Consider the following 51,313-nt stretch of genomic DNA (forward strand, 5'->3'; position numbering starts at 1 on the left):
TGCGCATCGGAATTGCGAGCCGCTGGGCCCGGACGGCGCTGGACCGGGAGGGGCTTGCAGCTGTTCAATTCCGGCTGACCACGCTCGACCCCGGGCGGATGGTTATCGAGGATGTCCGGTGGGGGGGGCCCGAGCCAGTGGCGTCGGTGGACTGGGTTGAGCTACGGTTTTCGTATCCCGCTGTGACGCGGGGCTGGCTGGACCGCGTCCGCATCCGCGGCATCCGCACGTCGCTTAGCGTCACGGACGGCCGGGTGACATCGCCGTTGGGCGAACGGGTTTCAGCGCTGGCAGCGGCGCGCGCGGCCCGTGGCCGGGACCGCGTGACGCGCAGCGGCGCGACGTTTGACCGACTGGGCGTGGGCGAACTCTCCATCTCCGGCGCGCAGGTGGCCATTGCAGGGGGGGATGGCGAAACGGTTCTGACGGTGGCGGGGGAGTTGGGCACGACGGCGGAGCCGGGCGGTGAAAAAAATGCTGGTGCCGCGTCTGATCGGTATCGTCTGTGGGCGCGCTTGGGCGACGACGCGGGTCTCCGGGTGGTGCTCACGGGCGCGGTCGTGCCCGGAAGCGGACAGGTGTCGCTGGAGCCGAAGGTCACACTTCTGGATATCGGCGCCTGGTTCGAGCGGTTGCGACGCGTGCTGCCCGATCTGCCCGAGGCGCCCCAAGGCATTTCGATGAACAGAAGCCTGACGCTGCAGGGGAAACTGACCGGTGACGGATGGACGGATCAGGCGCGGCGTGGAAATGGGGAAGGGGAGGGGAGGATCGGATTCACGGCACAGCTCGCGCGTCGCAACGGGGAGGTTGCATTCGAGGGCGAGGCAGTCGTAACGGGGGGACTCTCCAACACAGCGTGGCAAGTCGATGTGAAGGTGCCCGAGTTCCGTATCGTTTACACCCAGGAACACCTGCGTGTTCAGACTCAGGCGGGATTGTCAATCGGGGCCCGTTACGGGGCCAACCGGCTGGCAGTGACTGGTGAAGCCTGGCTGCGGGATACGCGGGCGACCTTCGGCGAGGAGAACGGAGCCACAGGGGAGGGGGGGATTGGCAGGATTGGCGTGCGTGTCGCCCTGCCGGAATGCGACGCGGCGTCCGTATCGAATGCGGGGGTGACGGCATGGGTCGGAATCAGCAATGGCTGGCTTCAGGTTCGGGCGGACGGCACGACCGGTGTGCTGGAGGGGTTGCAGGGAGAGGTGCCGGTGACGTGGTCGGCGCGAGACGGCTTGGTTTTTCCGCCCGGAGACCGGTTGTCATGGCAACGCCTCGATGCGCAGGGGTTGTCTGTCACCAATGAGGGCTTTGCGCTGGAATCCGACGATCAGGCGCGGGTCGTCCGCCTGCGCGCGGGGATCACAGGCAGTCTGTTGAAAGGCGAGGTGACGGCGCGTTTCCCCAACGCCGATCCCCGTCAGGTGATGGTTGACGTGTCCATACCCGAAACGAATCTGGCTGCCGATGATGGTATCATGGCCCTGCTGCGCAAAAAGCTGCCGGACATCGAACTGTCGGGACGCGTGAGCGCCGAAGCCAGCCTCCGTCTTTCGGGAGACCGCCCGCGCGTGACGGGACGATTCCGGATGGCTGACGGCACGCTGCGTGGCACGTCATTCGAGGCGCGCGGCATCGCGGCGGACGTGCCACTGGAACACGATCGGGTGTTGCGGACAACCGGGCGGCCGTTTGTCTCGTTTGCTTCGGCACAAGCAGGCAACATCCGGCTGGATCAGGGGATGGTCCGTTTTCAGCTTCTGCCTGACGAGCTTTTCATTGACCGGGTGGAGGTGGCCTGCTGCTCAGGTAGCTTGAACGCTTACTCCGTGCATCTCAATCTGAAGAATCCGAGTGACGACGTCGTGGTGTATGCGGATCGGATTGACATGGGCGAGGCCCTGATGATGGCGTTTCCCATCAAGGGTCGGATTGACGGCGTTCTGTACGGACGGATTCCTATCGGAATTGATCGGGGCCGAGTCATTTTGCATCCCGGTTTTTTGTATTCGTTGCCGGGGCAGGGCGGCAAGATTGTGCTGGATGACAGCCGGCAGATGCTCGGTCTGTTGGAACGGGCTGGAATCCGCGGCGACGTGCAGGTGCCGTTGTCAAAAGCCTTGAGCGACATGGATCTGAGCGCCATCAAGATGGATCTTACACCCCGTGAAACGGGTGACGACACGCTGGGCATTCGTCTGACCGGCAAGTCGAATTTCAAGGAGTGGCCCGCGCCTGTTGATCTGCGCCTGAATTTTAACGGACCGATTGAGGAGTTGTTGAACATTGGGCTGGACATGTCGGGCCATTAAGTGTCTAATTTACGCGAACTGTATGTCCACGGGAGGCGAAGCATGAAGAAAATTCGCAGGGTGCTGTTGAGTGCGTTGCTGGGCCTGGTGGCCGCCGCGACGTTTGGCGGGTGCCTGTCGGTCAAGACCGAGCATGAGATCAAGCCGATCCACATCACGATGGATGTGAATATCAAGATGCAGAAGGAACTGGAAGATTTTCTGATTTTGGATTAACGGGCAAGTCGGAGAAGGGACGGGTGCGATGAAAAAAATGAAACGCATGTTGAGTCTGGCGGTGGCCGTGGCCATCGGGTTCGTGTGTCTGGCGCAGGCCGATACCGTGGAAGAGGCGAAGAACCGCCGCAAAGAGAGGCGCGATCAGGTGGAGCAGTTGATCCAGGCTGGCAAGGCCGAAGAGGGTTTGGACGGCTATCTGGTTGCCAAGTCCGGGGCCGACGTTGAGGGTGCAAAGCTGATCCAGGCCGAGAACGCGGATCGCAAGATCGGTTACGCGGTGATCGCCAAGGCCAATGGTAAGACGGTCGAGGAAGTCGGCAAGCAGGCGGCCGCTATTATCAAGGCCCACGCCAAAAAAGAGAAATAGAGGGACTGACGATGGATCGGGCAGAGGCTTTTCTCAAACGAATGGGATTCCTCCTAGAAACCCCTGACTTGGGGTCATTGTTGCCTGACTTCGAGCGCGAGATGGCGGCGGGACTGGCCGGGGGGGCGTCGTCGCTGCAGATGATCCCGGCCTATCTTTCGGTCGGCCAACCGGTTCCCGTCGGCCAACCGGTGATCGTGCTCGACGCCGGAGGGACCCATCTGCGCGCGGGCCTCGTGGATTTCAACGCGCACGGAATGCCGACAATCACCCGTTTCACCAAGCACCGCATGCCGGGCACCGACGGGCCGATCACCGCGCGGGCGTTTTATGACACGCTGGCCGATTGTGTTGCGCCGCTCGCCTCCGAGGCCGATACGGTCGGCTTCTGTTTCTCCTATCCGGCGGAGATCAACCCCGACTGCGACGCGCGCCTGCTGCGCTGGACCAAGCAGGTGCAGGCGCCGGAAGTGGTCGGCACGCGGGTCGGCTCCAGTCTGCGCGACTGTCTCGCTGCGCGCGGCCTGCGGCTGCGGGTGACGGTGCTCAACGACACCGTCGCGACATTGCTGGCGGGACGGAGCGTGGGCATGGAGCGCCGCTACGAGACCTACGTCGGCTTCATCCTCGGCACCGGCACCAACACCGCTTATGTGGAGCGGCATGCGGCGATCACCAAGGTCGCGGGGCTTCCGGCCGAGGGCGCCATGGCGATCAACGTCGAGTCGGGCAATTTCGCCCGCGCGCCGCGCAGCCGCTTCGACGACCTCTTCGATGCCACCACGGGAGACCCCGGCACGTCGCTCTTTGAAAAGATGATATCGGGCGCTTATCTCGGGGGGCTGGGGCTGACGATTCTGCGCGAGGCGTCCATGGCCGGCCTGTTCAGCGCCGCGGTCGCCGCGGCCATCGGCGCCACGCGGAAACTGGCAACCAAGGACCTCGACGATTTCTGCCACAACCCCTTCATCCGCTCCGGCGCGGTTGCGGCGCTGCCGCTGTCCGATGACGACAGGCGGCTGATCCTCGCGCTGTGCACGCCGATGTTCGCGCGGGCCGCCTGCTTCACGGCGGTCAACATCGCTGCGGCGGTGCTCAAGACCGGCGCCGGACGCGACCCGCTCCATCCCGTCTGCGTGACCGTGGACGGCTCGACCTACTACCGCACGCTGACCGCCTCCTTCAAATCCCGTGTGGAAGAGCACCTGCGGCGCATCCTCGGCGGACGGGGCATCGCCTATGACCTGATCCACGTAGACGAGGCGCCCGTGATCGGCGCCGCCGTCGCGGGGCTGTCGGGCGCCTGACAGTGTAGTCGGTTGGCGACAGGTGTGAGTGGGTGTGTGTGTGGGGGGGTGTCGTTATGCATACTGTCACATTGTCACCCAAATATCAGGTCGTTATACCGCTTCCGGTCCGGCGCACGATGCGCCTGCGTCCGGGACAGAAGATGCAGGTTGTTGAATACGAGGGGCGTATCGAGTTGATTCCCGACCGAGACATCGCCGATCTGCGGGGCTTTCTGAAAGGGATCAACACCGATTTCGAGAGTAATGAGGACCGGGTATGAACGGCGCTTTCGGGTTTGCGGGGGAATAGCGGCCGTGTTTCACCTTTTTTTCTGGTCGAAATGGCCAGCTTCGGGTATGTTACGGCTTGCTGGATCAAGGCTTGGAGTCGCGGTGATGAGATTCGTTGTCGAATATCGAGGCAAAGACGAGTGGATCACCCGGAGGATGTGCGGAAATGCTGAGTAGCGCATACGCTGCACCGGTCATTCGCGGCGCCGGTCGCGCCCCTTCCGGTCCGTGGGACTTTGGCGGGGAGCGCGAACCGCTGATGCACCGCATCCACGCCTATCCCGCCAAGTTTCCCGCTTTCATCACGCCCAAGGCGGTCGCGTACGCCCAGGCGCGCGGCGTCACCGTCAACCGCATCGCCGACATCTTCTGCGGTGGCGGCACCACCGCCCTGGAATCCAAGCGCCTCGGAACGCCCTTCTGGGGCTGCGACATCAACCCCGTCGCGACGCTCATCGCATGGACCAGAAAATGGTTGGCGACTCGGGCGGTCGAGTTGACAGGGAAAGAGGTGCATTATGGCTGAGGCAAAGACAATCAAGATCGAGTACAAGGACACGGACTCGTTGTTGTTCGACGACGAGAACCCCCGCCTGTCCTCCTTCGGCGAAAGCACCACGCAGGACGCGCTCTTGCGAACGCTCTGGGATGAAATGGCGGTGAGTGAGGTTGCATTGTCTATCGCCGCCAATGGCTATTTCGAGGAGGAGCCGCTCTTCGTCGTTCCGGGTGACGAGAAGAAGGCGGAGCAGAAGGGCAAGTGGGTTGTGGTCGAGGGCAACCGGCGACTGGCCGCCGTGAAGCTCCTGCGCAACGCGGAACTTCGTCGTGTAATGAAAGCCACCGATTTGCCTGCGATCACCGAAGAGCAGCGCAAGAAACTAGCTCTGTTGCCCGTGTCCGTATACCCGAACAAGAAGTCGCTGTGGGAGTACTTTGGTTTCCGCCACGTGAACGGACCGAAGGAGTGGGATTCGTTCAGCAAGGCGGCTTATATCGCCAGCGTGCGGCGTAAGTACGAAGTTCCGTTAGACGAGATCGCGCGTAAGATCGGCGATCAGCACAGCACGGTCACCCGCATCTATCGCGGTTTCGTTCTTCTCGAACAGGCCGAGAAGATGACCGATTTCCAACGCGATGATCGGATTGCGAACCGGTTCTACTTCTCCCATCTCTACACCGCCGCCGACCAAAGGGAGTTTCAGGAGTTTCTGGGAATAGATCCCGCGAGATCACTCCGCGACAACCCCGTGCCCGCCCGACACTTGCCTCAGCTTCAGGAGTTGATGGTATGGTTGTTCGGCAGCAAATCGGACAATAAGTCACCCGTAGTCGAGCAGCAGAACCCCCACCTGAAATGGCTGCGCCGGGTAATCGGCAACAGGCAAGCCCTCTACGCCCTTCGTTCCGGGATCAGCCTGCAACGATCACACGAAATCAGTCTGGGTGATGATCGCCGTTTCCAGGAGGCACTCGTCAAGGCCAAGGATGCTCTGCAGGAGGCCAAGGCTACCGTGACAACGGGATACAAGGGCGAAGCGGAGACGTTGCGGGTCATGGAGGGGCTGCTTGATCTTACTCGCAGCATAGCCGATGAGATGCGCGCGAAAGCGAGTGATGTGCGCAGGAAAACGAGGGGATGACCCATGCCCGCCAACATACCTCTGCCTTCGGAGACCGGTGATCCTATCGTGCTGGCCGATTGGCTTGAGATTCTCGCTCTTTCGGTAGATGACGGCAACGCCAGTCACGGCGACTTGCAGCGCGCGTTGAACCGCCTCGGCGTGGATGGTTTCGACAGTATCTGTACCGCCAGCATGCGCGAGTTGCATCGCCGCGTTACCGCATCGGAACGCAACTACCCTTTCACTTTCACAGGCACGTTACTCACGAAGAAGGACGACTGGCGCGAGCACTTACCCTATGTGTTCTGCCTGCTCTTGTCCTACTGTGATGAGAAGAAGAAGCGCGTCAAAGGCACGAATCACGAGTTGATGTTCGAGCAACTGTCGTGTCTCGCCGCCCGCGGCTATCTTGGCGGGGAAGTCCTGCGTTTCGGTTTCCCGAGAAAGGATTTGCCGGCCGGTTTCCACGATGCCATCTGCCAACTCTGCGGCGCGGTGAAGGAGTGGACGCCCATCACCGGCAAGACGCTGAAGCGTAAAGACGGCGGGCTGGACCTCGTGGCGTGGAAGCCGTTTCCCGATCAACAGATCGGCAAGCTTGTCCTCTTCGGGCACTGCGCTTCAGGGGCGGACTGGGACGCGAAGATCAACGAATTACAGCCAAACGACTTCTGCTCGCTTCATCTGGGTGGCGATAAGAGTCCGATTGTGAAGACCTTCTTCATGCCCCACCGCCTGGACCCCGAGCGTTTCGCGGATCGTGCGGTGTCGGCAAAGTTGTTCTTCGACCGCTGTCGGATCGCCCGCTTTGCGTCAAGCTACGACTTTGCGCAGGTCACCGAGAACGCGAGTCTCGCCTGGTGCGAGACGGTCTTACCGAGGCTTTCCGCATGAGACTCGCCCTCCACGCCATTTGCCCCTACTTTGCGATGTTTCCGGAGAGTTTTGTCCGGGAACAGGTGGAGACGTATTCGTCCCCCGGCGATTGGGTGTTCGATCCCTTTTGCGGCCGCGGCACGACGGTATTGGAGTCTTTACTGTGCGGCCGGCAGGTGGCGGGGTCCGACATCAACCCCGTCGCGGTCTGCGTATCCCGTGCCAAGGCCGAGCGTCCGACCTTGGAGGCAGTGACCGAGCGGTTGGCGAGCCTTGAGGATTTATTCAGCCGCGATAGGCCAGGGAAGGTCGAAACCGAGCGAAAGGCCTTGCCGCCATTTTTCCGGCGGGCCTTTCACCACGCCACACTGCGCGAGTTGCTGTTCCTGCGTTCCGAATTGGACTGGCGTGACAGCGTTACTGATGGGTTCATTTCGGCTTTGGTGGTCGGCTCGCTGCATGGCGAGATGGATCGGTCGAACGCCTATTTTAGCAACCAGATGCCCCGTACGATCTGCCTGAAGCCAGACTACTCGCTGCGCTACTGGAACCAGCATCGCCTCTTTCCCCGGCGACGCCACGTCTTTGACATGCTTCGGCAGAAGGCAGAACTGCGGTTAATAGACCTGCCGGGGGATTGCGGAACGGGCATGGTCAAAAACTCTGACGCCCGCCGCGCCTCTGCCGTCTTTGACAACCTTCATGGTCAGGTGAAACTGGTTGTGACTTCGCCGCCCTATCTGAATGTGACCCGCTATGAAGAGGACCAGTGGCTTCGGCTCTGGTTCTTGGGCGGCGACCCCCGCCCGACATACGGGCAGGTATCCCGCGACGACCGTCATGAAAGCGTCGAGAGCTACTGGCGCTTCATTGCCGAGTCTTGGCGCGGCCTGGCTCCACTCCTCGCCGATGGCGCCCGGCTGGTGTTGCGTCTTGGCGCCATCGGCATGTCGCAGGACGATTTGACGGTGGGTCTGCACACCACAGTCAAGGCCACTTGGCCTCGCGCCCGCCCGCTGACCGCCCCCAAACGTTCCGCCATTGTCGGCCGCCAAGCCAAGAACTTTCTGCCATCGAGCAAGGGTTGCCTCTTCGAGATGGATTATGCCTATGCCTTGTGATCACATCACGCAGAAGAACATCGAGCGTCTGCGTCACACTCCGCCAAACGGTGGCGACCGCCGCGCCTGGCCCGCCCGGCTTCGGCTGCGCTGTCATTCGGGGGACTACGAGGGCCACACGGACGTGTACGGTCGCATGGCCTGGGACGCGCCCGCCCCCACGCTCACCGGGCGCTGCCACAGTATCTCGAATGGCCGTTACGCACCTGCCGAAGAAAGAGGTTTCCGAGCGCGTTGCCGCCATTCTCGAACTCTTCCCGCAACTCCCGCCCCGACTCAAACAGATCGCCGACCACGTCTACTCCCTGAGGCTCGGCAAAGTTGCCTTCTCCGGCCCGGCCGCCGCATTGGCGGATGACAAGGCGAAGTTGAAGGAGTTGTTCTTGTAGGGCATCGTCATGTCAACCATCACGCATAGATCCACAGGCATCGTTTCCTGGCCCAAGGCCGAACGGCCGCGCGAGCGGCTGCTGGCGGGGGAGAAGTTGTCCGAGGCGGAGTTGCTGGCGATCATCCTTCGGGTGGGCCAGGGCACGTTCAAGGCGGGGGTGCGGGGGCGGAATGCGACGGATTTCGCGCGGTCACTGCTGAAGGATTTCAACGGGTTGCGGGGGCTGGACCGGGCGCATGTGCAGGATTTGTTGAAGGTGCCGGGGCTGGGGCCTGCGAAGGTGGCGCAGATCAAGGCGGCGTTCGAACTGGGAAAGAAGGTGTGCGCCGGCAAGCTGACCGCACCAGCATTCGAGTCGTCCAAGGCCATCGCCGACTATTTCCGGCCGCGCTTTACCGGCAAGGGGCAGGAGATCGTCATTGCCGTGTTCCTGAACGGCCAGAATCAGTTACTGGGCTTGAAGGACATCACGGAAGGCACGCCGACCCAGGCGACGGTGTATGTCCGACGGATCATCGAAGAAGCGCTGCACCTGCCCTCCACCGCAGCCGTTGTACTGGTGCATAACCACCCGTCCGGAAACCCGGAACCGTCAGACGGCGACGACGCCACCACGCGCGATCTACTGAAGGCGTGCAAACTGGTGCAACTGATCCTGTTGGATCATGTTATTGTCGGCGAATCCGAGCATTACAGCTACTCCGACGAGGGGCGGCTGAAGGAACTTGATAACGAATAGAAGGAGGCCACATGGCCAAGAAGAAGCAGGAACCGCAGCCATATGCCAAACCGGATCAGATCCGGATTGAAGGTAACAAGATCTTCAGTCCAGTCCGTAAGACGTGGGTGCAACTGACCCCTGAAGAACTTGTGCGTCAGGAATTCCTCTTTGTTCTAATGGAGGAATATGGTTACTCGCTGGATCAGATTGATGAAGAAACACCGGTAACCGGCCGCGGTGCCGGCCAGGCCCGCGCCGACTTCCTGATCTGGCGCACCCCCGCCGCCAAGGCCGCCCAGGAACACGCCCTTATCGTCGTGGAATGCAAGGCCGACAACGTCACGATTTCCCTCAAGGACTACACTCAGGGGGCAAACTACGCGCAGTACGAACACGCTCGGTTCTTCGTCACACACAACCACAGCGAAACTCGATACTGGAAGGTTGACGATACCCGGCGCATGCCGAATTACGACGAGATCGCCGGCATCCCGCACGCCGATGCCACAGACAAGGAAGTCACGGAGTTGCTCTCCCGGCTGAAGGTGTTCAAAGAAGACGAGTTCGCCGACCTGCTGCACCAGTGCCACAACGTCATCCGCAACCGGGAAAAGCGCGATCCGGTCGCCGCGTTCGACGAGATTGCCAAGATTCTCTTCGTGAAGGTCTTCGTCGAGCGCGAACTCAAGGCCAAACGAAAGCGCCAGAACCTTTTCAGCGTGGCCTTTCTTGAAGAGCAACTCGGCGACAACCCGCTGGAAGACCTGTTCCAGAAGACCAAGTCGCACTATCGCAATGACCGCATCTTCGAAGCCGACGAGAAACTGAACCTCAAGCCGGCCACCGGCATCGAGATCGTGCGCCTGCTGGAGAAGTACAACCTCTCGGATACCAGCGAGGACATCAAGGGCATCGCGTTCGAACGGTTTCTTGGCAAGACGTTCCGGGGCGAGATCGGCCAGTTCTTCACCCCGCGTCCGATCGTCGAGTTCATGGTGCGGATGGTCGAGCCCAAGGAAGGCGAGGTCATTTGCGATCCGGCCAGCGGGTCCGGCGGCTTTCTTATCCGATTCTTCGAACTCGTCCGGCAGCAGATCCTGGCCGACGCTGACCGGCAGTACCAGGAGTACAAGGCTGGAATCGAAGCTGACAAGAAGCTGTCCGCCGAGAAGAAGGCCACCATGCTCCGGGCCAAGTTCGACGAAATCCAGGCCACCCTCGACCACGACAGGGAGGGCTCGCGGCTCTGGACACTGGCGAACCGGTGCATCTACGGCACCGACGCCAACGACCGCATGGCACGCACCAGCAAGATGAACATGATCATGCACGGCGACGGACACGGCGGCGTTCACCACCACGACGGCTTTCTGAACGTCAACGGCATCTTCGAGGGCCGGTTTGACATTATCCTCACCAATCCGCCCTTCGGAGCCAACGTCGAGCCGTCGGACAAGATCCTCGAAGAGCAGGTCACGTTGCCGGACGAGATCGAGCGCGAATACGCCCGCGTCTATGGCGCACCCTACCGCGACGCACTGGCCCGACTGCGCGCCGCCAAGGACAAACCCATTGCGAGCCTCTTCGCCTTGCCCAAGGCCAAAGGCAACGGCCCGCTCGGCAAGATCAAGACCGAACTCCTATTCATCGAGCGCTGTCTCGACCTGCTCAAACCCGGCGGTCGTCTTGGCATCGTGCTGCCGGAAAGCGTGTTCAACAATCCGTCGCTGGCGTATGTGCGGGAGTTCTGCGAGAACCGCGCGTTCATCCGCGCCGTGGTCTCGTTGCCCCAGGACACCTTCATCTCGTCGGGCGCCTCGGTGAAGGCGTCGCTACTCTTCATGCAGCGTTTCACGCGCAAGGAGCAGGCCGATTTCGACGCCAAGATGGCCGCCGCCGACAGGGAGACCCGCGCGAAGTGCGCGCAGGAAATCGCCAAGCGCACCCAGGAACTGGAATCGGCCATCGAGAAGGCCAAACAAGAACGGGACAGCGACCGCCGCAAGGTCCTTCAAGCCGAACTGCGCGACTACCAGAGGGAGATGGAAGACCGCATCGTCCGTGAATCGCGGGCCTTGCTGAAGGAGCGCTTCCCATACCCCATCTTCCTCTACGAGGCTGAGCACGTCGGCATCACAGCCACCGGCGACACCGACCGCGTTCAGAACGAACTCGTGCCGAACGAGTTCAAGCCGACAGACGTGGACCTGACCACGCTGGAACTGTACGGCCAGTTCAAGGCCGATCCGAAACCCTTCCTCGCGGCGGGGGCAAAGGCATGATTGCACCGGTCACAGGGAAGGCGTTTGCGGTGCAGTTCCAAGACTTCCTCCGCTGGGACATTGGGTACTTCCGTTCTGTTGCTTGGAAGTGGCCGCATTCTGTCCTGAAGCCGCTTGGCACCGCGCTCATCAGGACCATAGCCGAAGTTCCCGCGTCAGAACGCAAGCCGGGCTTGCCCGTCATCGAGAAGATCTCCTTCGGCGGGGAACTGTCCCATTTCGCGCTCTCTCCGGGAGATAAGTACAAGGGAAGACTCTTCTGGGCTTCAAGCGGTGAGTTGATTTTCAGCAAGATTCGTCTGAAACAAGGATCCGTGGCAGTCGTGACGGCTGACCCACCGAGGATTGCAGTCAGTCCCGAGTATCCCGTCTACCGATTCGACACCAATGAGGTCATGCCCGCCTTCATTCTGTTGGTCTTGAGGAGCGGGGCCTTTCAGAAGTTGCTGACAGGCCTCTCGCACGGGGGATCAACCAAGACTCGAATCCACCCGCGAGAATTTGAACGACTGACTGTGCCTTTGCCGCTGAAGGCGACACAGAAGGAAATCGCGAGCTTCTGGCAGAGACATGTTGATGCCGTTGATGCGGCGCGTGAAGGGCTTCGGGAGCCTGTTCGTCTTCTCCACAACCACCTAGCTGATCTCTACCGTCGCACGTGCACGCGGGACGTGATCCATTCCCGCTTCTTCGTCCTGGAGTTCAAGGACTTGCTCGCCTGGGACGCCAAATCCGGCCGTGCCGCCAGCTTTCGGCTCGCGTGTCCGTCTTTCCGTCCGATGGGCGACTTCATCGAGGAGGCCACAGACCTATGCCGCCCCGCAGACGAGCTTCACAAGGACTGGCCGGTGTACGGCGTGAACAACAAGGAAGGCGTGTTCCTGAACTCGCACCAGAAAGGCGCGTCATTCAACGCCCCGTACAAGCGCATCCGCAAGGATTGGTTCTTCCACAACCCCACCCGCTGCAACGTCGGCTCACTCGGCATCGTCCCGGACGTGCCAGCAGACGCCATTACCAGCCCGGAATACCAAGTGTGGCGCCTGAAGACCGGCATCCCGGAACCCATGCTCCCCGGCTATGTCGCCTGTCTGATCCAGACGCCGTTCTTCCTCGATCTGGTCCAATTCAACCGCGTCGGCGCCGTGAAACAGCGCATGTACACCGAGAACCTCATGCAGGTCCGTATTCCATACCTGCCAGTACCCGAGCAACAGCGCTACGCGGACGCCCGCGAGAAGGCGCTCACCGCTCTCGCCGGTGCCAAACAACGCCTCGCCATCGCTCGCGAAGAAGTGGAAGCCATGATTCTGGGGACAAGGAAGGTGGACACGCCATGAGTCGCGGCAGACAAAAGGTCTCTTTCGAGGGTTTGTTGCAGGAGAATGTTCTGGGATCATTCAAGGTCATCCGCGGTTTTGCTGACTTGGGCGACTTGGCCGAGGTGTCGGTCCCACTCTATCACGACTTCAAAGTGCGAGACGGCTATCAACGGCAACCCACAGAACCACATATCGAAGCGATCAAGTCATTCCTGAAGAAGGGCCGTTACCGGTTCTTCCCGGAGATTGTTCTCGGTCTTTGGAGTAAGGGATCAGACGATCCGATTGTATCGTACCGGAAGCGCCGTGGTTCCACGCGTGACAGTGCATACATTGTCACCGTGAACCTGAAGAAGATCAACGCCGAACCCAAAGGCCGGATCCACCGGATTGACGGGAATCACCGCTTGGAAGCAGCGAAGCGGCTATTAGAAGAACAGAGGCGAGGCGCGACGTTCAGGGACTTTACAAAGGCGCCATTCTGTTTCGTAGTCTTGGACTCAGACAAACCAGAAGACGATGACCTCGCAGAGGCCATGCTGTTCAATCTGATCAACAGCAAGGCGAAGCGCTTAGATTCGGAGCATAGTCTGTCCGTTCTCATGCGTGATAACGGGTCGGAAGCGGACCGGTTCTCGGAAGACCCCCAACTCTATCTGACCAACTGGATGCGGGCAAAGGTTAAGGATTGGCCGCACGGGTTCTTCAGTGCAATGGGCGATGCCCCCCTCTCTCGTCTGCATTCTGCCGCAGGCGTGTTGCTCCGCCCCGGAGGCATCAAGAAGGCAACGCAGCAGGAGATGGAGACCGACGCGGACCACTTGTTCGGCCCATTATACGAACTGGCCATCACGTTGCGTTCTCAGTACGAGACATTCGTGCATTCATATGCTTTTCTTCCAGTCGCCGCGGAGGTTTACGCCCGCCACTCGACGATCGAACCGGCAAAGGGCGCGAACACCGAAGCAGAACGGCTACGCCGTGCTGAAAGATGGCTCAACGATTTCGCGCGATGGTTCGACCGGGTTGGTGGTTCTGACCTCCCCATGCTGGCCGATCCTTGCGTCCTGTGGAACGTCTTCAAGCGCGATTACGACCGCCGGGCCGGCCAGGTCTTCATCGCCATGTCCTTCCGCGAAGACCGGACACTGCATAGCGTTCGGCAGGCCATCGGCGAGGCCATCGCAGCGTTCAACCAGGGCCATCCGAACGCCAAGTTGGCACCGACACGCGTGGACGAGCAGAAGGGCCTGAGTTACGAAATCCCGGCCCGCGTGTTCGAGGAGATCGGTGCCAGCCGACTGCTGATCGCTGATCTCACCGACGAGAAGCCGAACGTCTACTGCGAGGTTGGCTACGCCATGTCCAAGGGTATCCCGTTCATCCTGACATTCCACAAGACGGCCGCTGCTCCCCTGGCTCCCTGGGACCGCACGACGGACTCCGGCAGCAAGGTCCACTTCGACCTGGCCGCGTTCCGGCGCATCGAGTACGACAACCCGATGGATCTCCGAGACAGACTGAGAGGCGAACTCGATGCGTGGCATGATCGGCCCGCGTAGGACAAGATAGTTGGCTCTTACAGAAACGGAGTGAACGCATGTCGAGTTTTGATTCCACGAAGCAGTCGCTGGGCAAGGTGCTGGACAGCATTGTCGAGGGGAAGATTCAGCTTCCGGACTTCCAGCGGGGCTGGGTGTGGGACGATACGCATATTCGGTCGCTGTTGGTCAGCATCGCCCGGTCGTTTCCCATCGGCAGCATCATGCTCCTGGAGACAGGGGGAGAGGCGAAGTTCCAGATTCGACCGATCGAGGGGGTTTCGCTGTCGCCCGGCGTAAATGCCGCTGAACAACTGATTCTGGACGGTCAGCAGCGACTGACATCCCTTACCCAGGTGCTGAAGATGGACAAGGCCGTCCAGACCAAGGACGACCAACGGCGCGAAGTTGAGCGTTTCTACTACTTCAACATTGAAAAGGCGCTACAAGGCGGCGCGTTGATCGAAGACGCCATCTTGGCGGTGGACGCCGCGAAGACACTGCGGACGAATTTCGGGCGCGATATCGTCCTCGACCTGAGCAGTCCGGAGAAGGAGTTCCAGACCTTCCATTTTCCCTGCAACCAGATTCTCAACTCGGACCGATGGGAAGAGGGTCTTATGGCCCACGACAGCAGCCGGTTCCAGCGCTATATGTCGTTCCGCAAGGATGTGCTCGGGAAGTTCCGCGAATACCTGCTGCCGATCATCGAACTGAAGAAGGAGAACAGCAAGGCGGCCGTTTGTCTCGTCTTCGAGAAGGTCAATACCGGCGGGGTGCCGCTGTCGGTCTTCGAGTTGATGACGGCCACCTACGCCGCCGATGGCTTCAACCTGCGGGATGACTGGTATGGCAATGCGGCGAAGAGCATCGCGGGGCGGAGCAAGACGTTGAAGGATCGTGCGCTTCTGAGCGAGATCGAACCCACGGACTTCCTTCAGGGCATCTCGCTTCTTTACACGATCGAACGTCACAGACAGGACGTGGCGGCCGGCAAGTCCAAGAAGGAAGCCACGGCGGTCAGCGCGAAACGAGAACACATCCTGATCATGCCACTGTCAGCCTATCAGGCATGGGCCGACCGCCTGCTGGCCGGCTTCCTGGAGGCGGACCGATTCCTACGACAAGAGGGCTTCCACAAGCGCGACTTCCTGCCGTACCGAACGCAACTTGTGCCTCTTGCGGCCACGATGGTGCATCTCGGGGAACGCTGGCTCGAACCGGCGAACAAGGACAAACTGCGGCGCTGGTTCTGGTGCGGGGTGTTCGGCGAACTCTACGGCGGCGCGGTCGAGACCCGCATCGCCCTCGATCTGCAGGATCTGCTCGCGTGGTGCGATGATGCCGGTGCGGCGGTGCCCAAGACGGTCGTGGATGCCGGCTTCCAGGTGTCCCGGTTGGACACGTTACGGACGCGGACAAGCGCGGCGTACCGGGGGCTGTACGTCCTACTCCAGCGGGAGGGCTCCCATGACTTCTTCTGGAAGGCGCGCATGATTGATCTGGACCGGGACGAGTGCAAGATCGACATCCATCACATCTTCCCCAAGGCATGGTGCAAGGCCCAGGGCATTACGCCAGCCGTCTTCAACTCCATCGTCAATAAGACGGCCATCTCATACAAAGCCAACCGCATGGTCGGCGGCAAGGCCCCCTCCGCATACCTTGAGGACATCCGCACGCACAGTCACGTCGGCATCGAAGTTCAGGAGCAGGACGCGATCCTCCGCACGCACGTCATAGACCCCGGGCTCCTGCGCACAGACGACTTCCGTGCCTTTTACGAAGCTCGCAAGAAGGCCCTTATCGGCCATGTCGAGCGCGCCATGGGCAAAGACGCCGTCGCTCACGCGCCTCAAGCCGCACCCGAGGACGAGTGGGAAGATGAGGAATCGGACGGGCAAGATGGCTGAAAGTCTGCACACCGGACAGCATCGAGGGACATGTAGACACTCGGCGGTCTTCGGGGTGGGGCGATGACAACGCTCAACCGATCCTCCCCCGAATCGCTGGCCGTCAGCGTCGGATTCGACCTGCTGGGTGAGCGGTTCGGGGACGATGTGGCGAAAGCAGTCAGTTCCGCCCTGAAGGCCAGCGCGCTGTTTCCGGGCGGCGGGGATGCGCTGGCGATCTTCCGGCACACTCTTGCGGCGTCCATCCGCGACATCGAGGAGGAGGACGACGGCGGCCCGTTGTTTCAGCGGTTTTTGCGGGATGGACCCTATGAACGCGAGGGGCCGATTCCGCCGGAGTTGCGGGGCAAACGGCTCACGGCGGAGGAGTGTGCCGAGGCGATCACGTTTGTTTACTCGTTCATGGTGAACAGCTTCAAGGGCGCGGTCACGGAATTGCTGGCGGCCGGGGCGTGTCAGCGGCTCATGCGGGACCCGCGCGTTGCCGGCAGATTGCCCGCAGGCGCGAGGTTGTACGTCGGCGACTCGGTGCTGGTTCGCCGGGCATCCGGCAGGGGTGGACTGAAGGGCGCGGACTTGCATATCCTCGCCAAGACCAATCAATGCGTGACCGTTGTCGGCGTAGTCGAGGTGAAATCCGGCCGCAAGTCGGCACAGGCGCTCACCGGACAACTCGACAAACACATCCGCCGGGCCAGGTTTGGGTTGATCGTGGGCAGTGATGAGTATCCGGCCGGGGAGGTCCGCCTGGGTGCCGGAGACGACGGGAAGATTATGCGCATCACGGTCCTGCCCAGCGAATGGCCGTTACCGCGCACGCTGCGTTTCGAGGAGCGAGGGGAGATGAAGCGCGAACTGGTGCTGGACCCGCCCGTCCCGCCGCGCAGTGAGGACGAGTTCATTCCGAAGGGCAACGGCGACTGGCATATCGTGCTGCGTTGGTCCCGCGAAGCGATTGCCGCGGCCGCCTACGAGATGACGTTCTGGTACATGGAGAAAGTGGGCGAGGCGATCTACACGCAGAAGGCCGGTGAACCGGATCCGAAGCCCAAGGACTGGGCAGAGATGACACCCGCCGAGGCGGGGCGCAATGCCATCAAGATGATGCTCTACTACGCCATCCGGCCGGATGCGATTCTGGCGGAGAAGGCCAAGGAGCAGAACAAGCCGTTGCCTCGTCCGATCGCCCGGCGCCTGAGCCGCGCCATCGCTCTGTACAACACCTACGGCTTCGGCTACGCCCTTGGCATGAACTATCGGAATTCCCAAGGCCGGCGCGAGATGCTCTGGCCGCAGGACCTCGACGAGATTGCGCTCAACGGACAGACGGCGAACGGCTGCCGGATCGCAGGAACCGGGAGGAGATGACATGAATAAGTTCTGTCAGAGTTGCGGTATGCCAATGAAGAAGGACCCCGAGGGCGGGGGGACGAGTGCGGACGGGAGCAAGAGCCCGGACTATTGCAGTTACTGCTTCCGGAATGGCGCGTTCACCTCGCCGGAGATCCGGACTGCCGCCGACATGCAGCGGTTCTGTATCGGCAAGCTGAAAGAAATGGGCATGCCCGGTTTCATGGCATGGTTGTTCACGCGCAGCATCCCGCGTCTGAAGCGGTGGAGAACAACGTGAGAGAAGACGGATTCCAATGCCGGCAGTGCGGACATTGCTGCATTGATGTGAGCGGTGCGTTTTCCGCCTGCGCGACGGATGCCGACATCGAACGCTGGGAGGCTGCGGGACGGGATGACATTCTGGCGTGGGTCGACCGGATTGAGGTCGGCGACGCGTGCGTGTACGATCTCTGGATCGATCCGAAAACGGGCGACGACGTGAGCCGATGCCCGTGGTTGCAGCCGGTCTCCGGAAGCGACCGCTATGTCTGCCGCATCCACGACATGAAGCCGGATCATTGCCAGGAATACCCCAAATCCAGGCGACATGCCGACGAGACCGGCTGTCCGGGGTTTGAAACGCCATGAAGAATCTGCTGTCCAAACTGACCGGGGAGCAAGCCCTTGACGTGTTGCAGCGCTTGGCTGCCCGGCAGGGGGACGTTGCCGATGCGATTCTGGTCGAGGCGAAGCGCGTTCTGGCCGCCGTGGATGTCGAGGAGATCGCGGATGAGGTGTTTAATCAGTTGGACGGGATCGCCGTCGAAGACTGCTGGGATAGGGCCGGGCGGCATCGGGACGGGTACACCACTCCGGAGGATGCTGCCGTACAGTTGATAGAAGAAGAGCTTCAACCGTTTGTCGCCCAGATCGAGCGTTATCATTCGATGGGGATGGCGAAGCAGGAGCGGGATTATTGCATGGGTGTCATTCTCGGAAGCTACCGCTATGAAAAGGAGTCGAAGTCAGAGTTCAAGGAGTGCATGGCGTCGCGATGCTCTCCGATGAGGTCGTTGATTCGTAAGCATAATCGTTTCTTACTCCTGAGAGCGGTGTCGCGCGGAATACCGCTTGCCACCGCAATCCAAAATGGCTGGCGCGACGTCCCGAAGCCCTTCGTCCGGGCGGCAGCGTCTGGAGTGCGGTGGCAAGCGGTATTCCGCGCGACACCGCTTTTCCCGGCTTCGCAACGAATGCAGACCCCTCGCAACGGCGTCGAGAGCCAGCATATGCAATAGTGCCTGAATATTAGATGCGTTTGCCCCGGCATGATCAGGGAGCCGTCTACGAGTCGGATCGGCGAGGGTTGGGGGGATTACGATTACGATTACGATTAAGTAACCCTCATCAGAACTGCCATGCGCCCATAATGATGATCACTTATGGGTTGATATGTGTGCCGGATTTGGTACTCTATTGATGCCATAAGAGGAGGAATCCAGATGAAATTCATGACTGCCAGAGAGTTTCGCGTGAACACAGGGGCGATGCGCCGTGACTTGGACCGTGACGAAGAAGTCGTGCTCACGGCCAGCGGGCGCCCCTTCGCAATCGTGTCCGCCGTGCATCCCGAATGTTTTGACAAAGAGTTGCGGGCGATCCGCGGGGCGCGGGCAAAGGTGGCCCTGGAACGGCTTCGCGAGCGCGCGGCTCTGGCCGGAACAGCAGACATGTCCATGGCGGAGATTGATGCGATTATAGCGGACACCCGCCGCGCCAAGGTTAAGGCATGAAGGTCGTGCTCGACACCAACGTGCTTGTTTCCGGAATGATGACGACGGGAGGAACCTGCGCCCTCATTCTGGATCTGCTGAGTGAGAGCCGACTCGTCGCGGCACTTGACAGCAGACTGATGGCCGAGTACCGGCGCGTATGTGCGGAACCACGGTTGCATCTTAATGCCGAGGCCGTCCGGGATTTTCTGCATTTTTTGAACGATTGCGCCGAGGCGGTCACCGCAATGCCTCTGGACGTTATCCTGCCCGACCCGGATGATCTCCCCTTCCTGGAAGTGGCGACGGAGGCGCAGGCGGTTCTGGTCACGGGGAACAAAAAACACTTTCCACAAAAGGCTGTGGGTGCGGTCCGGGTTGTCAGCCCCCGAGAATTCATGGACATGCTGCGTGTGCAGCCACGGTGTCAAAGGTAAACGGGGGAGCGAATGCCGATGGCAGCAGAAGCCCGGACGGTTGTTTACGTGAAGCATCCCGCAGTTGAAACGGTGGAGAGAGACGTGAGAGAAGACGGCTTTCAGTGCCGGATCATTGCCGGGAATACCCCAAATCCAGGCAGCACGCCGATGAGACCGGCTGTCCGGGGTTTGAAACGACATGAAGAACTAGCCGTACATTGATAGAAGAGGCGCTTCAGCCGTTTGTCGCCCAGATCGAGCGTTATCATTCGATGGGGCTGGCGAAGCAGGAGCGGGATTATTGCATGGGGGTCATTCTCGGAAGCTACCGCTATGAAAAGGAGTCGCGCCCCCACTCCTGTCCGCATAAACTGCCTCTTTTGTTACCCGGCGGTTCATGGTATTATGGCGCCCATGAAAACGTGGACCACGAAGAAGATCCGCGAAGCGAAGGGGGCTGGCACCCGGCTGGCGTGCCTCACCGCCTACGATTTCACGACGGCGCGCATCATGGACGGCGCGGGCATCCCGCTGATCCTCGTCGGTGACTCGCTCGGCATGACCATGCTGGGCCATGCCAACACGCTGCCGGTGACCCTCGACGACATGATCCACCACACGGCGGCCGTTGCGCGCGGCGTGGCGCATGCGCTGGTCGTCGCCGACATGCCGTTTATGACCTATCAGGTTTCTGACGAGCAGGCGCTGACCAATGCGGGGCGGTTGTTGCAGGAGGGCGGCGCCGACGCTGTCAAGATCGAGGGGGGAGGCAGCCGGGTCTCCCGTATCGCCCGCCTGACCGAGTGCGGCATCCCCGTTTTGGCGCACATCGGCTTGACGCCCCAGTCGGTCAACCAGGTGGGCGGCTTCCGACTTCAGGGCAAGAGCGCCGATGACGGCCGTCGCCTGCTCGACGATGCGGTGGCCCTGGCCGAGGCGGGCGCATTCGCGATCGTGCTGGAGTGCATTCCCGCGCCGCTCGCCCGGGTCATTACCGAAGCAGTTCCGGTCCCCACCATCGGCATCGGGGCCGGGCCCTTCTGCGACGGACAGATTCTGGTTTATCACGACATGCTCGGCCTGAATGAGGCGTTTCAGCCGACCTTTGTCAAGCGCTATGCGACGCTGGCCGACACCATGCGGCAGGCTTTCTCGGCCTATGCGGAGGAGGTCGCGTCCGGCGTGTTTCCATCCGCTGCGCAGAGTTTCGGGACGCCAACAGACAAGGGACCGGCGACATGAGCGAGAGTCATTACGATTTTGCGGCGATTGAAGCGAAGTGGCAGGCGTATTGGGAGCAGCACAAGACCTTCAAGACGGAGGATTTTGTCCCCGGAAAGCCCAAGTATTATGTGCTCGACATGTTTCCGTATCCCAGCGGCGCGGGGCTGCATGTTGGCCATCCCGAAGGCTATACCGCGACCGACATTCTCTGCCGCTACAAGCGGATGCGCGGATTCAACGTGTTGCATCCCATGGGCTGGGACGCCTTTGGACTCCCCGCCGAACAATATGCGGTTGAGACCGGAACCCATCCGGCGATTACCACCGAACGGAACATCACGCATTTCCGCAAGCAGATCAAGGCGCTGGGCTTCAGTTACGACTGGGATCGCGAGGTCAACACCACCGATCCGGGCTATTACAAGTGGACGCAGTGGATCTTCGAGCAATTGCATAAGAAGGGGCTGGCCTACAGGGCCGAAGTCGCGGTCAACTGGTGTCCGGCGCTGGGCACGGTTTTGGCCAACGAAGAGGTGATTGATGGCCGCAGCGAGCGGGGCAACCACCCGGTGGTGCGGCGTCCGATGTGCCAGTGGATGCTGCGCATCACCGATTACGCCGAGCGGCTCCTCAACGACCTGGAGACCCTCGACTGGTCCGAGGGGATCAAGGAGATGCAGCGCAACTGGATCGGCAAGTCGGTCGGCGCGGAGGTGGATTTCATCATCGCCGGATCGGACCTGCGGGTGACGGTCTACACGACCCGCCCCGACACCCTCTTCGGCGCGACCTATCTGGTGCTGGCCCCGGAGCATCCGGGCGTGGCGGCGGTCACCGCCGCGGCGCAGCGCGCGGCGGTGCAGGCCTATCAGGAGGCGGCGTCGCGCAAGAGCGATCTCGACCGGACCGAGCTGAACCCCGGCAAGACCGGCGTCTTCACTGGCGGCTACGCCATCAATCCGGTCACCGGCGAGAAGCTGCCGGTCTGGGTCGCCGACTACGTGCTGATCAGCTACGGCACCGGCGCGATCATGGCCGTGCCGGCGCACGACACCCGCGATTTCGAGTTCGCGCAGACCTTCAACCTCCCCGTCCGCTGCATCATCGCGCCGGACGCGGCGGCGGCGGCCGCGGCCGGCGCGGATGTGGCGGCCGTGCTCGACGGCCGCGCCTGCTGGACCGGCAACGGCCGGATGATCCATTCCGCCAACGACCAGGGGCTCGACATCAACGGCCTGGAGGTGGCCGACTCCAAACGCCGCACCACCGACTGGCTGGCCGCGCGGGGCATCGGCCGCGAGGCCGTGAAGTACAAGCTGCGCGACTGGCTCTTCAGCCGCCAGCGCTACTGGGGCGAGCCGTTCCCGGTGATCCACATGGACGACGGCTCCATCCGTCTGGTGGACGAGGCCGACCTGCCGCTGACCCTCCCCGAACTCGCCGACTTCAAGCCGACAGGCACAGGCGAACCGCCGCTGTCCAAAGCCGGCGATTGGCTGGCGTACAGCGATCCCAAGACCGGCCAGCGCGGCCGCCGCGAGACCAACACCATGCCGCAATGGGCGGGGTCGTGCTGGTACTACCTCCGCTACATTGACCCGCGCAATCCGGATGCTCTGGTTGATCCCGCCAAGGAGAAGTACTGGATGCCGGTGGACCTCTACGTCGGCGGCGCCGAGCATGCGGTGTTGCACCTGCTGTACGCCCGCTTCTGGCACAAGGTCCTCTTCGACCTCGGCTACGTGTCGACCTCCGAGCCCTTCCAGCGGCTGGTCAACCAGGGGATGATCCTGGGGCTCTCCTACAAGGATCAGCGCGGCGCGCTGGTCGCCATGGATCACGTGAGCCACACGCCCGAGGGCCCGGTGCACGCGGAGACGGGCGAGAAGCTCGTCGAATTCGCCGCCAAGATGTCCAAATCGCTGAAGAACGTGGTCAACCCCGATGACGTGATCGGCGAATACGGCGCCGACAGCATGCGGCTCTACGAGATGTTCATGGGTCCGCTCGAGGCGGTGAAGCCGTGGAACACGCAGGGCGTCGAGGGCGTCTACCGCTTTCTCAAGCGCTCGCATCGGATGATCACCGCGCAGCCGCTCACCGACGCGCCGATGGATCGGGAACACCTGCGGATGCTGCACGCGACGATCAAGAAGGTGACCGGCGATCTTGAAACGCTGGGTTTCAACACGGCCATCAGCCAGTTGATGATCTGCCTCAACGCCTTCTCGGGGGAGCGCAAGCCGCTGCCGCGGGCCGCCGCCGAGGCCTTCGTGCTGCTGCTCTCGCCGTTTGCGCCGCACCTCGGCGAAGAGCTCTGGGAATCGCTGGGACACACGCAGAGCCTGGCGTACGAGCCGTGGCCGACCGTCGACGAAACGGTTCTCACCGTCACCGAAGTTGAGGTGCTGGCGCAGGTGCAAGGCAAGCCCAAGGCCCGCATCCTGATGCCCGCCGACGCCGACGAGGCGACCCAGAAGGCACTCGCCCTCGGGCATCCCGACGTCATCACCGCCCTCGCCGGACGCCCCGTGCGCAAGGTGATTTGCGTGCCGGGACGGCTGGTCAACATCGTGGGATGAGCTTCGATCAGGATCGGATCGCTGACCAGAGCCAGCAGAGGCCCAAGTGGCGCACGACGCTCATCGGTGTCAGGGGGGGCCTGCCGGCAGTTCCCGCCAGCGGGAGACGGTCAGGCTCTGTTCGCCCGTGCCACTGGAGAACCCCGTGACCCCCATCCAGGGCGCATAGGTGAACGAGAACCATTCGCAATTATGGATGTATTGCGCCACTTCGATGCCCAGGATCGAGACCGCATTGTAAGGATCGGTCTGGTGGATGTGGCATTCGGCGAGCGTGTAGACGATCCCCTTGATGTTGACCGGACCGCCGTTGCCATCGGTGTGATCCTTGTCCGTGATGTCGATCTTGCCCGTGGCCGCGATTGCCGGCGTTGAGGCCCCGGCATACAGCTCCAGCGGGGCCTTGACGGTCACGCTCCCCTCCACCACCAGGCCCCCGTAGATCACGAGCAGCGCGTTGCAATCGGCGGTGAGCGCAACACTCCCCTTGACATAGAAGATCGTGTTGCTGCTTCCCGTCGCGCCGATGGTCGTTCGGCTCACGATGCCCGTCTTCGTTCCGGTTGGCGCTGAATATGTCTTCCTCAGCCAGATCTTGTTGTTCGAGTTGGTGGGCAAGGGCGCCGGAAAACCATAGGGCGCCGGATTTGTGGCCGGATACTTGACGATGGTCGCCTTGGTTGAATTCGTCAGATAGGCCGTGAATGCCGCAGCCGTCGGAAAAAAGGTGCCGCTGGCGACGGCCGAGTTCGATGCCGCCGCGAAATCGAACACGGGAAACGGGATGGGCTCGGGCACGGGTTTGCCGTGATTCGGGGCGTAAAAGGGCGATCCGGGCGTGCCATCGAGCATTTCGCCGGTATACCTGGTCGGCCCGATCTCTTTGTTTTTATCATCGAGCCCGGTGGGCTGGGTCGCGAACAAGATCTGACCGCACGCCGTGCAATCCCCGCTGAGTGTGAGGCCGCGATGAATGGTGAGATCCTCGTTCGACCAGATATCGCTGGTGATGGTTAGCCCGTAATTCTTTTTCATGTGGTTGTGAAAACCGACCTTTTGCCCGAACAGCGCGTAATCCAACGCCTTCGGGCGGGCAGTCGCGATGTGGACCTGAAGTTTGCGGTAGGTATAGCCGCCCCCAAACGGCTTCCGCCCCGTCGCGGTGACGATCATGCCGCTCGACAGGATGTCCGTGAACGCGATGAAATACTCGGCGCTCGTCGAGGGAAGCGCGGTCCATCCATTGGTGGTGAACGTCGACCAATCGTCCACCGACTGCGCCATGAAGATGGCTCGGCTCATGCCCGCCTCGGCGGCCTGAAAGGCCTCCGTGCTGGCGACCGTGCGCCGCGTCTGCCACGTCAGCGCCGAGAGGAAGCCCATCAGCGCGGTCGCCGTGCCGATCACGACCAACGCGACGATCATGTAGACAATCATTCCGAAGCCGCCGCATTGCTTTGTTTTCAACGTTGCCTCCTGCCGGGGGTGTGCTGATTTGCCTGTTGGCATTCCGTTCCCTGTCATCACTTCTGCTTGACCGGATAAATGTCTTCGCCGCCCAACTTCGCCGTTACTTTCACGTTTGCTCCGGGATTGGCCTGTTTTTTCTCGTCATACTTCCATTTGTCCTTCTTGCTGTCGTAATCCATGCTCCCGTAGCCGACCAGCGTCAGGGTATTCGCGCCTTTTCCAGAGGCCGTCGCCTCCACCGTGAGTTTCTGGTCCTTTTTGTTATACTCCGCCTTCAGGATGTCGACCACGCCATCGTCTCCGTCGCCGAAACTCGGGTCGTCTTCCGGAGCGACGCCGGCTGTGTCGGTGGGCTCATCGTTTGAGATGATGCCGTACACCAAAGTTTCCAGGCTTCGGGTGTAGGTCTTGCCCATGTCCACCCAGACGATCTCGGCGCGCACCCGCATGGCGTCGTTCGTGTCGCGGTCCGCATCGGCGCCGCCCAGGCCATCCACCGGATCATCCACCGAAGCGGCATAGGTGGTCATGGTCGCCAGGATATGGCCGTTCGTGCTGACCGTTCCGGAGTCGGCCAACACGATCCGGCTGACGAGCAGGACATCGTTGGTGGCGTCGTACACATCGTTCGTCTTGGTCACAGTGCGGTTCATGTACGCCACGCCGGTCCCTGGCTGGGATCCGATGCGGTAGTAGTCCATCCCACGGATGTTTTCAATCTGCTGCTGAAGCTGATTATTGGCAGCCCGGATGTTATTGTTCACCCGCACGCTTCTGATCACCATGCTGGTCGTGCGAAAAATCCCCGCCGAAATCAGTGACAGCAAGACGACCACCACCATCGCCTCCACCAGGGTGAAACCGGTCGTTCTTGATCGCGGGGAACCTTGCGTGGTCATGATGCACCTCCTAGTAGTACTTGCCCAAGGGCTGCCAATTGCGTGGCGACATCGTGCCTTGATACACGATGACCGATTCCACATCGCGAATGGCGCTCATCTTCACCAACTTGAGCCCCAGGTGGATGGTTGCGATCTTGGAGTACTCCACCACATCGAGCACCCCGTTGGCGTTGACGTCCAGTTCGGTCTCGGAAACATAGCCATCCTTGGGACTCTTGTCCAATGCAGGATCCCGTCCGGCATAACAAAAAGGCCGATACACGTAGCGGCCGTCCAGAGACGTCCAGGGAGCCACCACGTTCCGGCACAACACGGTCGAGTTCCAGGAGACGGATGAAGCCAGATTCGTTCCCGGCTTGGAGACTTCAACGAGTTCCCACAAGGGCGTCTCCATCGTCCCGTCGTCATTCATGTCGACACGATCCTGGATGCCGTCGCCATTCGCATCCATCACCCGAAGGCCCCACCCCTTGAGGCGATCACCGACGCCGTCGCCGTTGATGTCCTGCAGAATCACGAGCGCGTTGGTGAGCCCAGTGGAGGCGTAACGCACCTTCACCAGATCCACCATCTCCTCCCGCACGGCGCGTATGATCTGCTCCAGCGCCGTGCCGCCTTCCATCAAAAGCTCCGACTTGACGGTCACTTTTGATTCGATCGTCCGCCACGCCCCGAACAGGCTAAAGAACATGAGGCCCGCCACCGATGACACAAACACCGAACACACGAGCTCGGTCAGGGAGAATCCCGAACGAGCCCTGCGCGCACTGCCCAGACATCGCTTGCCGACCGGCACAGGTCCGCATGCCTTTGAACAAAATGGCTTCACGTTGCAGAGGATGCCAAAAAAATCACGTTCTGTCAACGTTTTCTATCTATGCGGCCGATCCCAAGATCGTTTTCAGATCTGCGGAGGCGGTGGTGATCGGGGTGAGCTTGAACGTCTCGACGAGGACGTTGAGGACGGTCGGCGAGAGGAATGCGGGCAGGCTCGGCCCGATGCGGATGTTTGTGATCCCGAGCGCCAGCAGCGTGAGGAGGATGCAGACCGCCTTTTGCTCGTACCAGGAGAGGACGAGCGTGAGCGGCAGGTCATTGACGCCACAGTTGAAGACCTTGGCCAGCGTCACGGCGACCTGGATCGCCGAGTAGGCGTCGTTGCATTGCCCCATGTCGAGCAGGCGCGGAATGCCGCCGATGTCGCCCAGCTTGGCCTGCAGGTGGTTGAAGCGGTATTTGCCGCAGGCGAGGGTGAGAATCAGCGTGTCCTTCGGCGCCTGCTCCACAAACTCCGTGTAGTAGTCGCGTCCAAGCTTGGCGCCGTCGCACCCGCCCACGAGGAAGATGTGCTTCACCGCGCCCGACTTGACCGCAGCGACGACCTTGTCGGCCACCGAGAGGACGGCGTTGCGCATGAAGCCGGTGAGCAGCGGCTCGCCCGCCTGCGGCTGGGTCCAGCCGCCGAGCTTCACGGCGTGCGCGATCACGGCGGAGAAGTCCTTGTGCCCGGCCGCGTCGGCCGCGATGTGCGTGACGCCCGGCCAGCCGACCTCGGCCGTGGTGTAGAGGTTGCCTGCGTAGGTGGGCTTGGGCGGCATGATGCAGTTGGTGGTGAAGAGGACAACACCGGGGAGGTTGTCGAACTCCTTCTGCTGATTCTGCCACGCAGTGCCGAAGTTGCCCTTGAGCTGCGGGTATTTCTTCAGCCCGGGATAGGCATGTGCGGGGAGCATCTCGCCGTGAGTATAGACGTTGACGCCCTTCCCGGCGGTCTGCTCCAGCAGCATCTTGAGGTCGTGCAGGTCATGGCCGGTCACGATGATGAACGGTCCCTTCTCGCGGGTCGTCGGCACGGGCGTCGGCACGGGATGGCCGTAGGTTTCGGTGTTGCCCGCGTCGAGCAGCCCCATGCAGGTCAGATTGACCTTGCCGAACTCGAGAATCAGCCCCAGCCACTCCGAGACGCTGTGGTCATCGCCCAGCGCCTTCATCCCCTTGCGGAACCAGCCGGAGACCTCGGGATCGGTCTTGCCGAGGACGCGGGCGTGGTGGGCATAGGCGGCCATGCCGCGCAGGCCGAAGAGGAGGGTGGAGCGCAGGGAGACGATGTCCGTGTCGCCGTGGAACAGCTCCTCCGGCTTGAAGGCCGGGGCGCCGCCGGCCTTGGCGATGGCCGCGCGGATGCGGTCGCGCATGGCGGTCAGGGGCGCGGCGTCGAAGTTGACGTTGGTGACGGTCATGAACAGGGCGTCCATGAAGAGCGCCTCGCAGGAGGCGCAGGGGGGCTTGCCGTCCAGGGCGCGCGCCAGCGTGATCAGCCCGGCGGTGATCTCGTCCTGAATGCCGGCGATCTCGGGCTTCTTGCCGCAGACGCCGACGCGGGTGCAGCCTTTGCCGCCCGCCGTTTGCTCGCATTGGAAACAGAACATGTCGCTCATGGTGTGAACCTCCTTGTGTGGTGTGTGTGGTGTTGAAAAAATCAGCCGGCGAAAAAAACGGGACCTACTCCTCCAGGATCGCGCCGTCCGTGCCGATCGTGACGACATGCCAGGGGATCAGCTTGCCGCTATTGACCAGCGCCTGCTTGGCGGCGTTGGCGATGCCGGCGCAGCAGGGCACCTCCATGCGCAGGATGGTGAGGCTGCGGATGTCGTTGTTCTGCAGGATGGCGGTGAGCTTCTCGGAATAGTCGCCGGCATCCAGCTTGGGGCAGCCGATCAGCGTGACCTTGCCGGCCATGAAGCGCCGGTGGATGTCGGGATAGGCGAAGGCGGTGCAATCTGCGGCGATGAGCAGCGCGGCGTTCTGCAGGTACGGCGCGTTCGGTGGCACCAGCTTGATCTGCACCGGCCAGTTCGTCAGGCGGGATTCGAGCGTGGCGGCCATGGCGGCCGGTGATACCTCGGGGGGGGCGGCTTTGGGACGGGAGATGGACTTCGCCAGCGTTCCGGGGCAGCCGCAGGGCAGCGGCGGCGGGGTGGGGGAGGCCTGTTTGGCCGCCACGGCGGCCTCGTCAAACGGCGCCGCCTCACGTTCGACGATGTGGATCGCGTCCGCCGGACACGCGGGAAGGCAGGCGCCGAGACCGTCGCAGTAGCTGTCCGAGACGAGCTTCGCCTTGCCATTCACAAGCTGCAGGGCTCCTTCGTGGCAGGCATCGATACACAGGCCACACCCGGTGCAGGCGGCTTCGTCAATGGTGATGATCTTTCGTTTCATAATTTCTCCTGGGTTGTTGCATTGACAATGTCGGCCAGCGTGGTGCGCGCCAGCAGGGAGGCGAACTGGTTGTGAATAGCCGCGAGCGCGCGGCCCAGTACGCAGCCTTCGCCGGGGCACACCGAAAGGGGGAGGAGGCAGGCGACGTCCTGCGCGATCGCCCCGTCGACAGCCTCATAGACGGCGCGAAGGGTCGTCTGATCGGGACGGGCCGCGAGGCGTATGCCGCCTGAGGGACCGCGCTGTGATTGGATGATGCGCGCCCGGGCGAGATCCTGCATGACTTTGGCCAGATGAGACTGCGAACAAGCCAAGGCGGCGCAGATTTCGCGGGTGGCGTGATAGCGACCGGTGTCACGCGCCAGCCAGATACAGGCATGCAGGGCGATGGATGCCGCTTCTGAAATTCTGATTGGAGTACCCATAAAACCAGCCCCTTTGTGAGTTCGGGAATAAAAGTACCAGAATACCTGAATAGTGTCAATAGGGTTAGATAGAATATTTTTTCAACCCGTTTGCGTATTGATTGCGTATTGATTGACTGGACAAACGACGCGTGCGGGAGTAATATCCCCCTTCTTTTTTTGCCGTCACCGCCACACGGGTCAGCGGCTTCGTGGGACGCGCGCATTCCGGTGGCAGAGGATTTCAGTCGTGAATAGTCTGTCTGGTTTGCGTGCCTGGGTGGCTGTGCGGTTTCGACCGGCATCGATGGATCTTTTTACTCGTCCGTATTCGTTTTCGGACGTGCTTCACGATCTGGTTGCCGGACTGATCGTCGGGGTGGTGGCGTTGCCGTTGGCGATCGCCTTCGGGATTGCGTCGGGGGTGTCGCCCACGCAGGGGCTGGCCACGGCCGTGATTGCGGGCTTTCTGATTTCCGCGTTTAGCGGCAGCCGGGTGCAGATCGGCGGCCCCACCGGCGCGTTCATCGTGATTATTTACGGGATTGTGGCGCAGCATGGGTACGACGGGTTGGCGGTGGCGACGCTGATGGCCGGCGTGATGCTGATCATCATGGGGTTTGCAGGCTGTGGGTCGGTCATCAAATACATTCCCTATCCGGTGACGGTGGGGTTCACGACCGGGATTGCGCTGATCATCTTTGCCGGTCAGATCAAAGACCTGTTGGGGCTGCACATGGACAAGGTTCCCGCCGACTTCATTGAAAAGATGCTGGCATACGGCCGTCACCTCGGCACGGTGAATCCGCTGGCGGTGGGGATCGGGGCGGTGACCGTTCTGATCGTGCTGCATTGGAAGCGGGTGACGCAGCGTGTTCCGGGTTCGCTGGTGGCGATCTTGGTCACGACCGCTGCGGTGCAGGCGGCGTGGGCGTGGGGGTTGGATTTCGAGATGGAAACGATCGGTCAGCGTTTTCCGGCGGTCGCCGAAGGGATGCGTATTCAGGCGCCGCGCGTGCCGCGGGTAAGCTTGGAGACGTTCCGCACGCTGTTTTCCCCGGCCATTTCGATCGCCCTGCTTGCGGGGATCGAGTCGCTGCTCTCCGCCGTGGTGGCCGACGGCATGACGGGGCAGCGCCATCACTCCAACACGGAGTTGATTGGCCAGGGGCTGGCCAATGTGGTGTCGCCGCTGTTCGGCGGCATTCCGGCGACCGGCGCGATCGCTCGCACCGCGACTAACATCAAGAACGGCGGGCGCTCCTCGCTCTCCGGGATTGTCCATGCGGTCGTATTGCTTTTGATCATGCTCTGTCTTGGACGCTGGGCCGCCATGATTCCGATGGCGACCTTGGGCGGCATCGTGGCCGTGGTGGCGTGGAACATGAGCGAGTTGCACCTGTTCCGGAGGATGTTCCGCAGCACCCGGAGCGACGCGCTGGTCATGATGGCGACGTTTCTGCTGACGGTCCTGATCGATTTGACGGTGGCGATCCAGATCGGAATGATTCTGGCCGCATTCCTGTTCATCCGGCGGATGGCGGAGGCCACGCAGGCGGGCTACCTGACGCGCCTGCTCGGCGACCCGGCGGACGCGGGGAACGGCGCTCCGGACGCCTCGCGGCGGCAGGTCCCGAAGGGGTGCGACGTGTTTGAGATCAACGGGCCGATGTTCTTCGGCGCGGCCGACAAATGCCGCGACGCGATTGATCTGATCAGTCGCAGGCCGCAGGTTCTGATTTTCCACATGCGGCATGTCCTGGCGCTGGACGCCACGGCACTGAACATTTTGGACGACGTATTCCGGCAGTGTGAAAAACGGGGAACGCGGCTCATCCTCGCGGGCGTTCACAGTCAGCCGCTGGTGCTGATGACGCGCTCCGGCTTTCTGGACCGCGTGGGGCAGGACAATGTCTTTGGCGACATTGACGACGCCTTGAACCGCGCGCGGGAGCGCCTCACGCGATAAACGCGCGGATGCGGTTGGCTTCGGTAATCAGGGCGCGGATGCGGTCGGAGTCGCCGTCGGTGATGGCGTGGGTGATGGCGTCCAGATGTGCCCGGAAGGCGGCGATAGCGCCGAGCAGATGCGTGCGATTTTGGCTGAGTATTGGATACCACATGGCGGGGCCGCTCTTGGCGAGGCGCGCCGTCGAGGTGAAGCCGCCGGCGGCGAGGGAGAAACGGACCTGGGCGTCGTGTTCGGGATTGAGGGCGGCCAGGGCGAGGGCATACGCGAGGACATGCGGGAGGTGGGAGACGTAGGCGGCATGCAGGTCATGGCACGCGGCATCCAGGCACAGGAGGCGCATGCCAAGGCCGACGGTGAAGAGGCGCTCGGCGGTCGCGAGAGCATCGGGCGCGCTGTCGGACGTGTCGCACAGAATGGCGGCGCGCCCGGCGAAGAGGGTCTCGCGCGAAGCGGCGGGACCGCTATCCTCCGTGCCGGCCATCGGGTGCGCGGCGACAAACCGCGCGCGGCGGGGATGGCCTCGAACGGCGTCGACGATCAGCTGCTTGGTCGATCCCAGGTCAACGACCGTCTGCCGGTCGCTGATGCGGTCGAGGACCCCGGGCAGGATGCGGAAGATGGCGTCCACAGGCACGGCGAGAATGATGAGGTCGGCCGCCGTCACGGCCTCGGCCAGCGGGAGCGCCCGGTCAACGAGGCCCAGTTCCAAGGCGGTGCGAAGGTTTCCGGGATCGCTGTCCACCCCGAGGCGGGAAGTCGCCAGCCCGGTCCGGGCGAGGTCGCGGGCCACCGATCCGCCGATAAGTCCGAGTCCGACAATGGCAATGATCATGTTCGGTCCTCTTCGTTGAATGCGGCACCCGTTCTCACGGGATGATCGCCTGTTTCAGGGGTTCGATCCGGCGCAGTTCGGCGAGCCAGCCGCTGAGTTCGGGGTCGGAAGCGGCATTCGTCGGCGAGTCCGGATTATTCGCAGTCCACTCCTTCATCCGCGCCTCGGCCTGACTGAGTTCCGAATTCAGGCGGACTTGCTCAAACTTCATCCGCTTGAGCTGGTCGAGCATTTCGGATCGCGCCGGTCCTGTGGCATCCTTGAACGTGGCGGACATCTTTTTGGCGCGGAGGACGAATTCGTTGACCGCGTCGGTGGCGCGGACGTAGGCGGCGGCATGGGGGTTCGCCGCCGTGATCGCCTGCTGTATCGCCGCCGTGCGCGCGTCGATGCGTTCCTTCAGGGCATAGTAGTGGCGAAGCAGTCCCAGAGTATCGGCGGACACAGTGGTAAACGGACCCTCGAATACAACCAGGTTGGCAACGCCGATAAGGACCGGTCCTTTCCACTGCCCGTCCTGATCGATCGTGCAAACCGCGACATCACCGTCCGAGGATGTCGTGGTTTTGATCACTTCGCCGAACGTACCGGCGGGAAGCATACCGAGGTTTTTGCCTCCCGTCGAGTAGTGGACAGCGCGCTGGATCAAAATAGCCCACGAGCTCGCGTTGGTACTGGAGGCAGGAGGCTGATAGGGGGGAATGACTGGCGGCGGTTCGATAATCGGCGCCTCCGGCGGGGCGTTAATCGGGGCGTCATCCCCTTCGATCGATCGTGTCCCGTTGCCTGGCGACGAATCATCGGGGTCGGCGGACGAGGCGTCTGTCACCGGCGACATGCGTGCGAAAGCCACGCTGGAGGGCGTGAGATCGTCAACGGACGGCCCGGTGATGGCGAACGCGGGGTTCGTCAGGCGGGGAAGCTTGGCGGCGATCATGGGCGTCCCATAATAAACCGTTGCCGTGCCGATCCCTGCGGTGAGCAGATATGTGGTTAGGAAGCGTTTCATCGGTTGAGATGCTCGCGGATGATGTTCAACATGCGGCGGATGGGTTCGGCGGCGCCCCACAGGAGCTGGTCGCCGACCGTGAACGCGGCGATGTATTCAGGCCCCATCTTCATTTTGTGCAGGCGGCCAATGGGGACGGTCAGGGTGCCCGACACGGCGGCGGGGGTGAGATCGCGCAGGGTTGACGCCTTGTCATTGGGCACCACGCGGACCCAGTCGTTCGCGCCGGCCAGCAGCGACTCGACGTGCTCGACCTGTAGATCTTTCTTCAGCTTGAGGGTCAGGCCCTGGCTGTGGCAGCGCATCGCGCCGACGCGGACGCACACGCCGTCAACCGGGATCGGCTCGGCCAGACCGAGGATCTTGTTGCACTCGACAAAGCCCTTCCATTCCTCCCGCGTCTGGCCGTCGGCCACGGCCTTGTCGATCCACGGGATGAGGCTGGCGGCGAGCGGTGCGCCAAAATGCTGGGTCGGCAGGGACGGGTCGCGGACGCTCGCGGCGACCTGGCGGTCGATCTCCAGAATCGCGGCGGCCGGATCATCGAGCAGGGCACCCGGCGCAGCGGCGATCTGACGCATCTGCAGGAGCAACTCGCGCATGTTCTTGGCGCCGGCGCCGGACGCGCTCTGATAGGTCATCGTCGAAACCCATTCGATCAGCCCGGCCTCGAAGAGCCCGTGGACCGCCATGAGCATCAGGCTGACGGTGCAGTTGCCGCCCACGAACAGGCGCCCGTGGGCCGCGAGCGAGCGATTGATGACCGCGCGATTGACCGGGTCGAGAACGATCACCGCATCGTCGGCCATGCGCAGGGTTGAGGCGGCGTCAACCCAGTAGCCTTTCCAGCCCGCTTTGCGCAGATCGCCGTAAACCGCGCCCGTGTAGTCGCCGCCCTGGCAGGTGACGATGATGTCCATCTTGGCGAGTCGGCGCAGATCGGTGGCATCCAGCAACGCGGTCGGGCCACACCCCACATCGGGGCCCGTTCCGCCCACCTGCGACGTCGTGAAAAAGACCGGTTCGAAGCCTTTGAAATCGCCCTCCTCGCGCATCCGCTCCACGAGGACCGAACCGACCATCCCGCGCCAACCGACAAATCCGACTTTCAGTGTCATAATACTCCGCCCGTCCTAATACAAGCCCTGATAACTGAATCATTTGACCATGATGTTAGCGAATTGACGCGCGAACGTCGAGCGTTTATCGACAGCGTTTATCGACAGCGTTGGCATTGCCTTCAGCGACAATCTTCGCTATTATCCCGGACATCTCACACGTTATGGCACGCAATCGAACAAAACGAATCGAGCAGCTGGAGCGGTTTCTCATCCGTCTGATTCAGCAGCCGGGGGCTGACCAGGGGCATACCGGGTCGATCCGGCTGCTGCTCGCTTTTTTGAAAGGACTGTCTCATCTTTTTCGCGGTGTGGTGCAGACGCGCCTGTTCTTTTATGAGGCGGGAATTTTGCATCGCTACCCCCTCGGCTGTCAGGTGATCAGTGTCGGGAACATCACGGCGGGTGGCACCGGCAAAACTCCGGTGGTGGAGATCTTCGCCCGCGAGCTGCACAAGTCGGGACGCAAAGTCGCGATTCTCAGTCGTGGCTACCGCAAGAAGGAACTGCCTTGGTATCAGCGATTTTTCCGAGAAAGCATCGAGCCGCCGCGGGTGGTCAGTGACGGCCACCACCTGCTGCTCGATAGCGAAATGGGAGGTGACGAGCCGTACATGCTCGCCTCCAACCTGCCCGGCGTGGTCGTGCTGGTAGACAGGAACCGTGTCAAAAGCGGGCGTTATGCGATTAAGAAGTTTGGCTGCGACACGCTGGTGCTCGACGATGGCTTTCAGTATCAGAAGCTCAAGCACCGGCTCGAGCTGGTGCTGATCGACAAGACCAATCCCTTTGGCAATGGCAATGTCTTGCCGCGGGGTGTGTTGCGCGAACCGGTGCGCAATCTGAAGCGGGCCAACTTCATTTTTATCACCAAATCGGACGGGCAGTCGGAGACGCTGCGCGCCCGGCTCCGCCAGTTGAACGCCCAGGCCGAAATCATCGAGTGCTGCCACCGTCCCCGGTATCTGCGGAATGCTTACAGCGACGAGACACAGCCTTTGAGCTGGCTCAGCGGAAAAAAAGTTGCCGCGCTCTCGGGCATCGCCGTGCCGCAGAGCTTTGAGGGTTTTTTGCGCGCGATGGGCGCGCGGCTGATGACCTGCGACCGGTATGCTGACCACCACCGGTATGAGGCTCAGGAGATCATCGATGCGGTGAACCAGGCTGACGAACTGGGTGCCTGTGCCGTGATCACCACGGAGAAGGACGCTGTGCGGCTTCCGCGTTTGGCGAGCCCGGCCGTGCCCGTCTACTACCTGCGGGTGGAAATCGAGATTCTATCCGGAGCCGAGAACTTCCACGAGGCGGTTCGGCATATCTGCACCCATGGAGAGCGGAAGGGGACGTAGCATGAGCGACGCTGCACCTTCGGTGTTGCGGTCAGTGGGGAAAGTGGCTGGCGGTACGGCTGTCAGCCGCATTGCCGGCCTGGTGCGCGAGGTGCTGATGGCGCAGTTTTTCGGCACCAGCCTCGAAACATCCGCATTTGTCGTGGCCTTTCGTATCCCGAACCTCTTCCGAAAACTGTTTGGTGAGGGGGCGCTCTCTTCGGCCTTTATACCCGCCTACGCTGAGGCGGTCGCCCGCGGCGGCAGGGCTGCGGGCGAGCGCCTGCTCGCAAAGACCGCCGGTTTCGTCATCGCGGTTTTGGGTGGCGTCGCCGCGTTGGGCGTATTGGCGACCTTCCCGTTGCAGGCTTGGATGGCCGCCACCCCGCGTTTTGCCGCGATCCTGCCGCTGCTGCGGATCATGCTGCCCTATGCGCCGTTGATCTGCGTGGCGGCGCTGGCCATGGGCGCGCTCAATGTGCTGCGCGCCTTCTGGGTGCCGGCGCTGGCGCCGGCGCTGCTCAACATCATCTGGATTCTGGTGCTCGTCGGGGTGTGCCCGTTCGTAGCCGACGATCCCGGGGTGCGCATCCGCATCGTGGCCTGGGCGGTCCTCGCCGCTGGCGTGGCGCAGGCACTGTTCCAAGTGGTCGCGCTGCGCCGTCTCGGCGTGCGCTTCATCCCTGATCTGCTGTGGTGGAACGATCCGCAGGTCAGGCGCGTACTGCAGCGCGCGCTCCCCTTGGCGTTGGCCTCGGGCGTGGTGCAGGTGAATGTCTGCATCGACGGACTGCTGGCCATGTGGGCCGGCAAATGGGCGCCTGCCGCACTGGAATACGCCGATCGGCTGGTCTATCTGCCACTGGGTCTGGTGGGCACGGCGTTTGCCACGGTGTTGCTGCCGACATTCTCCAGACAAGCCGCTGCCGCCGATCCTGCGGCCATCCCGCCGACGCTCGATCGGGCGTTGCGGAACATCGCCTTGCTCATGTCTCCGGCTGCTGTCGGTCTGCTCGTGCTGGCGCTGCCGATCATCCAGCTTGTCTACCAAGGCGGACGTTTTGACGCTGAGTCGGCCCTCTATTCCTCACGAGCTTTGGCTTTCTACGCGCCGGGATTGCTGGTGTTCTGCTTGCATAAGGCGATCACACCGGCTTTCTACGCGCTGGGTGATACCGTCACCCCGGTGCGGGTGAGCCTGGTCGCGGTGGCGTTGAATGTCGTGATGAACGTCCTGTTTGTGGTGACGTGGCCTGCGGGGTGGAAACACGCGGGGATTGCGCTTGCGACGGTGATCTCCAGCGGGGTCTCGGTGCTGTTACTCGTCTGGCTGTTGCGCCGCAAGGGGTGTGTGCTGCAGGTGCGTGGGATGCTCGGCCCTGCGGGCGGCGCGTTGGCGGCGGCGGGTGTGATGGCGGTGGCGGCCTGTCTGCTCCACGCCCGGTTGGCCACCGCGTTTCTGGAATGGGGCAAATCGGGCCAGTTGGTGGCGATGGCGGTGACGCTGGCGTCGTCGGCAGTGATCTACGGCGGGCTGGTCTGGGTGCTGTGCCGCAGCGCGGTGCGGGAGCTGGTGCACGGATTCCGCAAGACGTGATTGGGGCTGGAACGTGAAACCGGGGAGCGGGCAATGAAGATCATCGTGGCGTGCGGCGGGACGGGCGGGCATGTGTTCCCGGGGTTGGCGACCGCTCGGGCGCTGCGGGAGCGGGGACACGACGTGACCGTCTGGCTCTCGGGGCGGGCGGTCGAGGAGGCAGCACGGCCCGCCTGGGACGGCCCGATCTGGCGAACCGGGGCGCGGCCGCTTCGCGCGCGGACCGTTATCGTACTGCTGGCGTCGGTCTTCCGCTGCATGCGGCAGGTGCGGCGAGCCCGGCCTGATCGCATGCTGGCCATGGGCAGCTACGCGAGTCTGCCGCCGACGGTGGCTGCCTGGCTGTGTGGCGTGCCGGTGGTGCTGCACGAGGCCAACACCGTTCCGGGGCAAGCGGTTGAGTGGTTGTCGCGGCTCGCGCGGGTGACGGCGGTGAGTTTTTCGGGGACGCATGCGGCGCTTCCGGGCCGGCGGGTGGTTCTGACGGGTCTGCCGGTACGGCGCGAGCTCGCCGTGGCGCGGTGCCCGGCCAGACAGGCGCAAGGGGTTGCCGTGTTGGTGACGGGCGGCAGCCAGGGCGCGCATGCGGTGAATGAACGCTGCTGTGGCGCACTGTGCCGATTGAGGGCGCAGGGGGTTAACGGGCTGCGGGTCCTGCATCAAAGCGGGGCGGCCGACGCCGATGGCTTGCGTGCACGCTATGCGGCGGCGGGCGTCGATGCGCAGGTCGTCCCGTTTATCCGCGACATGGGGGCCGCCTATGCTGCGGCTGACGTTGCCGTATGCCGCGCCGGGGCCGTGACATGTGCCGAACTCTGCCTGTGCGGGGTGCCTGCGGTTCTGATCCCGCTGCCGGGCGCGGTGCGCGATCATCAGCGGCATAATGCGGCCGCGCTCGCCATCGGAGGCGGGGCGGTGGTTGCAGATCAGGATGAGTTGACGGACGACACCCTGGCCGATCTGCTTCACGGCCTGGCGAATGACCCTTCGCGACGCGCTTCTATGACGGCCGCGCTGCTGCGGTTGGCCGTTCCCGACGCAGACGCGCGCCTCGCCGATTGCGTGGTCGACGCCCAGGGATAAAAAAGCCGGGCGTGACATTCGGGTCTGAAAAAGGTACTATTTTCAACCCAAGACAGCCAGCCGCGAGGGTGCTGTCAGGGCATCTGGAATTGATTTATTTATGGAACACAGCATCGAAAACACCCGCAACTTTTGCATCATTGCCCATATTGATCATGGGAAGACGACGTTGTCTGACCGCATTTTGGAGCTGACCCACACCATTGAGTCGCGACTGATGCGCGAACAGACGCTCGATGCGATGGACCTCGAGCGCGAGCGCGGGATCACCATCAAATGCCACCCCGTCTCGATGCACTACACGGCGCGGGACGGTCGCGTGTTTCGTTTCAATCTGATCGACACCCCCGGTCATGTCGACTTCACTTACGAAGTCTCCCGCAGCATGGGTGCCTGCGAAGGGGCGATTCTGGTGGTCGATGCGTGTCAGGGCGTCGAGGCTCAGACCGTCGCCAACGCCTATCTGGCGATCGACGCCGGACTCGAGATCATTCCGGTCCTGAACAAGGTGGATCTGCCTGGCGCGGATGTGCAGGAGGTGTCCAAGCAGGTTGAGGATGTGCTGGGCATCAGCATGGAGCACCCGTTGCTAATCAGCGCCAAGACGGGCCTCAATGTTTCGGAGGTTCTGGAAGCCGTCGTCACCCGCCTTCATCCGCCCAAGACCCGCGGCAACGATGCGCCGTTGCGGGCGTTGGTGTTCGACTCGGTCTTTGATGCGTTCCGCGGCGTGATCCCCTATGTGCGGGTTGTGGACGGCTGTATCCAAGCGGGAGACACCGTGCGTTTTCTGAGCAACGGCGTGGAGACGCAGGTGCGCGAGGTCGGCATTTTCAGTCCCACGCAGAAGCCGCTCGCGGTGCTCGAAGCGGGCCAGGTCGGCTACATCGCTGGCACAATTCGCGATCCGCGCGACGTGAAGATCGGCGACACGGTGACGACGGTCAAGGACGGCTCATCCGAAGCCCTTCCCGGGTACAAGGAAGTCCGGCCGATGGTGTTCAGCGGCCTCTACCCCGTGAGCAGCGACGAATACGGAAAAGTGCGCAGCGGACTCGAAAAGCTTCATTTGAACGACGCAGCCTTTAGCTTTCACTCGGAAAGCTCGGTCGCCTTGGGGTTTGGGTTCCGGTGCGGTTTTCTCGGGTTGCTGCACATGGAGGTGGTTCAGGAACGGCTCCGTCGCGAGTTTGATCTGGACATCATCAGCACCCATCCGGCGGTGGTCTACAAGATATTCATGAACGACGGCACCGTGATGGATATTGACAACCCGACCCGGATGCCTGACGTGACGCGGATCGACCATATTGAGGAGCCGATCATCCGGGCAACGCTCATCACGCCGAGCCTTTACATTGGCGAGATCATGCGTCTCGTGATGGACCGGCGCGGCGAGATGCGCACAACCGAGAGTCTCGACGCCAAGCGGGTGATCCTGACCTGCATGTTGCCGCTCAACGAGATTCTGATCGATTTTCATGATACCCTCAAGAGCATCAGCCGCGGCTATGCCTCGATGGACTATGAGCCGATCGGATATCAACCTAGCGACATTGTCAAGATGGACATTTTGCTCAATGGCGAGGTCATTGACGCTTTTTCCTGCATGGTGCACAAGGATAAGGCGGTTTACCGCGGTCGCCAGATCTGCAAGGCGCTGAGCGAAGAGATCCCGCCGCACATGTTCAAGATCCCGGTGCAGGCCACGCTGGGCCGCAACATTATCGCCCGTGAAGACATCCGCGCCTTTCGCAAGGATGTGACGGCCAAGTTGTACGGCGGCGATGTCACCCGCAAGCAGAAGGTGCTGAAGAAACAGGCCGAAGGCAAGAAACGAATGAAGGAATTCGGCACGGTCAGGGTGCCGCAGTCGGCTTTTATCGCCGTTTTAAAAGGCGGAAACGATTCGTAGGGATGGGGTATCATCGCCCGCCAGACTGGGTGTTGACCCCCAAGGAGCGTCCATGCAGGCATATGCAAAAATCGTTGAGATCCGGGCCACCTGGAAGGCGCGCAAGCATCTGAAAGAGATGCTGAACAGCGCCGACACGGTCAAGGCGATGCGCGAGGATTTGCTAAACCCCGCAGATCGCGCGGAGCTTGGCCGCATGATGGCCGACGCGCGGCGCGGGGTGCGGCACGGATCCAGAACCGAAGCCGATGCGATCGCGGATGCATTAAGCGCCCTGCTCAACCGCCTTTCGCCCGTGCGGACTTTGAGCGCGTGGCGGGGCAATTTCGAGGTGGTCGTGATCGCGCTTTCGGTGGCGATGGCCTTCCGCGCCTATTTCTACCAACCCTTCAAGATCCCGACGGGATCGATGTACCCCACGCTTTCGGGTATCGCGTCGTATGAGCAGGCTTCGCCCGGTCTATGGGATCGTATGCCGCTTAAGCTGGTGAACTGGCTGGTGACCGGCGACTGGTACAAGGAGGTTCGGGTGAATACGGGCGGAGTGGCGTCGCGCGTGAAGAACAATGACGCCCGCCCGGGGTACGCCGCCATCCAGATCGCGGGACAGACCTATTTTGTGCCGAGCGACGCGCTGCAGAGGAGCCAGTCGCTGCATTTGAACGCCGAAAACCGGATCGCCTCGGGCGCGGTCTTGTGGTCCGGAATCGTCACGGAGGGTGACTTTGTGTTTGTCAATCGCTGGGTGTGGAACTTCCGACGGCCGCAGCGCGGCGAGGTCATGGTTTTTTCCACAGACGGGATCAAGGGGCTTTCCCCCGGCACGCACTACATCAAGCGGATGTGCGGCCTGCCGGGCGAGACCCTCTCCATCCGTCCGCCCCACTTGTTCATCGGCGGTGTTCCCGTGTCCGAACCCGATCGGATCGGGATCATCTCACGCTGCGAAAAAGTCGCCGATTGGGCGCCGAACTATGCCGGGTTTACGGTTCCGGATGTTCGCGATGGGTTGCACCCCAAGTCGCTGACGATGGCCGGCGACAGCGTGTCGCTCGACAGCAACGAATATTATGCGCTGGGCGACAACAGTCGCAACAGCCTCGACAGCCGATTCTGGGGACCTGTGCCCGAACGCAACCTCATCGGCCCCGCCACCGTCGTCTACTGGCCTTTTACCTCGCACCGTTTTGGATGGATTCGGTGAACACGGACCTGATGATGCGGAGCCTCTTGTAACGGCGGGACCGGACATGGCGATCGATAAGCACAAACCGTCGGATGCGGCCGCCGAGGCCGGTCATCAAGCCGCAGTCGAGAAGGTCGCGGGTTCGGTGGTGTCCCTCGTCTTTCGCAACGACGAGACCGGCTACACCGTCTGCACGATCCGTCCGACGACCCCAGCGGGAGACGTTTTCACGCTGGTCGGATCGTGCGCCGCCGTCTGGGAGGGGGAAGAGATAACGGCCGAGGGATCGTGGATTCGCCATCCGCAGCATGGCAAGCAGTTCCAAGCCGCCTCGATCGTCTGCGTGACGCCGACCTCGGCCGAAGGAATCCGCCGCTACCTGGGGAGCGGCATGATCCGGGGCGTGGGCAAGGAGCTGGCCAAACGGATTGTCGACCGTTTCGGCGACACCACGCTGCAGGTCATCGAAAGGGAGTCGCGCCGGCTCGAGGAGGTGGAGGGGATCGGCAAACACCGCCGCAATCAAATCAAGGCGTCCTGGATCGAGCAGCGGAGCGTGCGCGACATCATGATTTTTCTGCAGTCCCATGGGATCGGGTCGGCGCAGGCGGCGCGCATTTTCCGGCAATATGGCCCCGACGCCATCGCGGTGGTCAAATCCAATCCCTACCGCCTGTGCACGGACGTCTGGGGGATCGGCTTCAAAACAGCCGACGCGATCGCGCTCAGTGTCGGCGTGCCCCGGGAATCCCCCGCTCGCGCCCGCGCAGGTCTGCTCTACTTGCTCCAGTCGCAGGCCGATGAGGGGGGCCACTGCTTCGGCATCGAGGCCGACGTGATCCTCCACGCGCAGGAGTTGCTCGATATTCCCGCCGAGACGCTGACCGAGGCGCTGGCCGATGAAATTGCCCGTGGCGCGCTGGTTCGCGAAACAGGGCATGTCTATCTGCGCGCGCTTTACGAGGCCGAGCGCGAGGTGGCTGCGGGACTGTTGCGGCTGCTCGACCACGCCGTGAGGTTCCCGAGCATCGCCGCGCCGCGCGCGCTGATCTGGGCCGAGGGTAAGATGGGCATCCAATTGGCCGACGCGCAGCGTGCCGCGCTGGTGACCGCCATCGAATCGAAAGTGGCCGTGATCACCGGCGGCCCCGGAGTCGGCAAAACCACGATCATCCGGGCGCTGACCGAGATATTCACCGCCCGGCGCCTGACCGTTGCGCTCGCCGCGCCCACCGGCCGGGCGGCGAAGCGGATGAGCGAGGCGACCGGCCATGAGGCGCTCACCATCCATCGCCTGCTCAAATACAATCCCAATGATCATGCCTTTGACTACGACCGGGACAACCGGCTGGAAGGCGATGTGTTTATCCTTGACGAGTCCTCGATGGTGGATATCCGCCTGATGAGCCAGTTGCTCGAGGCGCTGCCCGATACCGCCTCGCTGATCCTCGTGGGCGACACCGATCAGCTCCCCAGCGTGGGCCCCGGCAATGTCCTGCGCGATATCATTCGATCCCGCGCGGTTCCGTGCAGCACCCTCGACACCATCTTCCGGCAGGACACCACCGGGCTGATTGTCCGCAACGCGCACCATATCAACCATGGCGAGATGATCGAAACGGCTGAGGGCGCGAGCGATTTCTACTTTATCGATACCGCGGAGTCCGATACGATCCTGACACGGCTCGTCGATTTGGTGTCGCGGCGCATCCCCCAGCGGTTCGGGCTTTCGCCGCTCGAAGATATCCAGGTGCTCACGCCGATGCGGCGCAACAGCCTCGGCGCCGAGAACCTCAACACGGTGCTCCAGCAGGCGTTGAATCCGATCGGAGAGACCTTGGCGCGCGGCGGGACACTGTTTCGCGCGAATGACCGTGTGATGCAGATTCGCAACAATTACGACAAGGACATTTACAACGGCGACATCGGCTTTGTTCGGTCGGTGGACGCCACGGCTCGCGAGATGGTGGTGACCTTTGACGGCCGGCCCGTGCAGTACGAGCATGCCGAGCTGGACGAACTGGTCCTCGCTTACGCCTGCACCATTCATAAGTCTCAGGGGAGTGAGTACCCCGCCGTTGTGCTGATTCTCCATACGCAGCACTTCAAGCTGCTGCAACGGAATTTGCTCTACACGGGGATCACCCGTGGCCGCAGACTGGTTTGCATCGTCGGCTCGCAGCAGGCGATCCAGATGGCTATTCGCAACAATCTCGTCGTTGAACGCCGCACCGGTCTGCAGGACCGGTTGCGGCAGCACGGATGAAGGTTACAAGAAAGCGCGGGGGATCGATGGCTCAGATTGCATGTACGGTATGTCCACACGGATGTGTGTTGGGGGTGGGGCAGATAGGACGCTGCCGGGTGAGGCGGAACGTCCGCGGACGTGTCGTGCTGATGGCCTACGGGCATCCGTGCGCGGTTCATGTGGATCCGATTGCAAAAAAGCCGCTTTACCATTTTCTACCAGCGACAAAAACCTTCTCGATCGGCACGGCGGGATGCAACCTGAGCTGCCTCAATTGCCAGAATGCCGAAATCTCCCAGCGCAGCTTTAACAAGTCGCCGTCGTATGACCTGCCGCCGCGGGCCGTGGCCGCCGCTGCTCAGGAGAACGGATGTCCGTCCGTATCTTACACCTACACCGAGCCTCTCGTCGCCATCGAGTATGTGCGCGACTGCGCGCAGGTCTGCCGCGAAACGGGACTGCGTAACATCCTCGTCACGGCGGGCTATGCGACGTCCGAAACGGTCCGTGTGGCCGCGTCGGTGATCGACGCGGCGAATGTGGACATCAAGTCGATGAACGACGCCTTCTACCGCAAGGTCTGCGGCGTGGATTCCGTCAAGCCCGTTCTGGATGCGCTGGTACAGTTGCGCGCGGCGGGTGTCTGGATTGAGGTGACGTGTCTGATCATTCCAACGCTGAACGACACCGACGCGGATTTCACTCAGTTGGCCGGGTGGATTTCGGCGAATCTCGGTGCGGAGACGCCGTTGCACCTCTCCCGTTTTTTCCCGACCCACCAGCTTGTCGAATTGCCGAACACGCCCGAGGAGACCCTGCTGCGGGCGCGGGCCTGCGCGCTGGAGTCCGGATTGCGTCACGTGTATATCGGCAACGCCGACATCTCGGGCACGGACGACACGATCTGCGTCGGCTGCGACGGCGTGCTGCTGCGCCGCCGCGGCTTCACGGTGTGCGAAGATCGTTTGCAGGACGGCAAATGCCCAACGTGTGGCCGTGTCGCAGCCGGGGTCTGGAGATGAGCCATGAATGAGAATCGGGTCTTTGTCACGCCATTGGCCGGCCGGTGGTACTCCGACGACCGGGATGCGTTGCGGCGCGAACTGGCCGCGCTGGCGCCGCAGCCCGCGCCCGCGCCGATACCCGGCGTGCGCGCGGTCATCGTCCCCCACGCCGGTTACGCGTACTCGGGACAAGTGGCGATGGCGGCCTACGCCCGGTTCGATCCCGGCCGCTATGACCGCGCGGTCGTGTTGGGCCCGAGCCATTCGGTCGCCCTGCGGGATTGCGTGAGCGTGCTGGATGTGGCGCATATCCGGACGCCGCTGGGCGACTGTCCGGCCGATCCCGATTTCGCGCGGCGCCTGCTGGCCACCCCCTTCGCCATCGTCGAGCCGCGCGCCCACGCGCGCGAGCACAGCGACCAGATCCAGATCCCGCTCCTGCAAACGGTGTTTGCCGGGCTTCCGCTGCGCGTGGTTTCTCTCGTCTGCGGCGGGTTTGGCGACGCGGCGGCCCAGGCCTTCGGCCAGACGCTGCGCGGGATGCTGGACAGCCGCACGCTCCTCGTGGTGAGCACCGATTTCACCCACTACGGCCCCAACTTTGATTATGTGCCGTTCACGGACAATGTGTCCCGGCGGCTGCGCGAGCTGGATCACCGTGTGTTCGAGCGGGTCGCCGCCGGAGACGCCGCCGGCTTCCGGCAGGTCCTGCAGGAGACCGGCGCGACGGTGTGCGGAGAGAATCCGCTGACGATTGCTATTGCCGTTGCCGGCCCGGGAGCGATGGTTACCGAAATAGCTTATGACCAGTCCGGTCGAATGACCGGTGATTGGGAGAACTCGGTGAGTTATCTGAGCGCATGGGTGGCGTGGTGAGGTGCGGCATGTTGGACACGGCGACACGGGAGTGGTTGACGGCACTGGCTCGGCAGACGGTTGATGCGGCGGTGCGGGGCGGCGACATCCCCCGGCAGGAGCCGGAGGGGGAGGGGATCGGCGTGAGTGCCCGGCAGGTGATGGGCGGCTTTGTGACGCTCACACTGGATGGCGAGTTGCGGGGCTGTATCGGCGAGATTGTTCCCACGCGCGAGATCTGGCGGGTGGTGCGCGAGCAGGCCGTCAACGCCGCGCTGCACGATCCGCGCTTCCAACCCCTGACGATTCAGGAGGCGCCGCAGGTGCGGATTGAGATTTCGGCCCTGACCGCTCCGGAACCGGTGGCATCCTGGCGTGAGATTGTCCTCGGCCGCCACGGAATTGTCCTCAAGAAAAACGGACGCAGCGCGGTTTTTCTGCCGCAGGTGCCGGGTGAACAAGGGTGGGATCTCGAGACGACGCTCCGCTTTCTCTCGCGCAAGGCCGGACTCGCCCCTGACGCCTGGGAGCGGGGCGCCCAATTCCTGGTCTTCGATGCCGAAGTCTTCGGGGAGGCATAACCGGGTGCCGGGTGGACGTAACGGATGTGATTTGAACACGTGAGGGAAACGACGCGTATGCAAACGTGCGGATGGACCAATTTTCACAGTCACACGAATGTGGACCCCTGTTGCGAGTGTGAGCTGACTCCGGCCTTGTACGCCGGATTATTGGGCGATGAGATGCGGCGCGTGGTGATCACCGACCACGGCTTTATGCATTACTTCATTCATGAGATTGACCTGCTGTGGTCCGGGCGATGGATGGAGGAACCCGAACACTTCGATGCAGCGCGTGAGATCGGCAACGCCAATCTCCGGGCGGGGATCGGAAAGATCCGGGATCTGAAGAACGCCAATGTCTTTGCCGGCATCGAGACCGATATGATGCGGGATGGTCGGCTGACCCATGATCCGGAGTTCACAGATGCGTTTGACGTGATCCTGTGCGGGATTCATTTTGCGCCATGGATCGAGAAGATTGAGTCCGAGGAAGCGCGCGAGCGGGCGTGGCTGGATTTTGTGGACACGCTGCTGAACACGCCCGAGGTGGATGTGTTCGCGCATCCGTTCCGTTGGCTCGCCTCGGTGAACAAAGGGCGTATTTCCGATGATGCGATCCGGCGTGTGCTCCGGTGGGTCGAGGAGCGCGGCGTGGCTTTGGAACTGAATTCGAACCCGAATACGCCGGAGACTGCGGAGGTGCGCATGCTCAGAATCGCGGCGGACCGCGGGATCCCGGTGGTCATCGGCACGGATTCCCACGCGCGCGAGCAGATCACCAATTTCAGCCTCGCGCGCCAGCGGCTGGCAAGCGCGGGTCTCACCCACCACGATCTGTACATGCCGGAAGTCGAGGACTTTATCGCCCGCAAAGGCCGACGGCAGTCGATGGCATCGCGGCCTGGGCATAGGACGCATAGGGGACAGGCAAACTGAAGCATACAGACATCGAGAAGCCGCCGCCCTACCTCAACGTTTATCCTGCATTCTCCAGCGCCCCCGCAGCCGATCAGGTCTACCCTCCACCGGCGGGTTGGATGGCATCGCCAATCTCGATTCGCGGACCGAGAAACTTCGGGCGTGTGCCGAGCAGACACACGTCCAGCACCGCCTTCACGCGGGCGAATTGCTCTCTCAACGTGGTGCGCACCCCTCGGACCGATGTGACCTCGCGCGCGTTGAAACCCACTGCGTCAATCCCCTCATGCCGGGCGAGGTAAATGGCCCGCTGATTGTGAAACTCCTGCGACACGACCGTGATGGAGGTCTGGCCAAAGACCGCCTTGGCGCGTGCAATCGAATCGAGCGTCCGGAACCCGGCAAAATCGCAGTAAATTCTCCCTGCAGGAACGCCGGCCGCCACAAGCGCCTGTTTCATGTCAGTCGGCTCATCATAGCCGGACACGTGGTTGTCGCCGCTGACAATGATGAAGTCAATCTTGCCGGCCTGGAAAAGCGTTGCCGCAGCGGCCACGCGATAGGAAAAGAAGAGATTCGTCCGGCCATTCGAAAGCCTCCGGGAACAACCCAAGAGGACACCAACACGTCGGTGGGGGATGCGCGTGACATCCGAGTAGGTGCGTCCATGGGATTCCGCCCGGATTAACGCGCCAGCAGCGATGACGGCCACAACCGCCAGACCCGCAACCAGACCAACGATCACCTTGAGTTTCCGTTTCATCGGGTTTCGTTCACCCAGCGGCAATCGGGGACGTCGGTTGGAGCGGATTAGGTCTTGTGCCGGTAGATGATGCGCCCCTTGCTCAGATCGTAGGGCGAAATTTCGAGCGTCACCTTGTCGCCAGCGGCGATCTTGATGAAGAACTTGCGCATCTTGCCCGAAATGTGGGCCAGAACTTCATGCCCGTTGTCGAGCTTGACACGGTACATCGTGGCCGGTAACACCTTGATTACCGTGCCCATCACCTCAATTGCATCATCACTTGGCATACCAGAAGAACCTTACACGCGAGTTTTTACCAAACACGGGCAACAGTTTACGCCACAACGCCTGAAATACGCAAGCGTCAAAAAAATATCGGTTGTATCTCGGCTTGCATTGGGCGGCGGAAAACGATACGATGTCGCCTGTTTTTCACAAAGTGGAACGTTTTATGTTAGTTACGTTGCTCAAAGCCAAGCTGCATCACCTGCGCGTCACTCAAGCCGACCTCGAGTATCAGGGAAGCCTGACCATTGACGAGGATCTGATGGACGCCATCGGGCTGGTCTGCTTCGAGAAAATTTTGATCGCCGTTATGGAGAACGGCAACCGGTTGGAAACCTACGCCATTCCGGGCCCGCGTGGCAGCGGTGTCGCGTGTCTGAACGGCGCGGCGGCCCACCTCGGTTCGATTGGCAATAGACTGATCGTTATGGTTTTTTGTCACATGACGCCCGAGGAGGCCAAGGGCCACCAGCCTCGGGTGGTGCGTCTCGGTCCGGGCAACCGGATTCTGGCACCGGCTTACTGACACATGGACATTCCCTGCACCCGCGCGGAGATGCTGGCCCTCGGCTGGAATGAACCCGACGTGGTGCTGGTGTCGGGGGATGCGCTGATCGACACCCCGCACTCGGGAACAGCCGTGATCGCCCGTGTCTTGATCGACGCCGGTTTCCGGGTGGGGGTGATTGCGCAACCCGACACGCACTCTCCGGAAGATATCCGCCGCCTCGGCGCGCCCCGTCTGTTTTGGGGCGTCACCGCCGGGTGCGTCGATTCTCTCGTCGCCAACACCACGGCCTCGGGGCGCCGGCGCCGGCAGGACGACTTCACTCCGGGCGGGGAGAATACGCGCCGGCCCGACCGGGCCTCTATCATCTATTCCAACCTGATCCGCAGCGCCTTCCGTCCCTGCGCGCCCATCGTGCTCGGAGGCGTCGAGGCGAGCCTGCGCCGGATCACCCATTACGATTTCTGGAGCGATCGCCTGCGCCGTCCGATCCTCTTCGACGCCAAGGCCGATATCCTCGTCTACGGCATGGCGGAGCGGACCATTTCTCTGTTAGCCTCGGCCCTGCGCGACGGTTCGGAGTGGCGGTCGATCTGCGGCATCTGCTACGCGGCGTCCGCGCCCCCTGCCGATGCGGTTCGCCTGCCCGGCTTTGCCGCACTAACCGATCCTGCCGATCCCGAAGCGGCCAAGCGGTTGTTCCTGGAGATGTTCCGCCGCTTTGCCGGCAATCAGGATCCCGTCACCGCCCGCACCCTGGCCCAGCCGGTGGATGTGCGCTGGCTCATTCACAACCCGCCGGCCGCGCCGTTGGAGACCCGCGAACTTGATCGGGTGTACGCACTGCCCTTCACGCAGAACGTCCACCCGCATGATGCGGCGCGTGGCGTGGTGCGCGCCCTCGATACCGTCCGATTCTCGCTGACGAGCCACCGCGGCTGCTATGGCGGCTGTGCCTTTTGCGCCATCGCCATGCACCAGGGGCGGCGCGTGACGTGGCGTTCCATCCGGTCGCTCGTTGACGAAGCAACCGGCTACACCCGGCATCCCGCGTTCACCGGGATCATTCACGATGTCGGTGGCCCCACCGCCAACATGTATGGGTTCGACTGCGCCTGCAAAGAAAAGACGGGGGCCTGCACGGACACCGCCTGCCTCTTTCCCTCCGTCTGTCCCTCCCTGTCGGTGACGCATGAGCCGCAGCTCCGTCTGTTGCAGGCGCTACGCGAGATTTCCGGCGTGCGCAAGGTGTTTGTCGGTTCGGGAATCCGCCCCGATCTGGTGCTGGCCGACGCACGGCATGGCGCGACCTATCTGGACGCGCTCACGGCCAACCATGTCTCGGGTCAGCTTAAGCTCGCCCCCGAGCACAGCGAGCCGGGGGTTCTGCGTCTGATGCGCAAGCCAGGCATCGAAGGGCTGCTGGAATTCCGCAGCCGGTTTGAGGCGTGCAGCCGCGCCCACGGGCTGAAGCAATTTCTGACCTATTACTTCATCGCCGCCCACCCCGGATGCACCGACGACGACATGCGCCGCCTGTGCAACTTCGCTCAAACCCGGCTCCGGCTCACACCCGAGCAGGTGCAGATCTTCACGCCCACGCCCTCCACCTGGTCAACGGCAATCTGGTGGACCGGACTCGATCCCGACACGGGGGCGCCTGTCTTTGTCGAAAAACGCATTCGCGAGCGGCAAAAACAGAAGAATATCCTGACCGGAGAAGCACGCTAAGGCCGATCATTTGACGCCGGGATCGGACGCGCTGCTGTTCCGGGCGGGAACAGCGGGACCCGGCGAGTCGGATGCGAGCAGGTCGGGCAGCAGGGCATGTTCCTTGACCCGCAGCAGCGTGAGATGGCTCTCCCCTTCGACGATCCGCTGGGTCTCCAGAATATCGAACATCGTCTCAGCCACGTGCGCGTCGGTGCAGATCTCGGCCATCGCCTTGCCGACGATGGCCGGCCGCACCGCCGCCGCCTTGCCGAACTCGATCGCCGCCTCGCGTTCGGCGGTGCTCTTGATGATGCTCACCTGGTTGACGCCATCCTGCTTGATGGCCGCCGTGACCTGGCGCAGCCGGTTCACCACCTTGCTCTCGATCTGCCGGATCATCTCGGGATCGCGGAAGTGGACCTTGCGGATGTAGATCGAGCCCAGCTTGTAGCCCCACTCGTGCGACTTGGGGGTGACCTCCTCGCGCACCGTGCGGCTCATGGTGTGCCGGTCCACGAGCATCTTCGCCAGCGGCAGATTGCTCAGGCAGCGGACGGTCGAGTTACTGACGTTTGCCGCCAGCGACCCGCGCGGGTCGATGTTTTTGAACAGGTAGGAGACCGGATCACTGATGAACATCTCGTACCAGATGCCGATGCCCATCGGCGCCCCCTCCTCGGAGTTCACCGGCTGGCTGCGCAGGTATTCCTGATCCAGACGCATGTCGGTCACGTGACAGCGTCCGAGCCAGCGGACAAACAAAGCCTTCCATCCCAATCGCGGCCACAGGAACGCGAATCCGGGTTCCTCCAAGACGCCGATCACCTTGCCGAACAGAAC

46 protein-coding genes and 2 pseudogenes are annotated in these 51,313 nt (G+C 62.3%); 36 read left to right on the plus strand and 12 right to left on the minus strand.

Going from position 1 to position 51,313, the window contains the following annotated elements:
* The 23 genes and pseudogenes from FJ222_02395 to FJ222_02505 all read left to right on the plus strand — a co-directional run.
* Positions 1 to 2,312: hypothetical protein (locus tag FJ222_02395; GenBank protein MBM4163280.1), on the plus strand; the 2,312-nt coding region annotated here is incomplete at its 5' end.
* A gap of 60 nt (positions 2,313 to 2,372) precedes the next feature.
* Positions 2,373 to 2,528 carry a YnbE family lipoprotein gene (locus FJ222_02400; protein ID MBM4163281.1) on the plus strand — a complete coding sequence of 52 codons (156 nt, stop codon included), beginning with the start codon at positions 2,373 to 2,375 and terminating at the stop codon, positions 2,526 to 2,528.
* A 28-nt stretch (positions 2,529 to 2,556) separates the two neighbouring features.
* Entirely contained in the window at positions 2,557 to 2,898 is a 342-nt protein-coding gene (locus FJ222_02405; GenBank protein ID MBM4163282.1) for a DUF1318 domain-containing protein, read from the plus strand.
* Between the two features lie 11 nt (positions 2,899 to 2,909).
* Complete coding sequence (locus tag FJ222_02410; protein MBM4163283.1) at positions 2,910 to 4,205, plus strand: hexokinase; 1,296 nt, start codon at positions 2,910 to 2,912, stop codon at positions 4,203 to 4,205.
* Between the two features lie 56 nt (positions 4,206 to 4,261).
* Positions 4,262 to 4,468, plus strand: coding sequence for an AbrB/MazE/SpoVT family DNA-binding domain-containing protein (locus tag FJ222_02415; GenBank protein MBM4163284.1), 207 nt, complete (start codon positions 4,262 to 4,264; stop codon positions 4,466 to 4,468).
* 269 nt (positions 4,469 to 4,737) lie between these two features.
* A pseudogene (locus FJ222_02420) lies at positions 4,738 to 4,947 on the plus strand (site-specific DNA-methyltransferase).
* 49 nt (positions 4,948 to 4,996) lie between these two features.
* Positions 4,997 to 6,121 (plus strand): hypothetical protein, encoded by a 1,125-nt coding sequence (locus FJ222_02425; GenBank protein ID MBM4163285.1) that lies wholly within the window; start codon positions 4,997 to 4,999, stop codon positions 6,119 to 6,121.
* Positions 6,122 to 6,124: 3 nt separating this feature from the next.
* Positions 6,125 to 6,997: a hypothetical protein gene (locus tag FJ222_02430; protein MBM4163286.1), complete on the plus strand. Its 873-nt coding sequence runs from the start codon at positions 6,125 to 6,127 to the stop codon at positions 6,995 to 6,997.
* The gene (locus FJ222_02435; protein MBM4163287.1) at positions 6,994 to 8,100 is read left to right on the plus strand and encodes a DNA methylase; all 1,107 of its coding nucleotides are present in this window, start codon (positions 6,994 to 6,996) and stop codon (positions 8,098 to 8,100) included. Before FJ222_02430 ends, FJ222_02435 begins: the two co-directional genes overlap by 4 nt.
* Positions 8,101 to 8,116: 16 nt before the next feature.
* Positions 8,117 to 8,302, plus strand: a pseudogene (locus FJ222_02440) (DNA cytosine methyltransferase).
* Positions 8,303 to 8,498: 196 nt separating this feature from the next.
* Complete coding sequence (gene radC / locus FJ222_02445; protein MBM4163288.1) at positions 8,499 to 9,230, plus strand: DNA repair protein RadC; 732 nt, start codon at positions 8,499 to 8,501, stop codon at positions 9,228 to 9,230.
* An 11-nt stretch (positions 9,231 to 9,241) separates the two neighbouring features.
* Positions 9,242 to 11,494, plus strand: a complete 2,253-nt coding sequence (locus tag FJ222_02450; GenBank protein ID MBM4163289.1) for a restriction endonuclease subunit M — start codon at positions 9,242 to 9,244, stop codon at positions 11,492 to 11,494.
* Positions 11,491 to 12,834, plus strand: a complete 1,344-nt coding sequence (locus tag FJ222_02455) for a hypothetical protein (protein MBM4163290.1) — start codon at positions 11,491 to 11,493, stop codon at positions 12,832 to 12,834. The genes FJ222_02450 and FJ222_02455 overlap by 4 nt, the downstream gene beginning before the upstream one ends.
* Complete coding sequence (locus FJ222_02460; GenBank protein ID MBM4163291.1) at positions 12,831 to 14,378, plus strand: hypothetical protein; 1,548 nt, start codon at positions 12,831 to 12,833, stop codon at positions 14,376 to 14,378. Before FJ222_02455 ends, FJ222_02460 begins: the two co-directional genes overlap by 4 nt.
* Before the next feature lie 38 nt (positions 14,379 to 14,416).
* On the plus strand, positions 14,417 to 16,270 hold the full coding sequence (locus FJ222_02465) for a DUF262 domain-containing protein (protein ID MBM4163292.1): 1,854 nt from the start codon (positions 14,417 to 14,419) through the stop codon (positions 16,268 to 16,270).
* A gap of 63 nt (positions 16,271 to 16,333) precedes the next feature.
* The gene (locus FJ222_02470) at positions 16,334 to 17,638 is read left to right on the plus strand and encodes a hypothetical protein (GenBank protein ID MBM4163293.1); all 1,305 of its coding nucleotides are present in this window, start codon (positions 16,334 to 16,336) and stop codon (positions 17,636 to 17,638) included.
* Position 17,639: 1 nt separating this feature from the next.
* On the plus strand, positions 17,640 to 17,900 hold the full coding sequence (locus FJ222_02475) for a hypothetical protein (GenBank protein ID MBM4163294.1): 261 nt from the start codon (positions 17,640 to 17,642) through the stop codon (positions 17,898 to 17,900).
* Positions 17,849 to 18,250: a hypothetical protein gene (locus tag FJ222_02480; GenBank protein ID MBM4163295.1), complete on the plus strand. Its 402-nt coding sequence runs from the start codon at positions 17,849 to 17,851 to the stop codon at positions 18,248 to 18,250. Before FJ222_02475 ends, FJ222_02480 begins: the two co-directional genes overlap by 52 nt.
* Positions 18,247 to 18,900: a hypothetical protein gene (locus FJ222_02485; protein ID MBM4163296.1), complete on the plus strand. Its 654-nt coding sequence runs from the start codon at positions 18,247 to 18,249 to the stop codon at positions 18,898 to 18,900. The genes FJ222_02480 and FJ222_02485 overlap by 4 nt, the downstream gene beginning before the upstream one ends.
* Positions 18,901 to 19,104: 204 nt before the next feature.
* The gene (locus tag FJ222_02490) at positions 19,105 to 19,395 is read left to right on the plus strand and encodes a hypothetical protein (GenBank protein ID MBM4163297.1); all 291 of its coding nucleotides are present in this window, start codon (positions 19,105 to 19,107) and stop codon (positions 19,393 to 19,395) included.
* Entirely contained in the window at positions 19,392 to 19,811 is a 420-nt protein-coding gene (locus tag FJ222_02495; protein MBM4163298.1) for a putative toxin-antitoxin system toxin component, PIN family, read from the plus strand. The genes FJ222_02490 and FJ222_02495 overlap by 4 nt, the downstream gene beginning before the upstream one ends.
* Positions 19,812 to 20,198: 387 nt before the next feature.
* Positions 20,199 to 21,035, plus strand: coding sequence for a 3-methyl-2-oxobutanoate hydroxymethyltransferase (gene panB, locus FJ222_02500; GenBank protein ID MBM4163299.1), 837 nt, complete (start codon positions 20,199 to 20,201; stop codon positions 21,033 to 21,035).
* The gene (locus FJ222_02505; protein MBM4163300.1) at positions 21,032 to 23,599 is read left to right on the plus strand and encodes a leucine--tRNA ligase; all 2,568 of its coding nucleotides are present in this window, start codon (positions 21,032 to 21,034) and stop codon (positions 23,597 to 23,599) included. The genes panB and FJ222_02505 overlap by 4 nt, the downstream gene beginning before the upstream one ends.
* A gap of 69 nt (positions 23,600 to 23,668) precedes the next feature.
* Here the strand turns inward: FJ222_02505 and FJ222_02510 are convergent, their stop codons facing one another.
* The 6 genes from FJ222_02510 to FJ222_02535 all read right to left on the minus strand — a co-directional run bounded on the left by FJ222_02510 (position 23,669) and on the right by FJ222_02535 (position 29,615).
* The gene (locus FJ222_02510) at positions 23,669 to 25,066 is read right to left on the minus strand and encodes a hypothetical protein (GenBank protein MBM4163301.1); all 1,398 of its coding nucleotides are present in this window, start codon (positions 25,064 to 25,066) and stop codon (positions 23,669 to 23,671) included.
* A 56-nt stretch (positions 25,067 to 25,122) separates the two neighbouring features.
* The gene (locus FJ222_02515; protein ID MBM4163302.1) at positions 25,123 to 26,052 is read right to left on the minus strand and encodes a type II secretion system protein; all 930 of its coding nucleotides are present in this window, start codon (positions 26,050 to 26,052) and stop codon (positions 25,123 to 25,125) included.
* Positions 25,979 to 26,662 (minus strand): hypothetical protein, encoded by a 684-nt coding sequence (locus tag FJ222_02520; GenBank protein MBM4163303.1) that lies wholly within the window; start codon positions 26,660 to 26,662, stop codon positions 25,979 to 25,981. The genes FJ222_02515 and FJ222_02520 overlap by 74 nt, the downstream gene beginning before the upstream one ends.
* A gap of 184 nt (positions 26,663 to 26,846) precedes the next feature.
* A complete protein-coding gene (gene hcp / locus FJ222_02525) occupies positions 26,847 to 28,409 on the minus strand; it encodes a hydroxylamine reductase (GenBank protein ID MBM4163304.1) in 1,563 nt (520 codons plus the stop codon).
* A gap of 64 nt (positions 28,410 to 28,473) precedes the next feature.
* Positions 28,474 to 29,190 (minus strand): 4Fe-4S dicluster domain-containing protein, encoded by a 717-nt coding sequence (locus FJ222_02530; protein ID MBM4163305.1) that lies wholly within the window; start codon positions 29,188 to 29,190, stop codon positions 28,474 to 28,476.
* Complete coding sequence (locus tag FJ222_02535; GenBank protein ID MBM4163306.1) at positions 29,187 to 29,615, minus strand: Rrf2 family transcriptional regulator; 429 nt, start codon at positions 29,613 to 29,615, stop codon at positions 29,187 to 29,189. Before FJ222_02535 ends, FJ222_02530 begins: the two co-directional genes overlap by 4 nt.
* A 286-nt stretch (positions 29,616 to 29,901) precedes the next feature.
* Between FJ222_02535 and FJ222_02540 the strand changes: the two genes are divergently transcribed.
* Positions 29,902 to 31,563 (plus strand): STAS domain-containing protein, encoded by a 1,662-nt coding sequence (locus FJ222_02540; protein ID MBM4163307.1) that lies wholly within the window; start codon positions 29,902 to 29,904, stop codon positions 31,561 to 31,563.
* Here the strand turns inward: FJ222_02540 and FJ222_02545 are convergent.
* The 3 genes from FJ222_02545 to asd are packed head-to-tail and all read right to left on the minus strand — an operon-like array spanning position 31,553 to position 34,525.
* Positions 31,553 to 32,398: a prephenate dehydrogenase gene (locus FJ222_02545; GenBank protein ID MBM4163308.1), complete on the minus strand. Its 846-nt coding sequence runs from the start codon at positions 32,396 to 32,398 to the stop codon at positions 31,553 to 31,555. The genes FJ222_02540 and FJ222_02545 overlap by 11 nt on opposite strands.
* Before the next feature lie 34 nt (positions 32,399 to 32,432).
* Positions 32,433 to 33,407, minus strand: coding sequence for a hypothetical protein (locus FJ222_02550; protein ID MBM4163309.1), 975 nt, complete (start codon positions 33,405 to 33,407; stop codon positions 32,433 to 32,435).
* A complete protein-coding gene (gene asd / locus FJ222_02555) occupies positions 33,404 to 34,525 on the minus strand; it encodes an aspartate-semialdehyde dehydrogenase (protein MBM4163310.1) in 1,122 nt (373 codons plus the stop codon). The genes FJ222_02550 and asd overlap by 4 nt, the downstream gene beginning before the upstream one ends.
* Before the next feature lie 164 nt (positions 34,526 to 34,689).
* Here asd and lpxK point away from each other — a divergent pair, with 164 nt between their 5' ends.
* From lpxK to FJ222_02605, 10 genes are all read left to right on the plus strand, one after another.
* Entirely contained in the window at positions 34,690 to 35,874 is a 1,185-nt protein-coding gene (gene lpxK, locus FJ222_02560) for a tetraacyldisaccharide 4'-kinase (protein ID MBM4163311.1), read from the plus strand.
* Complete coding sequence (gene murJ, locus FJ222_02565) at positions 35,852 to 37,450, plus strand: murein biosynthesis integral membrane protein MurJ (protein ID MBM4163312.1); 1,599 nt, start codon at positions 35,852 to 35,854, stop codon at positions 37,448 to 37,450. The genes lpxK and murJ overlap by 23 nt, the downstream gene beginning before the upstream one ends.
* A gap of 33 nt (positions 37,451 to 37,483) precedes the next feature.
* Positions 37,484 to 38,533 carry a UDP-N-acetylglucosamine--N-acetylmuramyl-(pentapeptide) pyrophosphoryl-undecaprenol N-acetylglucosamine transferase gene (locus tag FJ222_02570; GenBank protein ID MBM4163313.1) on the plus strand — a complete coding sequence of 350 codons (1,050 nt, stop codon included), beginning with the start codon at positions 37,484 to 37,486 and terminating at the stop codon, positions 38,531 to 38,533.
* A 100-nt stretch (positions 38,534 to 38,633) separates the two neighbouring features.
* Positions 38,634 to 40,448: an elongation factor 4 gene (gene lepA, locus FJ222_02575; protein ID MBM4163314.1), complete on the plus strand. Its 1,815-nt coding sequence runs from the start codon at positions 38,634 to 38,636 to the stop codon at positions 40,446 to 40,448.
* A gap of 52 nt (positions 40,449 to 40,500) precedes the next feature.
* Positions 40,501 to 41,652, plus strand: coding sequence for a signal peptidase I (gene lepB, locus FJ222_02580; protein MBM4163315.1), 1,152 nt, complete (start codon positions 40,501 to 40,503; stop codon positions 41,650 to 41,652).
* Positions 41,519 to 43,900: an ATP-dependent RecD-like DNA helicase gene (locus FJ222_02585; protein ID MBM4163316.1), complete on the plus strand. Its 2,382-nt coding sequence runs from the start codon at positions 41,519 to 41,521 to the stop codon at positions 43,898 to 43,900. The genes lepB and FJ222_02585 overlap by 134 nt, the downstream gene beginning before the upstream one ends.
* Positions 43,897 to 44,904, plus strand: a complete 1,008-nt coding sequence (gene amrS, locus FJ222_02590; protein MBM4163317.1) for an AmmeMemoRadiSam system radical SAM enzyme — start codon at positions 43,897 to 43,899, stop codon at positions 44,902 to 44,904. Before FJ222_02585 ends, amrS begins: the two co-directional genes overlap by 4 nt.
* 3 nt (positions 44,905 to 44,907) lie before the next feature.
* Positions 44,908 to 45,762, plus strand: a complete 855-nt coding sequence (gene amrB, locus FJ222_02595; protein MBM4163318.1) for an AmmeMemoRadiSam system protein B — start codon at positions 44,908 to 44,910, stop codon at positions 45,760 to 45,762.
* On the plus strand, positions 45,747 to 46,322 hold the full coding sequence (gene amrA / locus FJ222_02600; protein ID MBM4163319.1) for an AmmeMemoRadiSam system protein A: 576 nt from the start codon (positions 45,747 to 45,749) through the stop codon (positions 46,320 to 46,322). Before amrB ends, amrA begins: the two co-directional genes overlap by 16 nt.
* Before the next feature lie 57 nt (positions 46,323 to 46,379).
* Positions 46,380 to 47,240 (plus strand): hypothetical protein, encoded by an 861-nt coding sequence (locus FJ222_02605; protein ID MBM4163320.1) that lies wholly within the window; start codon positions 46,380 to 46,382, stop codon positions 47,238 to 47,240.
* Positions 47,241 to 47,319: 79 nt separating this feature from the next.
* On the opposite strand, the gene FJ222_02610 is transcribed toward FJ222_02605, so the two are convergent.
* Both FJ222_02610 and infA read right to left on the minus strand, forming a co-directional pair.
* On the minus strand, positions 47,320 to 47,985 hold the full coding sequence (locus tag FJ222_02610; protein ID MBM4163321.1) for a vancomycin high temperature exclusion protein: 666 nt from the start codon (positions 47,983 to 47,985) through the stop codon (positions 47,320 to 47,322).
* 47 nt (positions 47,986 to 48,032) lie between these two features.
* On the minus strand, positions 48,033 to 48,254 hold the full coding sequence (gene infA, locus FJ222_02615) for a translation initiation factor IF-1 (protein ID MBM4163322.1): 222 nt from the start codon (positions 48,252 to 48,254) through the stop codon (positions 48,033 to 48,035).
* A gap of 164 nt (positions 48,255 to 48,418) precedes the next feature.
* Between infA and FJ222_02620 the strand changes: the two genes are divergently transcribed.
* Together FJ222_02620 and FJ222_02625 are read left to right on the plus strand one after the other, a co-directional pair.
* Entirely contained in the window at positions 48,419 to 48,778 is a 360-nt protein-coding gene (locus FJ222_02620) for an aspartate 1-decarboxylase (protein ID MBM4163323.1), read from the plus strand.
* A gap of 3 nt (positions 48,779 to 48,781) precedes the next feature.
* The gene (locus FJ222_02625; GenBank protein MBM4163324.1) at positions 48,782 to 50,491 is read left to right on the plus strand and encodes a YgiQ family radical SAM protein; all 1,710 of its coding nucleotides are present in this window, start codon (positions 48,782 to 48,784) and stop codon (positions 50,489 to 50,491) included.
* 6 nt (positions 50,492 to 50,497) lie between these two features.
* Here the strand turns inward: FJ222_02625 and FJ222_02630 are convergent.
* A partial coding sequence (locus FJ222_02630) for an SPFH/Band 7/PHB domain protein (protein MBM4163325.1) occupies positions 50,498 to 51,313 on the minus strand: 816 nt, incomplete at its 5' end.

The sequence above is a fragment of the Lentisphaerota bacterium genome, assembly GCA_016873675.1.
In the GTDB taxonomy this organism is placed as follows: domain Bacteria; phylum Verrucomicrobiota; class Kiritimatiellia; order RFP12; family JAAYNR01; genus VGWG01.

Bases quoted from the DNA above. Each gene is read 5' to 3' on its own strand.
- FJ222_02520 (MBM4163303.1), bottom strand. From the start codon at position 26,662: ATGTTCTTTAGCCTGTTCGGGGCGTGGCGGACGATCGAATCAAAAGTG.
- FJ222_02455 (MBM4163290.1), top strand. From the start codon at position 11,491: ATGATTGCACCGGTCACAGGGAAGGCGTTTGCGGTGCAGTTCCAAGAC.
- FJ222_02570 (MBM4163313.1), top strand. From the start codon at position 37,484: ATGAAGATCATCGTGGCGTGCGGCGGGACGGGCGGGCATGTGTTCCCG.
- FJ222_02495 (MBM4163298.1), top strand. From the start codon at position 19,392: ATGAAGGTCGTGCTCGACACCAACGTGCTTGTTTCCGGAATGATGACG.
- FJ222_02450 (MBM4163289.1), top strand. From the start codon at position 9,242: ATGGCCAAGAAGAAGCAGGAACCGCAGCCATATGCCAAACCGGATCAG.
- amrB (MBM4163318.1), top strand. From the start codon at position 44,908: ATGAATGAGAATCGGGTCTTTGTCACGCCATTGGCCGGCCGGTGGTAC.
- FJ222_02610 (MBM4163321.1), bottom strand. From the start codon at position 47,985: ATGAAACGGAAACTCAAGGTGATCGTTGGTCTGGTTGCGGGTCTGGCG.
- FJ222_02425 (MBM4163285.1), top strand. From the start codon at position 4,997: ATGGCTGAGGCAAAGACAATCAAGATCGAGTACAAGGACACGGACTCG.
- FJ222_02550 (MBM4163309.1), bottom strand. From the start codon at position 33,407: ATGAAACGCTTCCTAACCACATATCTGCTCACCGCAGGGATCGGCACG.
- FJ222_02475 (MBM4163294.1), top strand. From the start codon at position 17,640: ATGAATAAGTTCTGTCAGAGTTGCGGTATGCCAATGAAGAAGGACCCC.
- FJ222_02535 (MBM4163306.1), bottom strand. From the start codon at position 29,615: ATGGGTACTCCAATCAGAATTTCAGAAGCGGCATCCATCGCCCTGCAT.
- FJ222_02505 (MBM4163300.1), top strand. From the start codon at position 21,032: ATGAGCGAGAGTCATTACGATTTTGCGGCGATTGAAGCGAAGTGGCAG.
- amrA (MBM4163319.1), top strand. From the start codon at position 45,747: ATGGGTGGCGTGGTGAGGTGCGGCATGTTGGACACGGCGACACGGGAG.
- panB (MBM4163299.1), top strand. From the start codon at position 20,199: ATGGCGCCCATGAAAACGTGGACCACGAAGAAGATCCGCGAAGCGAAG.
- asd (MBM4163310.1), bottom strand. From the start codon at position 34,525: ATGACACTGAAAGTCGGATTTGTCGGTTGGCGCGGGATGGTCGGTTCG.
- radC (MBM4163288.1), top strand. From the start codon at position 8,499: ATGTCAACCATCACGCATAGATCCACAGGCATCGTTTCCTGGCCCAAG.
- FJ222_02405 (MBM4163282.1), top strand. From the start codon at position 2,557: ATGAAAAAAATGAAACGCATGTTGAGTCTGGCGGTGGCCGTGGCCATC.
- FJ222_02415 (MBM4163284.1), top strand. From the start codon at position 4,262: ATGCATACTGTCACATTGTCACCCAAATATCAGGTCGTTATACCGCTT.
- FJ222_02605 (MBM4163320.1), top strand. From the start codon at position 46,380: ATGCAAACGTGCGGATGGACCAATTTTCACAGTCACACGAATGTGGAC.
- FJ222_02545 (MBM4163308.1), bottom strand. From the start codon at position 32,398: ATGATCATTGCCATTGTCGGACTCGGACTTATCGGCGGATCGGTGGCC.
- FJ222_02620 (MBM4163323.1), top strand. From the start codon at position 48,419: ATGTTAGTTACGTTGCTCAAAGCCAAGCTGCATCACCTGCGCGTCACT.
- FJ222_02585 (MBM4163316.1), top strand. From the start codon at position 41,519: ATGCGCTGGGCGACAACAGTCGCAACAGCCTCGACAGCCGATTCTGGG.
- FJ222_02490 (MBM4163297.1), top strand. From the start codon at position 19,105: ATGAAATTCATGACTGCCAGAGAGTTTCGCGTGAACACAGGGGCGATG.
- lepB (MBM4163315.1), top strand. From the start codon at position 40,501: ATGCAGGCATATGCAAAAATCGTTGAGATCCGGGCCACCTGGAAGGCG.
- FJ222_02435 (MBM4163287.1), top strand. From the start codon at position 6,994: ATGAGACTCGCCCTCCACGCCATTTGCCCCTACTTTGCGATGTTTCCG.
- FJ222_02410 (MBM4163283.1), top strand. From the start codon at position 2,910: ATGGATCGGGCAGAGGCTTTTCTCAAACGAATGGGATTCCTCCTAGAA.
- hcp (MBM4163304.1), bottom strand. From the start codon at position 28,409: ATGAGCGACATGTTCTGTTTCCAATGCGAGCAAACGGCGGGCGGCAAA.
- FJ222_02430 (MBM4163286.1), top strand. From the start codon at position 6,125: ATGCCCGCCAACATACCTCTGCCTTCGGAGACCGGTGATCCTATCGTG.
- FJ222_02480 (MBM4163295.1), top strand. From the start codon at position 17,849: ATGGTTGTTCACGCGCAGCATCCCGCGTCTGAAGCGGTGGAGAACAAC.
- lepA (MBM4163314.1), top strand. From the start codon at position 38,634: ATGGAACACAGCATCGAAAACACCCGCAACTTTTGCATCATTGCCCAT.
- FJ222_02625 (MBM4163324.1), top strand. From the start codon at position 48,782: ATGGACATTCCCTGCACCCGCGCGGAGATGCTGGCCCTCGGCTGGAAT.
- amrS (MBM4163317.1), top strand. From the start codon at position 43,897: ATGAAGGTTACAAGAAAGCGCGGGGGATCGATGGCTCAGATTGCATGT.
- FJ222_02515 (MBM4163302.1), bottom strand. From the start codon at position 26,052: ATGTGGAATCGGTCATCGTGTATCAAGGCACGATGTCGCCACGCAATT.
- FJ222_02470 (MBM4163293.1), top strand. From the start codon at position 16,334: ATGACAACGCTCAACCGATCCTCCCCCGAATCGCTGGCCGTCAGCGTC.
- FJ222_02540 (MBM4163307.1), top strand. From the start codon at position 29,902: ATGGATCTTTTTACTCGTCCGTATTCGTTTTCGGACGTGCTTCACGAT.
- FJ222_02485 (MBM4163296.1), top strand. From the start codon at position 18,247: ATGAAGAATCTGCTGTCCAAACTGACCGGGGAGCAAGCCCTTGACGTG.
- FJ222_02465 (MBM4163292.1), top strand. From the start codon at position 14,417: ATGTCGAGTTTTGATTCCACGAAGCAGTCGCTGGGCAAGGTGCTGGAC.
- murJ (MBM4163312.1), top strand. From the start codon at position 35,852: ATGGAGAGCGGAAGGGGACGTAGCATGAGCGACGCTGCACCTTCGGTG.
- FJ222_02460 (MBM4163291.1), top strand. From the start codon at position 12,831: ATGAGTCGCGGCAGACAAAAGGTCTCTTTCGAGGGTTTGTTGCAGGAG.
- lpxK (MBM4163311.1), top strand. From the start codon at position 34,690: ATGGCACGCAATCGAACAAAACGAATCGAGCAGCTGGAGCGGTTTCTC.
- FJ222_02530 (MBM4163305.1), bottom strand. From the start codon at position 29,190: ATGAAACGAAAGATCATCACCATTGACGAAGCCGCCTGCACCGGGTGT.
- infA (MBM4163322.1), bottom strand. From the start codon at position 48,254: ATGCCAAGTGATGATGCAATTGAGGTGATGGGCACGGTAATCAAGGTG.